The organism is Streptomyces sp. 351MFTsu5.1, assembly GCF_000383655.1.
GTDB classification, from domain to species: domain Bacteria; phylum Actinomycetota; class Actinomycetes; order Streptomycetales; family Streptomycetaceae; genus Streptomyces; species Streptomyces griseorubiginosus.
This window is the reverse complement of record NZ_KB911784.1, coordinates 1-53,840: the sequence shown is the minus strand read 5'-3', so window position 1 is coordinate 53,840 and position 53,840 is coordinate 1. Positions and strand designations below refer to the sequence as shown.

Sequence of the window (53,840 nt, the reverse complement as noted above, 5' to 3'; positions counted from 1 at the left end):
CGAGACCGACTCCGCCGAGCCCGACACCCCAGGGGCGCGGGGAACTGCGCGACCAGCCCCCACCGGCGACCAGACGGACGACGACGAGACGGCCCCCGGCACCGACACCGACGCCGCCCCAGAGGACGACGCGCCGCCCGTCGATCAGCCCACCGCCGTCTTCAAGGCCCCCCGGCCCCCCGTCGACCAGCCCACCACCATGCTCAAGCTCGGGAAGCCGGCCCCCGAGTCCAAGCCGGAGCCCGAGCCCAAGCCCAAGCCGGAGGCCGAGGCCGAGCGGACCAGCAAGTTCGTCGCGCTGAAGCCCCTCGACGAACCCCGGCCGAAGCCCGAGGTGACCGCCGCCGTCCCCCAGGTCGGCCCCGAGCGCACCACTCAGCAGCCGCTGCCGCCGAAGCCCCCGCTGGACCTCCTGGCCGAGCTGACCAACACTCCGCCGCCCCCGCCCAGCCCCCTCCGCACCGTCGCCCGCCGCGTCAAGATCTGGACGCCCCTCGTCCTGCTCCTGATCGTCGCGTTTGCGATCGCGCAGTCCATGCGCCCCCTCCCGAGCCCCACGCTCGCCCTCACCGCCGAGGACTCGTACACCTTCGACGGCGGCAAGGTGTCCCTCCCGTGGCCCACTCAGGGCCAGGGCTGGATGGACGTCAACGGCATCGGCACGATGGGCGACTTCGGCAAGCAGACCCCCGTCGCGATCGGTTCCGTGGCCAAGGCCATGACCGCCTACATCGTGCTGAAGGACCACCCCCTCAAGTCCGGCGAGGAGGGCGCGAAGATCACCGTCGACGCGCTCGCCGAGAAGGAGGGCGGCTACAACAAGCAGGGCGAGTCCACCCTCAACACCGTGAAGCAGGGCGACGTCCTCACCGAGCGGCAGGCCATCGCGGCGATCATGATCCCCTCGGCGAACAACATCGCCCGTCTGCTCGCCCGCTGGGACGCCGGTTCCGAGGCCGCGTTCATCAAGAAGATGAACGACACCGCCAAGGAACTCGGCATGAAGAACACCACGTACACCGACGCCTCGGGCCTGAAGGAGACCACCGTCTCCAGCGCCGAGGACCAGGTGAAGCTCGGGAACGAACTGGTGAAGATCCCGGCCCTGATGGAGATCACCTCCATGGGACAGTGGATCGATCCGTCCGGACAGAAGTGGTACAACTACAACTATCTGGTCCCCTACACCGGTATCGGCATCAAGACGGGCACCACCAGCGCCGCCGGCGGCAACCTCCTCTTCGCGGCACGCAAGAAGGTCGACGGCGAGACCGTCACCGTCGTCGGCGCGATCCTCGGCCAGCACAAGGCGCCGATCATCAAGACCGTCAACGACGTCAGCAAGGTGGCGCTGCTCGCCGCGGAGGACGAGCTGAAGTCCGCGAAGATCCTCAAGAAGGGCGACGTCGTCGGATACGTCGACGACGGGCTCGGCGGGCACACCCCCGTCGTGCTGACCAGGGACGTCACCGCCGTCGGCTGGTCCGGGTTCAAGGTGAAGCTGTCCTTCGCCGCCGACGACGTACCGCACACCGCGAAGGCCGGCACCAAGGTCGGCACCCTCACCGTCGGTGACGGCGAGGGCGGCGCGGTCAAGGTCCCGGTCACCCTTCAGAAGGATCTGACCGAACCCGGCTTCACCGACAAGCTGACCCGCGTCAGCTGACCCGGAAACGGGCCGGACGCACCCTCTCGGCCCGCCGGCCGGACCCCGCCCGGGTTCCGGTCGGCGGGCCGCGTGCTAGCGTCACGAAACGGGGCGGGTCGCCGCTGGGACGCGGCCGGAAAAAGAAGACGGGACACCACGGGGAGTGCCTTCAGGTGGCCACTGCGGAGCCGACACGCGCCGACGAGACCGACCCGGGCCCGGGTACCGGCCCGCGAATACGCGTACCCGCGGAGCCCGGCACCGGCCGGCCGCCCGGGGACGACGGGGCGGGCCGCGCCAAGGCCGCCTTCCTCGCGCTGCGCGAGCGGCTGCTGCGCCACCCGGTCCTCTCCGTCACCGCGCTCTCCGGCATCCTCCACATCGTCTGGTTCTTCACGTTCGCGAACAGTGGCGGCGATCTCGCGGCGCAGGACGCCTGGGCCGAGTTCGTCGGTCGGCACCCTGACTCCGCGTACAACCTGGCCTGGTACGGCGGCATGCACCCGGTGTCGTACAGCGTCGTCTCGCCGTACCTGATGTCGGTCCTCGGCGTCCGTACGACGATGATGCTGGCCGGGACCGTCTCGGCCGGGCTGCTCACCCTGATCCTGATCCGCAGCCGTTCGGTGCGGAACCCGCTGTGGGCCTCCCTCGCGGGCGTCTACGCCTTCCTGTGCAACGCGGCCTCGGGCCGGGTGACCTTCGGCCTCGGCACCGTCTTCGCGCTCGGCGCGGTCGCCGTCGTCTTCTGCTGGCCGCACCGCTGGCGCCACAAACGCGGGGCCAAGGCCGCCTGCGCGGCCACGCTCGCCGCCCTCGCGACCATGGCGTCCCCGGTCGCCGGGCTGTTCGTGGGCCTGGTGGCGGTCGCCCTGTTCCTCCAGAAACGGCGGCCCGGCGCCTGGGCGCTGGGCATCGCGCCCACCGTGGTGGTCGCCCTGTCGGCCTGGCTCTTCCCGTTCGCCGGGACCCAGCCGATGAAGATCGCCTCGGTGCTGCTGCCCCTCGCCTACGGCGTGCTCGTCTACCTCCTCGTGCCCCGCGAGTGGACGACGGTCCGGATCACGGCCGGGGTCTACAGCCTCTCGGTCGTCCTGGTCTGGCTGGTGAGCTCCCAGATCGGCTCCAACATCTCGCGCCTGTCGATGCTGTTCGCGGGGGTCGCCCTGGCGGCGGCGCTGCCGTTCACGGTGCCGCGCAGCCGCAAGTGGTACGCCGTCGTCGTCGCCTTCACCGGCTTCACCGTCTGGATCGGCTTCAAGTCGGTGGACGACGTCGTCCATACGACCCCCACCGCCTCCTGGGCCCGTGAGCTGGCCCCCCTGGTCAACGAGCTCCAGGAGGTCGGCGCCGAGAAGGGCCGCGTCGAGGTCGTACCGGCCGCCTCCCACCGCGAGGCGTCCGCGCTCGCGCCGTACGTCAACCTCGCCCGGGGCTGGAACCGGCAGGCCGACATGGAACGCAACCCGCTCTTCTACGACGACACCCTGAACTCCGCGAACTACCACGAGTGGCTCCAGCGGTGGGCCGTGCACTTCGTGGTCGTGCCGAAGGACGAGCCGGACGGCAGCGGGGGCGAGCGGGAGCGGGAGCTGGTCCAGCGCGGGATGCCGTATCTGAAGCAGATCTGGGGCGACGCGAACTGGCAGCTGTTCCGGGTCACCGACCCGGCGCCGCTGGCCTCCCCGAACACGGTGGTCGACCGGGCGGCGCAGGGTGAGATGACCATGCGGGTGCGCAAGGCGGGTCGCATCGTCATCCGGATCCCGTACTCGCCCTGGCTGTCGATCGTCGACGCGGACGGCAAGAAGGTGGAGCCGCCGCAGGAGACGGAGTCGTCCAAGGAGTCGGACGCCTCGCCGAAGGTCTTCGAGAACGTCAACGGGTGTCTGATGGAGACGCCGGAGGACGCGGACGGGGACAAGTGGACAATGTTGCTGGCGCCTCGGGCGGGGACGTATCGGTTGGCGGCGCCGTACACGGTGCCGCGCGGGACGCCTTGTCCGGATGAGTTGAAGTAGTCGTGCGGCTGCGGGTGCGTGGGGGCTGGTCGCGCAGTTCCCCGCGCCCCTAAACGCGGTTAGCGCAGCTGGTCTACGTATTGGTCTGTGCCCGGCACTGTCGGGATGAAAGGCGCCAGCAGCTCGCGACGGGCCGCCGTCGGCTCTTCCAAGTCCGTGAAATACGGGTCCCAGCACTCCCTCGGGTCCGCCTCCAGGAACCACAGGAGGGTGATGCGGGTGTCGACTCCCTCCACCTGCTTCACGTACGTCATGCGGTCGCCCGGCAGCGGGGTCGGGCGGAACACCGTCACCATGGCCGCCGGTGAGCCCGCGAGGCGCTTGGGGAGGTGGCGGGAGATCAGCCACTCCAGCAACTCCGGCCGCTGCTCCGGGGATTCGGCGTCGATGACCTCCAGCACCAGGCCCGCGTACGGGTGGTCGAGGGCGTGGAAGTCCCTCGGGCCCGCCGCGCCGTCGCGGTAGACCGTCGCCTCGTGGTCCTGGAACGCCGTGAAGACGTGGGTGCGGTCGCGGTAGACCCGGGCGTCCCGGTTGAGGCGCTTGTTGATGGCGACCGTCCAGCGCATGTGGTCGTCGTAGCGGCCGTCGGTGACCCAGTACGTGGAGAGGTAGCAGCCGGCCGTCACCGGCTGGGCCACCGCCGACTTCTCCGGCACGCGCAGGAGTTGGAGATCCCGGGTGGCCGCCCAGCGGCGCCCCGCGAACATCCAGGGCATGGCCATCGCGCCCGCGTAGAAGTGGTCGTCCTCGTACCAGCGGTTGTACGCGTACTCGTGGCCGGGATGCGGTTCGACCATGGTGATCAGGGCGTGGCCGGGGTGGACTCCGTAGGGGCCTACGGCGGCCAGTTCGGCGTACGTCTCGCTGTGGGTCTCTTCTGACATGGGACCTTCCCTCCTCCAGCGCTCGCCCATACTCTGACGCCCCGTCAGATAATGCGCCAGAGCCGGGAGCAGGCGGGAACCAGGCAGGGACCGGACAGGAATCAGGGAGGCCGTCGGTATGTCACTTCTCTCCGGGAAGACCGTCGTGGTGTCGGGAGTCGGGGCCGGGCTCGGGCACCAGGTCGCCGCGGCCGTCGTACGGGACGGCGGGAACGCGGTGCTGGGCGCCCGTACCGAGGCGAACCTCGCGAAGAGCGCCGCCGAGATCGATCCGGACGGGGCGCACACCGCGTACCGCTCGACGGACATCACCGACGAGGACCGGTGCGTGGCGCTGGCCGAGCTGGCGGTGGAGCGGTTCGGGCGGCTGGACGCGGTGGTTCATGTGGCCGCGTGGGACAGCTACTTCGGAGGGCTTCAGGACGCGGACTTCGCGACCTGGCAGTCGGTCATCGACGTGAACCTGCTGGGGTCGCTGCGGATGACCAGGGCGTGCCTTCCGGGGCTGCGGGCGGCGGGCGGGGGGTCGGTGGTGTTCGTCGGGACGCAGTCGGCCGTGGCCGCCCCCTCGCAGGTGCGGCAGGCGGCGTACGCGGCGTCCAAGGGGGCGCTGACCAGCGCGATGTACTCGCTGGCGCGGGAGCTCGGACCGGACCGGATCCGGGTCAACACCGTGCTGCCGGGCTGGATGTGGGGGCCGCCGGTGCAGGCCTATGTGCAGTTCACGGCCCATACGGAGAAGGTGCCGGAGGCGGAGGTGCTGGCGCGGCTGACCGAGCGGATGGCGCTGCCCGATCTCGCGACCGACGGGGACGTGGCGGACGCGACGGTGTTCCTGGCCTCGGACCGGGCGCGGGCGATCACCGGACAGTCGTTGCTGGTCAACGCCGGGGAGCTGATGCGGTGAGTTCATGTAGATGAACGCAGGCCATCATCACGAATGTTTTTACCTCTCCTTGACTCGACGCCAGCTTGTCGTGTCCACGCGGCCGCGCCCACGATGAGCGCCGGGCTGATCCCTGGGAGGGCGCATATGAACGGTCTCGACTGGGCCGTGCTCATCGGCTATTTCGGTGTGATGGTGGCGATCGGCGTCTGGTCCCACAAACGCGTGGACGACGTCAGCGACTTCTTCACCGCCGGGGGCAAGATGCCCTGGTGGCTGTCCGGCATCTCGCACCACATGTCGGGCTACAGCGCGGTGATGTTCACCGGGTACGCGGGCATCGCCTACACCTACGGCGTCACCTCGTTCGTCACCTGGTCCTTCCCCATCGCACTCGGCATCGCCATCGGCTCGAAGCTGTTCGCGCCGCGGATCAACCGGCTGCGCTCCCGGCTCCATGTGGCCTCCCCGCTCGAATACCTCAAGAACCGCTACGACCTGAAGACCCAGCAGGCACTCGCCTGGTCGGGCATGCTGCTGAAGATCGTGGACGTGGGCGCCAAGTGGGCCGCCATCGCGACCCTGTTGTCCGTCTTCACCGGCATCTCCCTCAACCAGGGCATCCTCATCACCGGCGCCATCACGGCCGTCTACTGCACGATCGGCGGCCTGTGGGCGGACGCGCTCACCGAGTTGGGCCAGTTCGTCATCCAACTCCTCGCCGGTGTCGCGATGTTCGTGGCCGTCGTCCTCAAACTCAACGACAAGGGGATCGGCTTCTTCGGCGCCTGGGACGAGCCGGAGCTCCAGGGCCACGGGGAGCCGCTGGTCGGGCCGTACGGCACGGTCTTCCTGCTCGCCTTCCTCTTCATCAAGCTCTTCGAGTACAACGGCGGCATGCTCAACCAGGCCCAGCGCTACATGGCCACGGCCAACGCGCACCAGGCCGAGCGCTCGGCGCGGCTGTCCGCGATCCTGTGGCTGGTGTGGCCGGTCGTCCTGTTCTTCCCGATGTGGATGTCCCCGCTGCTGGTCCAGTCGCAGAAGCCCGACGGCTCCGACTCCTACGGCCTGATGACCGAACAGCTGCTCCCGCACGGCCTGTTGGGCCTGGTCATCGTCGGTTTCTTCTCGCACACGATGGCCATGTGCTCCTCCGACGCCAACGCCATCGCGGCCGTCTTCACCCGGGACTGCGCGCCGGTGGTGTGGCGCCGGGCGCGCAGCTGGAGCGAGGGGCAGGGGCTGCGGGTCGCCCGGATCACCACCGTGGTCTTCCTCGGCCTGTCGATGGCGGCGGCCACCCAGGTCAACTCCCCGGCCTTCAAGGACATCATCACGGTGGTCATCAAGTGGGTCGCCGGTCTGATGGGCCCGATGGCCATCCCGATGATGCTCGGCCTGCTGCGCCCCTTCCGCCGCTCGGGACCGACGGCCGCGCTCACCAGCTGGTCGATGGGTCTGCTCGCCTTCTGGCTGGTCAACTACCCGATCAACTGGAACGTCGACGGCGGCGTCCCGCTCCAGTACCAGGTCTCCATCCCGCTCGCGGTCTCCCTGGTCCTCTACGTCCTGGTCGGCTTCATCAAGCCCGAGGACACCCCGGAGCGACTGGCGATCATCGAGAAGATCAACACGGACGGGGACGGCGACGGGGCGGCGGCCGCGGCGATCCCGGCCCCTGCGGGCGGGGTGGACGACGTGATCGGCACCGGTGTGAAGGACTGACGCCCCCGGTGCACTGACGCCTCCGGTGCACTGACGCCTCCGGTGCGCTGTCGCCTCCGGTGCCGGTTCAGCCCCTCGGATAGCGGGCCAGCCACCCCGGGGACGCCCCGGACGGGCCGTGCAGGGCCGGGCCCTGGGTCATCTCCATCGCGAAGTCGTCGGCCAGCTCCAGCATCGTGGGACGGCCCTCCAGTTCGGCCAGCCAGGCCGGCGGGAGGGCGGTCTCGCCGTGCAGGGCACCGAGCAGGCCACCGGTGAGAGCACCGGCCGCGGCGGAGGGGCCGTCGTGGTTGACGGCGAGGCACAGACCGTGCCGTACGTCCTCCCCGACCAGCGCGCAGTACACGGCCGCCGACAGCAGCCCGTCCGCCGACCCGTCGGCGGCCAGCTCCTCCACCCGGGCCGGGGTGGGCATCCCCTGCCGTACGGCACCCAGCGCGTGCTGGAGCGCGTCCGACACGGGCTCGTGCCCGGGCCGCGCGGCCAGCAGCGCGAGCGCCCGCTGCACCGCCCCGTCCAGGCTCTCGCCGAGGGCGAGCGCGTGCACGATCACGGCGTACGCGCCCGCCGACAGATAGGCGACGGGGTGCCCGTGGGTCTGTGCCGCGCACTCCACGGCCAGCTGGACGACGAGCTGCGGCTCCCATCCGACGAGGAGCCCGAAGGGCGCGGACCGGGCGGTGGCCTCGGGCCCGAGTTCGCCCGGGTTCTTCGGCGACTCCAGCGTCCCCATGGTGTCGTCGCCGAACCCGATGAGCAGGGACCGGGTCGGGTCTCGGCGGGCGTACAGCCACTCCTCCCGGGCCAGCCAGCCGTCGTCCTTGCGGCGCTCGTCTGGCCCCCAGTCCCTTTGGGTGGCCGCCCAGCGCAGGTACGCCCGGTGCAGATCCGTGGGCGGATGCCAGGCCCCGGTGTCCCGGCGCACCTGGGCGCGTATCAGCCCGTCCACGGTGAAGAGGCTGAGCTGGGTCAGATGAGTGACGGCACCGCGCCGGCCGTACCCGACCCCGAGGTCCACGAGACCCTCGGCGCCGTACGTCTCCCGGATCTCGTCGAGCCCGAGCGCGTCGACGGGAGCGCCCAGCGCGTCACCGACGGCCACTCCGAGAACCGTCCCGCGCACCCGGCTGCGGAAGTCCTGCTGCTCGGCACGCCCCCAGACGACGGCCCCGGCTGTCGCACCCACCAAGACCTCCCCGTGGCAACCGTCCGTATGTACGACGCCCTGCACTGTAATCGACGGGGGGTGCGGGGTTGAGGGGGCGAGTGCGTATGCGAGGTATGCGCAGGGCGGGATTCAGCCCGCGTCCCTGCGCACCCGGTCCCGTACCGCCCGTGCGTGCTCGTCGTCCGGGCTGAGCTCGCAGGCGCGGTCGGCGTCGGTGAGGGCCAGGTCCACGGAACTGAGGGCCAGGTGGGACTCGGCCCGGCGGCACAGGGCCCAGGTGTAGGCGGGGTGGAGACGCAGGGCGGTGTCGAGGGCGGTGACGGCCTCCTCGTGGCGGCCGAGGGCGGCCAGGGCGGCGCCCCGGCTCGCGTGGGCGGAGGCGTAGTCCGGGTCGAGGGCGAGGACGTGGTCGTAGTCGCGGAGGGCCTCCTCGACCCGGCCGGCGTTGCGGAGCGCGTCGCCGCGTTCGCAACGGCCCCAGGGCCAGTCGGGCTGGAGGGCCACGGCACGGTCCAGGTCGGCCAGTCGGCGGGCGGGGTCGCCGAGGCCACGCCATACGCGGGCGCGGCGGACCAGGGCCCAGACGTAGTCGGGGTTCAGCTCCAGCGAACGGTCCAGGTCGGCGCGCGCGGCCCGGAGGTCGCCCCGGGTCAGGTGGAGGGCGCCCCGGGAGGCCCAGGCGAAGTGGTGGGCGGGGTCCAGTGCGATGCCCCGGTCCAGGTCCCGGAGCGCCGCGTCGCCGTGGTGCAGCGCACGGTGGTACTCGCCGCGCACCGAGTGGGCGGAGGGGCTGTCCGGTTCCAGGGCGAGGGCCCGGTCGAGGTCGTCGATCGCCGCCTCGTAGTCGTGGAGCTCACCCCGGACGTAGGCGCGGCCGCGGTGGGCGCGGGCGAGGTCGGAGTGGGGGGCGGCGGGGTTTTCAGGGGTGCACAGTGCCTCTCCCAGGCCGACGGCCAGGTCGTACTCGCGCAGGGCCTCCTCCAGTGCTCCGAGGCGGCGGAGGGCAGTGCCTCGTACCACTCGGGCGTGCGCCTGGGCGGGTGCGTCGAGGTCCGCGCGGGACAGCAGTCGGGCGAGCGCCGCGGGCACGCCGCCCTCGGTGAGCGTGCGGGACAGCTCACTCCCCCACCGGGCCACCGGTTCCGTGTCGCCGTCCCGGCCCGCGTCCAGCAGGACCCGTGCCCATCGGGCGGCGGTGGCGTCGTCGGTGTCGCAGGCGTCCGTGAAGTCCCGCAGCACGCCGGGCAGGGCGGCACGGTCCTGGGCGCAGAGCAGGTGGTAGGACTCGGCGAGCCGCAGCTCCCGCCACTTCTCGTCCGTCCACCGCTCGGACGCATCGCGGCCGGATTCGTACTCCGCCCGCCACGCGCCGAACTTCCCTGCCAGGTTCCGGTGTTGCTCTGCCCAGCCGCGCGGTGAGCGGCTTCGCTGCATCCGCAGCATCGCCTCCCGGACCAGGTCGTGGTAGCGGAGCCGGTCGCCGCGGTCGACCACGAACGGCAGGGCCCGCAGCCAGGCGAAGAGCGCGTCGGCCTCCCGGTCGTCGCAGTCGACGGCCGCCCGGAACACGTCCAGGTCCAGTTGGCGGGGCAGCGCGCACACGAGAGCCGCGGACCGCCGTACGGGATCCTGCTCCCACCTCAGGAAGCGTTCCACGGCCGTGGCGCTGGGGTCGCCGATGTCGTCGGGGTCGGTGGGGCGCTGCTCGGCGAGGGTGGAGACCAGGACGGGCAGGCCGCCCGTGAGACGCAGGACCTCCTCGACGACCGGCTCGGCGACGACTCCCTTGGCCGCCAGCAGTCCCCGTGCCTCCGCTTCCGTGAACGGTCCGAGGGGGACGTCCGTCATGAAGTCGGCGAAGGCGCCCCAGCGGGCGGTGTCGAAGGGGCGTTGCCCGGCCGTCACCACGACGACCGTCGCGGGGAGGGTGCCGTGGCGGTCGCCGGTCATCGTCTCGTGCAGCCAGCCGTCGAGGAACGGGCCGGTCCGCTCGTAGGTGTCGAAGAAGAGGACGATCCAGGGGGCGGTGGCCGCCGCGTCGGTGAGTTCCCTCAGCAGGACCGGGGTGAGCACGCGCTCGGGGTGCAGGACCAGCTGGACGTCCTCCTGGGTGCGCAGGCGAGCGCTGAGTCCGGCCCGCAACCGGTCGGCGCCCTGGGCCAGTTGGCCCGCGTCCAGAACACCGGCGAAGGCTCCCACGCCCGGCACCATCCCGAGTCCGACCAGGCCTGCCCGCGCGACGGCCATGCTGCCGGCGGACGGACCCTCGGCCTCCGTGTCGAGCGTGGCGAGAGCGGCCGCCTCCGCCTCGTGCCGACGCTCCCGATGCGCGGCGAGAAGCCGTTCGAGTTCCTTGAAACGGGCTCCCTGGGCACCGAGTTGGCGACTGATCGCGGCCATCGCCTCCGGCAGACTGTCGACACTCTCGTCGAGGTACGCCGTCAACGCCCGCTTCTCCCGGGCAAGTTGCTCCAGCTCCCGAACGAGGAAGGTCTTCCCGACACCGGCGTTGCCGTGCACGTGAAAGAGAAAGCGGTGCCGCTCGTCCTCGGGCGGGAGGTCGAAGTTGGTGCGGAAAGCGGCCCGTTCGGCCCCACGCCCGACGAACCCGGCCCGCCTGCGCTGGGCGATCAGCTCCTGCATCGACACCCGTGCCCTGGTCATGTCGGCCATTCTGGCCCACGTTCTGGATCACACCGACGGCCTACGGGGAAGATGGCACCCATGGCATCGACACCCCCACGCACCTCACGCACCCCCCGCACCGCACTCCACCTCTCCGCGGCCCTCCTCACCGCGAGCGTCGCGCTGTACATTGCGCTCGTCTCGTTCGGGAACATCACGGACTTCGGGACGAACCAGGCGTTCGTGCAGCATGTTCTCGCGATGGACACGACGTTCAAGGACGACGATCTGATGTGGAGAGCCGTCACCAGCAAGGGACTTCAGAACACCGCGTATGTCGCGATCATCGTCTGGGAGACGCTCGCCGCGCTCGTGCTGATCTACGGCACGTATCTGTGGGTGCGCCGGGACGACCAGGCCGCCCGGCGGTTCTCCACCTACGGGCTGCTCATGCTCATGGTGCTGTTCGGCGCCGGGTTCATCGCGATCGGCGGCGAGTGGTTCTCCATGTGGCAGTCGGACACCTGGAACGGCCTGGACGCGGCCCTGCGGGTCTTCGTGTTCAGCGGGATCGCGCTGCTGGTGGTCAACCTGCCCGATCGCAGCGCTAGTTGACGACGACGACCTTCGTGCCCGTCTCGCCGAACGTCCACAGGGCCGAGCCGTCCGCCGTCTTCATGCGGATGCCGCCGGTCTGGGCGCCGCCGGCCGGCGGGGGCGAGGAGCCGTCCACCGCGTTGGAGAAGGCGACGTTGACGCCGTTCACCATGGTGAAGTAGACGATGTGCTCGATCCGCACGCCGTCGGAGCCGGTCCTCGGCTCGCCCCGGCGCAGCGAGACGGAGTAGGTGCCGGGGGCCGGGTCGACGGTCCCCGGCCACACCGCGAACGAGCGCCGGGCCGCGTCGCTCGCGTCGACCAGCCACACCCGCTTCTCGCCCAGCGAGTAGACGATCCGGCGGCCGGTGCCGGAGGCGTCCGGGACCGCGGTCGGGGCCGGCTCGGGCCGCGCGGACGGGCTCGGGGACGCCGACACGCTCGGCCTGCTGGTGAGGGCCACGCTCGGCTTGGTTCCCTTGTCGGCCTGTACGGCCAGGACGACGACAGCGGCGACCGCCCCCACGGTCAGACCCGTCACCCAGACCTTCGGGGCTGGCACGGCACGCATCTCCTCGGCTAAGAATCCCCGTCGAACGGGGGTCGGATCATCGTACCGGCCCTCGACCGGCTGCCTTTCTCAGTCCAGTACCGGCAGGAGTTCGGGCAGGTGGCCGTCGGAGGCCTGGGCTGCCTTCTGGCGTTCGTCCGGGACCTGGCCGTAGAGGGTGGTGCGGGGGCGGGCGGGGCGTCCGGCTGCGTCCGCGACCGCGATCAGGTCCTTGACCGACTTGTAGGAGCCGTAGGAGGAGCCCGCCATGCGGGAGATGGTCTCTTCCATGAGGGTGCCGCCGAGGTCGTTGGCGCCGGAGCGGAGCATTTCGGCGGCGCCTTCGGTGCCGAGTTTGACCCAGCTGGTCTGGATGTTGGGGATGTGGGGGTGCAGGAGCAGGCGGGCCATCGCGGTCACGGCCCGGTTGTCGCGCATCGTGGGGCCGGGGCGGGCGATGCCGGCCAGGTAGACGGGGGCGTTGGTGTGGATGAAGGGCAGGGTGACGAACTCGGTGAAGCCGCCGGTGCGTTGCTGGATGCCGGCCAGGGTGCGCAGGTGGCCCAGCCAGTGGCGGGGCTGGTCGACATGGCCGTACATCATCGTCGAGGAGGAACGGAGGCCGACCTGGTGGGCGGTCTCGATCACCTCGATCCACGTCGCCGTGGGCAGCTTGCCCTTGGTGAGGATCCAGCGGACCTCGTCGTCGAGGATCTCGGCGGCGGTGCCGGGTAGGGAGTCCAGGCCCGCCTCCTTCGCCGCGGTCAGCCACTCGCGGATGGACAGTCCGGTGCGGGTGGCGCCGTTGACGACCTCCATCGGGGAGAAGGCGTGCACATGCATGCCGGGCACGCGCTCCTTGACCGCCTTGGCGATGTCGAAGTAGGCGGTGCCGGGCAGGTCCGGGTGGATGCCGCCCTGCATGCACACCTCCACCGCGCCTACTTCCCACGCCTGCTGGGCCCGGTCGGCGACCTGCTCCAGGGAGAGCGTGTAGGCGTCGGCGTCGGTGCGCCGCTGGGCGAAAGCGCAGAAACGGCAGCCGGTGTAGCAGACGTTGGTGAAGTTGATGTTCCGGGTGACGATGTAGGTGACGTCGTCCCCGACCACCGACTTGCGCACGTCGTCGGCGATCCGGGTCAGGGCATCGAGGGCGGGGCCGTCGGCGTGCAGCAGGGCCAGGGCCTCGGCGTCGGTGAGCTTGGTGGGGTCGTCGGCGGCGGTCCGCAGCGCGTCCCGGACGTCGGTGTCGATGCGCTCGGGGGCCATGCCGGGGGCGGCGGCCTCGCGCAGGGCGCCCCAGTCGCCGTAGACCTCGTCGAAGTCGTCACGGCGGTCCGAGGTGCGGCCCTGGGTGTCGATCGTGGCGTGCAGATCCGTGCGGCCGGAGGGGACGAAGACCTCCTCCGGCTCCTGCCACGGCAGGCCCTGCGGCACCGCGTCGGGGCGGGCGAGACCGGTGGCGGGGTCGGCGAGGGCCGCCACGTGCGGACGCAGCCGCGGGTCCAGCCACGGCTCGCCGCGCTGCACGAACTCCGGGTAGACACAAAGCCGTTCACGCAGCCCGAAGCCGGCCGCGCGGGAACGCTCGGTGAGTTCCTCGATCTGCGGCCAGGGGCGTTCGGGGTTGACGTGGTCGATGGTGAGCGGGCTGACGCCGCCCCAGTCGTCGACGCCCGCTCCGAGGAGGCGCTCGTACTCGCCCTCGACCAGGTTCGGCGGGGCCTGGATGTTGGCGGCCGGACCCATGATCAGGCGGGCGACGGCGACCGCGGCGACGAGTTCGTCCAGCTCCGCGTCCGGCATGCCGCGCATCGCGGTGTCCGGCTTGGCACGGAAGTTCTGGATGATCAGCTCCTGGACGGAGTGGTACGAACGCGCCGTGCGCCGGAGCGCGAAGAGGGACTCGGCGCGCTCCTCGTAGTTCTCCCCGATCCCGATGAGGATGCCGGAGGTGAAGGGGACCGAGGAACGGCCCGCGTCCTCCAACACCCGCAGCCGCACAGCGGGTTCCTTGTCCGGGGAGCCGTGGTGCGGGCCGCCCGGCTCGGACCACAGGCGCGTCGCGGTCGTCTCCAGCATCATGCCCATCGACGGGGCGACCGGCTTGAGGCGCTGGAAGTCGGTCCAGGACAGCACGCCGGGGTTGAGATGCGGGAGGAGTCCGGTCTCCTCCAGGATGCGGATGGAGATGGCCCGCACATAGGCGATGGTGTCGTCGTAGCCGTGCGCGTCCAGCCACTCGCGCGCTTCCGGCCAGCGGTCCTCGGGCTTGTCGCCCAGGGTGATCAGGGCCTCCTTGCAGCCCAGCGCGGCGCCCTTGCGGGCCACCTCGAGGACCTCGTCGGGAGACATGAACATCCCGTGGCCGGCCCGGCGGAGCTTGCCGGGCACGGTCACGAAGGTGCAGTAGTGGCACTTGTCCCGGCACAGCCGGGTCAGCGGGATGAAGACGCTCTTCGAGTAGGTGATGACACCGGGGCGACCGGCCTGTTCCAGGCCGGCGTCCCGTACCCGGGCCGCGGACGCCGTCAGGTCGGTCAGGGCCTCACCGCGTGCCTGCAGCAGGACCGCTGCCTCGCTCACGTCGAGGGCGACGCCGTCCCGGGCACGTTTGAGGGCGCGACGCATGGAGTTCTCGGTGGGGCCGGTTCCGCTGGGGCGGTCGGTGGGGCCGGTTCCGGAGGTCGCGGAGGTCGTCATCCTTCGAGCATACGAGCGGTGTGATCAGGGCAGAGGGGCTGCCTTGAGGTGGGTGACGTCACACCTGCCCCCCGCCACCGCCGACATACCGGGCATATTCGTCCAGCGCCTTCAGGACCTCCCCCTCGCCCGCCGGGGGCAGCTGCACCACGACCTCCTCGATGCCGAGGTCGGCGTAGTGGGCGAGCTTGCCCGGGTTCGGGAAGACGGCGTACGGGACGACCTGGAGGGCGTTCGGGTCGCGGCCCGCGTCGGACCAGGCGGCGCGCAGCACGGGCAGGGACTCGGAGAGGCCGCGTCCGCCGATGGGCAGCCAGCCGTCGGCGTACTCGACGATGTGGGAGAACAGCTTGGGTCCGGCGGCGCCGCCCACGAGGGTCCTTCGCCGGACCGGCTTGGGGAAGGCGTGGCTGGCCCGGACGCTCCCGAACCGACCTTCGTAGGCGGTGGGTTCGTCCGCCCACAGCGCCTGCATGAGCGCCATGCGGTCCCGGACGAGTTCGCGCCGGGTGCTCCACTCGACGCCGTGGTCGTCGGCTTCCTCGACGTTCCAGCCGAAGCCGAGGCCGAGCGTGAAGCGGCCGCCGCTGAGGTGGTCCAGGGTCGCGATCTGCTTGGCGAGGTCGATCGGGTCGTGCTGGGCGACGAGTGTGATGCCGGTGCCGAGGCCGAGCGACTCGGTGACGGCGGCGGCCTGGCCGAGCGCGACGAAGGGGTCGAGGGTACGGCCGTACTCGCGCGGCAGTTCACCGCCCGCGGGGTACGGGGTGACCCGCTCGACGGGGATGTGGGTGTGCTCGGGCAGGTAGAGCCCGGCGAAGCCCCGCGCCTCCAGCTCACGGGCGAGCCGGGTCGGGGTGATGGTCTCGTCGGTGAGGAAGATGGTCACGGAGATTCGCATGGGTGCATCTCTACCGGGCCGGGGCGGGGATGTCCATACCGACTGGTCGGCATCAATGCGGTGTGGGTGGGCTGTAGGTCGTCTGTCGGGGGTGTGGGTGCGGTGTCGGCGGTTTGTCGACGGGGCCCCGGAACCTAGCTGGAGACGGCCGACCGGAGTCACCGGGCGGCCCTTCCCGAAGGAGCCACCATGACGACCAGCAACGCCCTGAACAGCCCTGTCACGATCATCGGCGCCGGACTCGGCGGCCTCATGCTCGCCCGCGTCCTGCACGTCCACGGCATCGCGTCCACCGTCCACGAGGCGGAGACCTCGCCGACGGCGCGGTCTCAGGGCGGGATGCTCGACATACACGACTACAACGGCCGGCTCGCCCTGGAGGCGGCCGGGCTGCTGGACGGGTTCCGCGGGCTCGTGCTGGAGGGCCGTGAGGCGGTACGGCTGGTCGCCCCGGACGGGACGGTCCTGTTCGACCAGCCCGACGACGGCACCGGTGGCCGGCCCGAGGTGCAGCGCGGTGAGCTGCGGCAGCTGCTGCTGGACTCGTTGCCGGCGGGCACGGTCCGCTGGGGCCACAAGGTCAGCGGTGTGCGGGCGCTCGGCGAGGGCCGTCACGAGGTGAGCTTCGCCGACGGTTCCACGGTCGTCACCGACCTCCTGGTCGGAGCGGACGGTGCCTGGTCCCGGGTCCGGCCGCTGCTCTCGGCCGCGGTACCCGCGTACACCGGCATGTCCTGCGTGGAGGTCTATCTGCACGACTCCGACACCCGGCACCCGGCCAGCGCGAAGGTGGTCGGCGGAGGGGCGCTGTACGCGCTCGCGCCGGGCAAGGGTTTTGTGACGCACCGGGAGCGGGGCGGCAACCTGCACACCTACGTGATGCTCGCCCGGCCGCGGGAGTGGTTCGCGGACATCGACTTCACGGACTCCGCGGCGGCCGTCACGAGGATCGCCGCGGAGTTCGACGGCTGGGCACCGGAACTCACGGCGCTGATCACCGACGCCGACACCGGCCCGGTACTGCGTCCCCTGGCCGCGCTGCCCGCCGAGCACCGGTGGGAGCGGGTGCCGGGAGTGACCCTGATCGGCGACGCCGCCCATGTCGCCGCCCCGAACGGCGAGGGCGCCAACCTCGCGATGCTCGACGCCGCCGAACTCGCCCAGTCCCTGGCCGCCCACCCCGACGACCTCGAGGCCGCCCTCACCGCGTACGAAGAGCCCATGTTCCCCCGCAGCGCGGAGACGGCCGCCGAGGGCACGGAGCTCTTCACGCTCATGTTCGGCGAGGACGCCCCTCAGGGCCTGATCGACATGTTCACGGGCCAGGACCAGGTGCGGTGACGGCTGCGCCCCTTCCTCGTGGGGCCCGGCTCACCACGGACCGTGGTCGAGCAAGCCCAGGACCAGGATGGCCGTCGCCGTCGTCAGGAACACGATGCCGCCCGCGATGTTGCGGGAGCCGACCCGCAGGTGGGCGGTGATCGCGCCGATGAAGTACAGGATCAGGCCGGTCGCGGCGAGGGTGCCCAGGAGGGGGACGGCGAGGCCGGCCAGCAGGCCCACCGTGCCCGCCGCAAGGAGCGTGCCCAGGACCGGGACGTACTTGCGGGGTATTCCCTTCATGTCCGCCTGGGTCTTGGGGTATTCGTGGCCGATCAGGTAGGTGACGGCCGCGGCGCCGTTGAAGACCGCGCCGAGGATCGTGACCGTGAGGTAGGCGGCGAACAACGAAGGTCCCCGTTCTGTGGACGTGAGGCGTGATACCGACGCCAGCACGACGAACGGGGACCCGCAGATGTGACATCGCCCCGCAGGCGCTCAGTCCCGCGTCGGCTTCAGGTCCGCCACCACCGCCGCGTGGTCCGACGGCCACACCCCGTCCACCGGCCCGTCCCCCGCGCGCCGGACGCCCAGGACGTGGCCCAGGTCCGAAGACTCCGACAGGCCCAGGTGGATGTAGTCGATGCGGGCCGGCGGGGATGCACCGACGTAGGGGTTCGCCGGGTCCCACGTCGCCGACGCGGCGCCCGGGTCCGCGTACTCCCAGGCATCCAGGAACAGTTGGCCCGGCGCGGCCGGGGCCGTCTTGTAGCCGCCGAAGAGGCGGATCTCGTCGGAGTCGGGCCACGCGTTGAAGTCGCCGGTGACGACCGGCGGGAAGTCGGTGCCGGAGCGGTGCGCGGCGACGAACTCCGCCAGTGCCGTGACCTGTTGGCAGCGGACCGCGGAGGCGGTGGGCGCCGAGGTGAGGTGGGTGGTGAAGAAGGGGATGTCGTACGACGGTCCCGCAAGCCGGGCGTGGAAGGCCAGGCGGCCGTCGTCGAGCTCCTCGGGCACCGGGAGGCGCAGGACCGCCTGGTCACGGACCGGCCAGCGGCTCAGTACGGCGTTGCCGACCTCCACGCCCGGATCGCCGATCCGCCGCTGCCAGCGCTCGGAGCCCGGTGAGGGCGCCCACGCCCAGTGCAGGCCCAGTTCCCCGGCCAGCCACTCCGCGAAGTTCTCGGTGCCCGTCGACCACACCTCCTGGAGGCCCACCACGTCCGGCCGCAGCTCCCGCAGCACCGCCAGGATCGCCTTCTGCCGCTGCTCCCACGGCCCGAAGCGCCACCACAGGTTCCAGGTCACCACGCGCATCGCCGACTCCCCTTCGTCGCCCGGCCCGCACCCTGAGATCATCGAGGCCGCCGGTCAGGATACGGAAGACGAGCGACGGGAACCTCAACGACCATGCCCCGCGACCCCGAACGCAAGTACCGCGCCGCCGTGGCCCTCCAGCGCCGGCTCAACCCGGTCATGCGACGGCTCCCCCTCCAGACCGTCCTGGAGACCACCGGCCGCAGCTCGGGACTCCCCCGCCGGACCCCGGTGGGCGGCAGGCGGATCGGCGGCTCCTTCTGGCTGGTCTCCGAGTTCGGGGAGCGCTCGCAGTACGTCCGCAACATCAGGGCCGACCCGAGGGTCAGGGTGCGGATCCGGGGACGCTGGCACCGGGGGACCGCGCATCTGATGCCGGACGACGACACCGCCGTACGCCTGCGCTCGCTGCCTCTGATGAACAGCGCGGCCGTACGGGCCATAGGGGCGGGGCAGTTGACCGTGCGGGTGGACCTGGAGGACTGAAAGGACGGGAGGTGGTGGCCCCGCTCCGGGCGAGGCCACCCCTGTCTTCACGAACCCGCGCGCCTCACTTCGCCGGCTTGTAGAAGGCGTACGTCGCCGAGTACGCCACGCTCACCTGGTCCGTGCCGGTGCAGGCGCCGGCCGGGGCCACGCCGCCCGACGTGTTCAGGCGCTGTATGTAGGAGACGCCCCCGAAGACGCCGGCGCCCCGGGTCGCGGTGGCCTGGAGGAGGAGTTCGGGGATGGTGCCGGTCTTCGGGGAGTTGGCGATCGCGGTGGCGTTCACCGCGCTGCCGTCCACGGTGGACACCCAGACGGGGCCGCGGGAGTGCAGGGCGACCGCGCGGCCCCTCCGGTCGAACAGGGTGGCGGCAGGTTCCAGGAGCTTCCAGGCACCCTCGGTGCAGGTGTACGTCTGCACGCCCCGGGCGCCGAACACGGCGGTCAGCTTGTTGCCGTCGGGCACCTTGAGGGCCGCCGGGGCCTTCACGGGCCTCGGTGCCGGGTCCGAGGGGGTGGCGTAACCGGTGGTCGCGCCCAGCAGGGCGGCCGCGGCGGCGACACCCGCAGTGGTCAGGACGAAACGCTTGGTGAGCTTCAAGTCAGTTCTCCGGAACGGGTCTTGACTGATCGTCAGAGCGTGGACATCGATGTCCACGCCCTCCGCTCCGGGACTCTACGGGTCCACCCCGTGGTTACCGGCCAGTTGGCCGAACTCCCGCCACTGGAAGACGTGGGAAACCGCGGAAGCCCCTCACCCCGGCCACACGATCGACTGCACCTCGCTGTAGGCGTGCAGCGCGTACGACCCGCAGTCCCGGCCGACCCCGCTGCGCCGGAAGCCCCCGAACGGCGCCTCCATGTTGCGGCCGACCGTGTTGACCCCGACTCCCCCGGCCCGCAGGCGCCGGGCCACGCGGAAGGCGCGGGCCACGTCGGAGGACCAGACGTAGTCGATGAGGCCGTAGTCGCTGTCGTTGGCGAGGGCGACTCCCTCGTCCTCGTCGTCGAAGGGCGTGACGGTCACGACCGGACCGAAGATCTCCTCCCTGACCACCCGCAGGTCGGGGCGGCAGTCGGCGAGCAGGGTCGGGGGGACGTAGAAACCCCGGTCCGTCGCGGGCCTTTCGCCGCCCACGACCACCGACGCACCCTCCTTGCGGCCGAGTTCGACGTACGACTCGACCCGCTCCCGGTGCGCCGCCGAGATCACCGGCCCGACCACCGTGCCCGCCTCCCTGGGGTCGCCGACCTTCAAACGGCCCGCGTAGGCCGCCAGTTGCTCGACGAGACGGTCGTAGACGCCCCGCTGCGCCAGGACCCGGGTCGGTGCCGTGCAGATCTGGCCGCTGTAGAAGGAGAAGGTGGTCCCGATGCCCGCCACCGCCGACCCGAGATCCGCGTCCTCGAAGACGAGCGCCGCACCTTTCCCGCCCAGCTCCATCAACTGCCGTTTCATGGACCGCCCGCACACCTCGGCGATGCGCTGTCCGACGGCCGTGGAGCCGGTGAAGCTGACCATGTCGACGTCGGGCGAGTCGACGGCGGCCTCGCCGACCTCCACCGCGCGCCCGCCGACCACGTTCACGACCCCGCGCGGCACGCCTGCGGCCTCCAGCGCCTCGGCCATGCGGTAGACGGACAGGGGGTCCTGCGGGGCGGGCTTCACCACCACCGTGTTGCCCATGGCGAGCGCGGGGGCGATCTTTCCGGCGGGGTTGGCCCACGGGTTGTTGTACGAGGTGATGCAGGTGACGACCCCGACCGGCTGGCGCACGGCCAGCGCGCCCATCACCGCGGCCCTCCCCATCGGCCCGGCGTCGTTGACCTGCGGCGGGATCGCCCACTCGGCGGGCTCGACCTGCGCGTACCGCCGGAACCGGGCGGCGGCGACCCCGACCTGCATGCCCCGGGCCGTCCCCGTGGTCGCCCCGGTCTCCGCCTGGGCGAGTTCGGCGTACGGCAGGAGGCGGGCGCGGATGAGGTCGGAGGCCCGGGCCAACAGAGCGGCCCGTTCCTGAGGCGCGGTGCGCGACCACGGTCCGAAGGCCTCGCGGGCCGCGGCGCAGGCCGCGTGCACCTGATCCCGCGAGGCCTCCGGGGCCCACCCGACGGTCTCCTCGGTGGCGGGGTCGACCACCGCGTAGTGCCCGCCGTCGGGTGCCACCCACTCGCCGCCGACGAACAGCCCCTGTTCCTCCGGCCGCACGCTCACTTCGTGCTCACCGTCCGCGTGTCCCGCCCGGACCGCAGCACCCGCCCCGGCACGGCCCCGCTCACCACGTCGTCCCGGATCGCCTCGACCCCGTTGACCCACACGGCCCGGATCCCGATCGCCTTGGCGTCGAGCCGTGGGCTGTCACCCGGCAGGTCGTGCACCAGGGTGGCCGTGCCCGCGGCGATCCGCTCCGGGTCGAAGAGCACCAGGTCGGCATGGAAGCCCTCCTCGATGCGCCCGCGCTCGCGCAGCCCGAAGAGCCGGGCGGGGTCGTCGGTGAGCATCTTCACGGCCTGTTCCAGCGAGGTCAGTTTCCGGCCGCGCAGACAGTCCCCGAGGAAGCGGGTGGTGTACGGCGCCCCGCACATCCGGTCCAGGTGGGCGCCGGCGTCGGACCCGCCGAGCAGCACGTCCTCGTGCTGCCAGGCCTCGGCGCGCATGGCCCAGGACGCCGGGTCGTTGTCGGTGGGCATGGGCCACAGGACCGTACGGAGGTCGTCGGCCGCGCAGATCTCGACGAGCGCGGCGAACGGCTCGAGGCCGCGCTCGGCCGCGATGTCCTCCACGACCCGCCCGCTGAGCCCGCGGTTCTGCTCGCTGTAGGTGTCGCCGATGACGTACCGCCCGAAGTTGGTCAGCCGCCGGAAGACGCCGGCCTCCTTGGCCTGGGAGTGCCGGAGCAGCTCCTTCTGCACGTCGGGGTCGCGGAGCCTGTCGATGCGTTCGGGGACGGGCAGTGCGAGCACCGGGCCCCAGCCGGGGATGAGGTTCAGGGCGCAGAAGGTGCCGAGGGACATGTTCATCGGGGTGAGGATCGGCATGGTCAGCGCGACGACCCGGCCGCCCGCCTTGCGTGCCCGCTCACTGGCGAACAGCTGCCTCGGCACCCGTTCCGGGACTGCCGAGTCGATGGTCAGCACGTTCCAGTTGAGCGGCCGTCCGGCCGCCGCGCTCATCTCCACGAACAGCTCGATCTCGGCGTCGCTGAACTGGTCGAGGCACCCGGCGACGATCGCCTCGATCTGCGTCCCCTCGTGCTCCCCGACGGCCCGGGAGAGGGCGAGGAGTTCGGCGGGCAGGGCATGCCGGGAGGCGACCGGTTTCCCGTCCCCGTCGGAGTGGGTGGAGGACTGGGTGGTGGAGAACCCCCAGGCGCCGGCGTCCATGGCTTCGTGCAACAGTCCGACGATCTCGGCCAGTTGCTCCTCGGTGGGCTGTCCGCCGACGGCGTCCGGCCCCATGACGTACCGCCGCAGCGCGCAATGGCCCACCATGAAACCGGCGTTGACCGCGATCCGCCCTTCGAGCGCGTCCAGGTACTCACCGAACGAGCTCCAGCTCCAGGGCGCCCCCTCCTCCAGCGCGACCAGCGACATCCCCTCCACCTTGGACATCATGCGGCGGGTGTAGTCGGCGTCCTCGGGGCGGGCCGGGTTCAGCGGCGCGAGCGTGAACCCGCAGTTCCCGGCGGCGACGGTGGTCACGCCGTGGTTGAGGGAGGGGGTGGCGTACGGGTCCCAGAACAGCTGGGCGTCGTAGTGCGTGTGCGGATCGACGAACCCGGGGGCGAGGACGAGCCCGGTGGCGTCCTCGGTGGAACGGGCTTCTTCGGTGACCTGCGGTCCGACGACGGCGATACGACCGTCCCGGATGCCGACGTCGGCGGTGAAGGCGGGGGTGCCGGTGCCGTCGACGACGGTCGCGCCCACGATGAGGTGGTCGAGCATGGAAACCGGACCCCCTTACGCGGATTCGCGGAACCGCGTGGTCCGATGCACGGGATCCGTGTCGATCTTCGGAATCACGTGCTCCCCGATCAGCCGGATCGTCTGGAGCGTCTCCTCCTTCGGAACCCCCACCGGCAACCCGAAGCTCAGCTGGTCCGCCCCCGCCTGCTCCCACCGCTTGCACTGCCGGACCACCTCGTCCGGGTCCCCGCAGATCAGCAGCTCCTCCTCGATGAGGACCTCGACGAACTCCGCGGTGTACTCGGGCAGCGTCTCCGGCCACACCGGGAACCCCTCGGGCCGCGGGAAGGTGTCGTGGTAGCGGAAGACCAGCGAGGGCAGGTAGTGCAGGCCGCCGTTGACGGCGATCCGGATCGCCTCGTCGTGCGTCGGCGCGCAGATCGCCGTCGTCGTCACCATCACGTTGTCGTTGACGAAGTCCCCGATCGGCTCGGCGTCCACCACGGCCGTCTTGTACTGCTCGAGGACCCACTCCATGTCGGAGACCTTCTGCACGCTGAAGCCCAGCACCCCGAGCCCCTTGCGGGCGGCCATCGCGTACGACGGCGGTGAGCCGGCGGCGTACCACATCGCGGGGTGCGACTTCCCGTACGGCTTGGGCAGGATCTTGCGCGGCGGCAGCTGCCAGTGCTTGCCCTGGAAGCCGGCGTACTCGTCCTGGAGCCACATCTTGGGGAACTCGGCGATGGTCTCTTCCCAGATCTCCTTGGTGTGGTTCATGTCGGTCACCCCGGGGATGAAGCCGAGGATCTCGTGCGAGCCGGCCCCGCGGCCGCTGCCGAACTCGAAGCGGTTCTCGGAGAGATGGTCGAGCATGGCCACCTTCTCGGCGACCTTCACGGGGTGGTTGACCTGCGCCAGCGGGTTGAAGATGCCGGAGCCGAGGTGGATGCGTTCCGTGGCGTGCGCCAGATAGCCCAGGAACACGTCGTTGGCGGAGAGGTGCGAGTACTCCTCCAGGAAGTGGTGCTCGGAGGCCCAGGCGTACTTGAAGCCGGACTTGTCCGCCTGGATGACGTACTCGGTCTCCTCCATCAGCGCCTTGTGCTCGGCCAGCGGGTCCGTCTCGGCGCGCTTGCCCACGTATCCCTGTACAAAGAGCCCGAATTCCAAGGAGGTTCACCGTCCCCAGTTGTTTCTGACACTCCGTCAGATGCTCGATCTGCCGCCGACTGTGGCACCGGGCGCGTGGATGGTCAAGACATGACGGCCCGTCAGCCGAGAGAGACTCCGGCCAGCCACCCGCCGTCGATCACGAACGGCTGGCCGGTGATGTAGGAGGAGTCCTCGCAGCTGAGGAAGAGCGCGAGCCGCGCCACCTCCTCCGGCCGCCCGATCCGCCCGAGCGGCACGAGCTTGCGGTAGAAGCGGTCCAGTCCGCGGGCGGCCTCCTCACCGTCCAGGCCGGGGTCGAGCGCGGCCGGATTGGACATCGCGGTGTCGATGGCGCCGGGGCACATGGCGTTGACGCGGATGCCCCGGGGGGCGAGTTCCAGGGCGGCGACGCGGGTGAGCCCGAGGATCGCGTGCTTGCTGGCCGCGTAGGCGCCCACCGCCGCCATACCGGTCACCCCGGTGTAGGAGGCGGTGTTGACGATGGTGCCGCCGTCGGACATGCGGGGCGCGAGCGTCCGGATGCCCAGGAAGCAGCCGACCTGGTTGACCTCGACGATCCGCATGAACTCGTCGAGGGGCGTGTCCAGCAGGGCGTTGAAGCGCAGGATGCCGGCGTTGTTGACCAGTCCGTCGATCCGGCCGTAGGCCTCGGTGACCTCCTCGGCCGCGGACCGCCACTCCTCCTCCCGGCTGACGTCGAGGTGGACGTAGCGGGCGCCTATCTCCTCGGCGAGGGCCCGGCCCTGGTCGTCGAGCACATCCGCCACGACGACCTCGGCACCCTCCTCGCGGAACAGCCGGGCCTCCTGCTCCCCCTGTCCGCGTGCCGCTCCGGTGACCAGGACGACGCGTCCGTCGAGCTTGCCCATGGCGAACCCCTTCGCATCGGTGGAGTTCGCATCGTAGCGCCGGATCTGACGCAACGTCAGATAGCAAGTAACTCACGGGTAGGGACATTTGCCTCTGTGCACGGCCTGTTCGTCTCGCCAACAATCCTTCCGCAACAGGTAAAGCAACCCTCAAGAACGGAGAACCGCGTGTCCCGCAGGAGACTCAGGAACAGGAAGGTCCGCTATGTGGCGATGGGTGCGGCTCTCGTCACCGGCGGCACCCTGGCCGCCGTTCTGCTGCCGTCGGCGAACGCGGCCGAGGAGAAATCGGCGGCCGAGATCATGGACCTGTGCAAGAGGGCCAAGGTCCTTCAGGGAAAACAGCAGTCCATCGAGGACTTCGGGGGCCACCCCATCGCAGGGCCGGGATTCGGTTCGGACAACTGTGATTTCGTCGAGACGAAGTTCGAGACCTTCGACGGCCCCACCGAGAAGGCGTCGATCGACTTCCCCAACTGCGAGCCGAACGCGACCGATCCGGCCAGGGTCTCCATCGCGTGGGAGTCCGAGGTGGCCCAGGGCAAGGGCAAGCAGATCGCCACCGTGCAGGGTGCCTCGCTCGGTATCTTCGGTGCGCTGAGCGGCAGCTGGTCGGTGCACCGGAGTTCCCTCGACATGACCACCAACTCGGCGAGGGCCGGCAGCAGGGACTCCGTCGAGGTGCCGGTCGGGAAGGTCGCCCACATCCAGTTCACGCCGAAGATGCAGCGCATGACCGGCGAGTGGCGGGTGCGCGTCGACGCCTTCCCCGGTGACTTCGCCAACAACCCGCGGCCCGAGCAGAACTTCGTCCTGCCGGACGTGGTCGAGGGCCCCAGCATGCTGCCCGGCGCCGCCGGCGCTCCCGGAGTGGTGGACGGCACCGCCAAGACCGTCCTCGAGGACTGCTGACCTCTCCCCGCACTCCGCCCCGCCTCACCCCACCCCGCTCACCAGGAGAAACCCCTCATGTCCCGGAACAGCAGCTCCAGAAGCCATGGTCGCCGCAGCCGCCGGAAGCGCGTCGCGCTCATGGTCGGCGCCCCCGTGGTCGCCGTGGCCGCGGGCGTCACACTGATCAACTCCGCCGGCGCCGCCACCCCGTCGGAGGTCTCGGCGGACTGCCGCGCCGACTCCGACAGACTGGAGAACTGCGAGTTCGTCGACGTCCAGTTCAAGCAGAACAGCTTCGGCCCGAACGAGCGGGTCTCCCCCGTCTCGGACAACTGCGGAAACGCCTCGACCACCACCAAGACCTTCAGCGTGAGCGCCTCGGTGACGCGGACCGTCCAGCTGGAGGAGGGGTTCTCCGTCGACAGCGGCATCAGGCTGGGAAATTCGGTCTTCGAGGTCGGCGCCAAGTTCCAGACCCAGGAGATCAACATCACCCGGGACGACAAGAGGACCACCCTGGCCTTCGACCGGTCCGACATCGTGCAGCCGGACAGCATGGGCTTCTTCATGTGGTCGCACAAGCGCACCGACGTGAGCGGATTCCTCAAGGCCACCTACAAGGAGCCGCAGGACGGCCGGACGGTGTTCTTCTCACCGAGCGAGGGCGCCACCGGTATTCACGTCTTCTATCCGCAGATCCTCAACAACGGGACTCCGGACGGGCGGCTCTGGCTGCGCAATGTGAAATGCGGAACCACCGAAGCGGCCACACTCTCCAAAGCCACCGGTGATTCCGCGCAGAGCACGACACGGGCGGTCCGGTCGGAACCCGGATTCGGCCAGGGCGGCGCGAATGTCACCGACGTGGAAATCCCGCTCTCGGAGGTGACCGCTCCTTAGCGGTTCTCAGGTGCGAACCACGGGCGCGGCTCCCAGCCATCGCAGGACCGCGTCCGTGCTGCCGCGGGCGTGCAGCTTGGCGTAGATGTTGCTGAGGTTGTTGCGGATGGTCTTCTCGCTCAGGCTCAGCCGCAGCCCGATCTCCTGGGCGCCCAGACCGGTCGACAGCAGCTCCATGACCTCGCGTTCACGCGGCGAGAGCAGCTCCCGCAGGCCCTCGGCGGAATCGCCCTGCTCGGGGGCGCCCCGGACGCCGTCGCGCAGGGCGGCACAGGCGGAGGGCGAGAGATAGGTGTGTCCCACGGTCGCGCCGACGACGGCCGAGGAGAGCATGCAGGTGCAGTGGTCGCCCTCGACGAGGTAGCCCGCGCCGCGCCGGAAGACCTCCACGACGGTCTCCGTGTCCCGGTGCGGGCTGACCACGATCACCGGGGCGCCCGCACCGCCCAGCTCCGCGAGCGCGTCGAGCGGTTCGGCGCAGCGCAGGACGACGACGTCGGCCCCCGCCGGGACCAGGAAGGGCCGCTTCAGCTGGATGGCCCGGCCCACGTACGGGTCGTCCGCGGCGGGCCAGCCCGCGTGCGGCCAGTCGCCGTCGGCGCATGCCAGGGCGACGGTCAGCCGGGGGAAGCCGTGGACGGGGGAGGCAGGGCCGGAAGGGTGGGGCGAGGTGTGGGGGGAGTTGCCGGAGGTGCGCACTTACGGTCCTTCCGCCGGAGCCGTCACATCCGTACATCCCTGGATACGCGGCCCGGCGGGCAGGTGTTCAAGCTTTCAACGACGAACCGACCTCGGCGCCGAACTCCTCTATCTGGGCGAGGAGTTCGGAGCAGCTCCGGCTGCGGAAGCGGACCTGGATCTGGTCCACCCCCATCGCGCGGTAGGCCCGCAGCGACTCGGCGAGTGCGTCGGGGGCGCCGCTGAGCGTGCGGCGGCCGACGTCCCACGCGGGGGTGCCGAGGTAGAGCGGTTCGGCGATGGCCCCGACGGTGAACGGCCCGTCCAGGCCCGCCTCTTGCCGCAGCCGCCGGATCCGCTCGATCTGTGCGGGCAGCCGGTCCCGGGGATCGCCCTGGGGCAGCCAGCCGTCGCCCTTGAGGGCGGCCCGGCGTACGGCGGCCGGGGAGGAGCCTCCGACCCACAGCGGGACGTGGGCCTGGGCGGGCCGGGGGCGCTGGCCGAGCCCCTCGAAGTCGTAGAGCTTGCCGTGGTGTTCGGGGAACTCCTCGGGTCCGAGGGCGCTGCGCAGGGCGTCGATCGACTCGTCGAGGACGGCCCCGCGGTGGGTGAAGTCGACGCCGAGCGCCTCGAACTCCTCCTGGACGTGCCCGGCACCGACCCCGAGGACGAGCCGTCCGCCGCTGAGGTGGTCGAGGGTGGCGTACTGCTTGGCGGTGAGCAGGGGATGCCGGAGGCCCACCACCGCCACGTGGCTGAGCAGCCGGGCCCGTTCGGTCACGGCCGCCAGGAAGGCGAGGGTGGCGACCGGGTCGTACCAGATCGTGCTCATCGCGGGGGCGAGGCGGCGGGGGATCGCCACGTGGTCGCAGGCGGCGATGTAGTCGAACCCGGCGCGGTCCGCGGCGCGGGCGATCCCGGCGAGGTCGGCGGGGGTCGCCTCAGCCTCCCAGGGTTCGGCGTAGATCGTGCTCTGGGACTGGACGGGGAGCTGGATGCCGTATCTCATGCACCGCTCCACAGCCCCTCGGGGGTGAGCCCGAGCAGTTCGATGGCGTTGCCGCGGACGATCCGTTCCACCACGTCGGGGGCCAGGTGCCCCATCTGGGCCTCGCCGACCTCGCGGGACTTGGGCCAGGTGGAGTCGGAGTGGGGGTAGTCGGTCTCGTAGAGGACGTTGCCGACGCCGATCGCGTCGAGGTTCCTCAGGCCGAACGCGTCGTCGAAGAAGCAGCCGTAGACGTGGTCGGTGAAGAGCTCGGACGGCGGGCGGTGGACCTTGTCGGCGACCCCGCCCCAGCCGCGGTTCTCCTCCCAGACCACGTCGGCGCGCTCCAGGATGTAGGGGATCCAGCCGATCTGGCCCTCGGCGTACATGACCTTGAGGTTCGGGAAGCGTTCGAACTTGCCGCTCATCAGCCAGTCGACCATCGAGAAGCAGCAGTTGGCGAAGGTGATGGTGGAGCCGACCGCCGGCGGGGCGTCGGCTGAGGTGGAGGGCATACGGCTGCTGGAGCCGATGTGCATCGCGACGACCGTGCCGGTCTCGTCGCAGGCGGCGAGGAAGGGGTCCCAGGCGTCGGTGTGGACGGAGGGCAGGCCCAGGTGCGGGGGTATCTCGGAGAAGGCGACGGCCCGCACGCCCCGGGCGGCGTTGCGGCGGACCTCGGCGGCGGCCAGCTCGGCGTCCCACAGCGGGATCAGGGTCAGGGGGATCAGGCGGCCCTCGGCCTGCGGGCCGCACCACTCCTCCACCATCCAGTCGTTGTACGCCTGCACGCACAGCAGGCCCAGTTCGTGGTCCTTGGCCTCGGTGAAGGTCTGGCCGCAGAAGCGGGGGAAGGTGGGGAAGCAGAGGGCGGACTGGACGTGGTTGACGTCCATGTCGGCGAGGCGGGCGGGGACGTCGTAGGAGCCGGGGCGCATCTGCTCGTAGGTGATGACCTCCAGCCTGATCTCGTCCCTGCTGTAGCCGACCGCGGTGTCGAGGCGGGTGAGCGGTCGGCGCAGGTCCTCGTAGATCCACCAGTCGCCCAGGGGGCCGTCGTCCCCGGGGGCGCCCATGACGGGCTTGAAGCGGCCGCCGAGGAAGGACATCTCCTTCAGCGGGGCGCGGACCGTGCGGGGGCCGGTGTCCAGGTACTTCTTCGGGAGCCGGCTCTGCCAGACGTCGGAGGGCTCCACGGTGTGGTCGTCGACGGAGATGATCTTCGGAAGTGCCGTCGTGGTCTCCATGGCGCCCACGGTAGCGCCGATCTGACGACCCGTCAGCTCCGTGGGCGACGGCCGATCGCCCCGCTTCCCCCGCGAACGGACGCGGAGAGATGGTAAGAGGGTTGTGATATCACCGCGCGGCCCCCTGTGATCACGCTCTCCACAGCTGACGCGACCACGGTTCACAAGGCAGACTGACGGGGTTGTAGACAGGCCCTAGGGGGACGGCGATGGACGGTGAACCGAGGGTGCCCGAGCAGTGGCGTCCCGGCGCCTCGACGGAGGGCGGGAAGAACGCGGGGTCCTCGGCGGGGGTCGTGGTGGACGCGGACAGCGCGAGACCGGCCGTCCAGGCCGAGGCCGCCGACGTTCCGCCGCTGCGTTTCTCCGTGCTCGGGCCCGTGCGGGCCCGGCGTGGCGAGGAGTTGCTGAGCACCGGGTCGCCCCAGCAGCGCGCGCTGCTGGCCGCCCTGCTGCTGCGCGAGGGCCGTACCGCCACCGCCGCCGAACTGATCGACGCGCTGTGGGGCGAGGAGCCGCCGTCGCAGGCGCTGGCCGCCGTACGGACCTACGCCTCGCGGCTCCGCAAGATCCTCGACCCCGGCATCCTGGTCAGCGAGTCCGGCGGCTACGCGATCCGCGGGCTCGGCGAGGACGCGCTGGACCTGGCCGCCGCCCAGGAACTCGCCACCGAGGCCGAGAAGGCCAGGAGTGCCGGCGACCTGTGCCACGCACGGGAGGTCCTGAGCCGGGCGCTGGCCGTGTGGGACGGCGAGGTGCTGGCCGGCGTGCCGGGCCCGTACGCCGAGGCACAGCGGGTCCGGCTGGAGGAGTGGCGGCTGCAACTCCTCGAATCCCGCCTCGACATGGACCTGGAGCAGGGCTGCCACGCCGAGGCCGTCTCGGAGTTGACCGCCCTCACCGCCGAACACCCGCTGCGCGAGCGGTTCAGGGAACTCCTCATGCTCGCCCTGTACCGCAGCGGCCGCCAGGCGGAGGCCCTCGCGGTCTACGCCGACACCCGCCGCCTGCTCGCCGACGAACTCGGCGTCGACCCGCGCCCCGGCCTGCGCGAGCTCCAGCAGCGCATCCTCCGGGCCGACCCCGGCCTCGCGGAGCCCTCCTCGCCGCAGCCCGAACCGGTCGCCGCCCCCGTCCGCCCCGCCCAACTCCCGGCGACCGTGCCGGACTTCACCGGCCGCGCCGCCTTCGTCACCGAACTCAGCGAGATCCTCGCCTCCGGTTCCGAGGGCCGCGTGATGGCGGTGTCCGCCCTGGCCGGCATCGGCGGCGTCGGCAAGACCACGCTGGCCGTGCACGTGGCCCACCAGGCCCGTGCGGCCTTCCCCGACGGACAGCTCTACGTCGACCTCCAGGGCGCAGGCTCCCGCGCCGCCGACCCCGAGACGGTCCTCGGCGCCTTCCTCAGGGCCCTCGGCACCGCCGACTCCGCGATACCCGACTCCCTGGAGGAACGGGCCGCCCTGTACCGCTCGGTCCTCGACGGCCGCCGGGTCCTGGTCCTGCTCGACAACGCGCGCGACGCGGCCCAGATACGGCCCCTGCTGCCGGGCACCGAGGGCTGCGCCGCCCTCGTCACCTCCCGCGTGCGGATGGTCGACCTGGCCGGGGCGCACCTGGTCGACCTGGACGTGATGTCCCCCGACGAGGCCCTCCAGCTGTTCACCAGGATCGTCGGCGAGGAGCGGGTCGCCGCCGAGCGCGAGGCCGCCCTCGACGTGGTCGCCGCCTGCGGCTTCCTCCCGCTCGCCATCCGCATCGCCGCCTCCCGCCTCGCGTCCCGCCGCACCTGGACGGTGTCCGTCCTCGCGGCGAAGCTCGCCGACGAGCGCCGCCGTCTCGACGAGCTCCAGGCCGGCGACCTCGCCGTCAAGGCCACCTTCGAGCTCGGCTACGGCCAGCTGGAGCCCGCCCAGGCGCGCGCCTTCCGCCTGCTCGGCCTCGCCGACGGCCCGGACATCGCGCTGGCCGCGGCGGCCGCCGTACTCGATCTGCCCGCCGAGGACACCGAGGACCTGCTGGAGGCCCTGGTCGACACCTCGCTCCTGGAGTCGGCGGCACCGGGCCGCTACCGGTTCCACGATCTCGTACGGCTCTACGCGCGTGCGTGCGCCGAACGCGACGAGTGGCCGCCCAGCGAGCGGGAGGCCGCCCTGTCCCGGCTCCTCGACTTCTACCTGGCCACCGTGGCGGGCGTGTACCTCATCGAACGGCCCGGGGACCGGCTGGTCGACCACCTCGCCACCCCGCAGTACCCGGGGCTGGTCTTCGCCGACCGGCACCGGGCGCAGGACTGGCTGTACGCGGAGGCGGTGTGCCTGCTGGCCTGCGTCCGCCAGTCGGCCGGCTCGGGGTTCCTCAGGCGCGCGGTCGACCTGCTGTGGGCCGCCGTGGACCTCGCGGAGTCCGGCACCAACTCCAAGGCGTACGAAGGGGTCGCCTCGGCCCTGCGCGAGGCCGCGCGGGAGGCCGGGGACGCGCGGGCGGAGGCCCGCGCGCTGATCACGCTCGGGTACGCGCACAGCCTCACCGGCCGCTTCGACCTGGCCGACGAGGAGGCCGCCCGCGCCCACGAGCTGATCGACGCGGCACCCGATCCGCTGGCGGACTGCTGGGCGTCCAACATCCTCGGCGTGCTCGCGGTCTACCAGAGCCGCAACGACGACGGCGAGGCCCACCTCACCCGGGCCATCGAGGGCTTCCGCGCCTGCGAGGACCCGGCCGGCGAGGCCAGCGCCCTGTGCAACCTCTCCCGTATCCACCTGGCCGGCGGCCGCACCGAGAGCGCGGTCCTGCTGGCCCGGCAGGGCATGGAGACGTACGACGCGATGGGGCACGCCCTCAAGGGCGCCAACGCCCGTTACGCGCTGGGCCTCGCGCTCACCCAGCACGGCAGGCTGCCCGAGGCGACCGCCCGCCTCCAGGAGGCCCTGACGGTGTTCCAGGACAGCCGTCAGCGTCTGTGGGAGGGCATGTCCCTGTTCCGCCTCGCGGAGGCCGACCTCGCCGCGCGGCGGCCGGCGCAGGCCGCGTCGAACGCCGAGACGGCCCTGACCGTGCTGCGCGGCATCGGCGGCGACTGGCGCCGGGCGGGTGTCCTGGTGGTCCTCGGTCACGGGCTCAGCGGGATCGGGCAGCCGGGCCGGGCTCAGGTCTGCTGGCGGGAGGCGCTGGAGCTGTTCGAGGCCCTCGACGCACCGGAGGCGGAGTCGGTCAGGGCCCTGCTCTCCCCGCTGGCACTGGCGTAGGGGGGTCGGCGTCCCTTGCTAGGGTGCGCCGATGTCACCGACCAGGAAGATCCAGATCACCTTCGACTGTGCCGAGCCCGAGCGCGTGGCCCGCTTCTGGTGCGAGGTGCTCGGGTACGTCGTACCGCCGCCGCCGGAGGGCTTCGCCGACTGGGCCGACTACGAACGCACCCAGCCGCCGGAGCGGCAGGGCGCCGGGTTCGTCTGCCAGGACCCCTCGGGCGTGGGCCCGCGGCTGTACTTCCAGCGCGTCCCCGAGGGCAAGGTCGTCAAGAACCGGGTGCATCTCGACGTACGGGTCGGCACCGGACTCGTGGGTGAGGAGCGGCTCGCCGCGCTGGAGGCCGAGTGCGCGCGGCTGGTGGCGCTCGGGGCGGCCCGGGAGCGGGTGCTGCTCGCCGACGAGTACAACGAGTCGTGCATCGTGATGCGGGACGTCGAGGGCAACGAGTTCTGTCTCGACTGACGGCGGGGGCGGCGGGTGCGGGCGCGGCGGGTGCGGGGGCGGACGTTCATCGTTCGTTTATCGCGGTCCGGCACTCTCGTCCTGTCGTCGCGTCGCGTCGGGGGGCAGACGGGACGACCTGGACCGTTGCACTACGGTGAGCGGTCTCGCGGTCGGCCCGGCGACCCTCGGGGGAGTCTCCGGGCCGACCCGCACCACAGGCATCCGAACTGTCAGGGGAGGCAGTCCATGAGCGACGACAACACCACCGACAACATCCACGCCACCGACGTCGAGGACGAGACGGCCGTGGGCACGGACAACATCCACGCCACGAGCGAGCCGCTCAAGGCGGCGGCCAAGCTCAAGACGGACGACAGCACGGCCGAGGCCGGCACGGACAACATCCACGCCACGGACGAGCCCGTCTGACAGGACTCCTTTCCCGCACGGGGATCGGCCGCGGCGGCGCGGAGGGGGAGCCGCCGCGGCCGAGGCGTGTCCGGGGCGATGGCTCACAGCCCCCGCAGCTCCCCCTTCACCACCTTCCCGCTGGCGTTCCGCGGGAGTTGCGTCACGAACTCCACCGTTCTCGGGACCTTGTAGTTCGCCATCTCCCGGCGGGCCCAGGCGATCAGGTCGTCGGCGGTCAGGGTCGAGGCCGGGCGGCGCACGACGTACGCCTTGCCCACCTCGCCGAGGCGGGGGTCGGGGACGCCGATGACCGCCACGTCGGCCACCGCCGGGTGCAGGCCGAGGAGTTGCTCGATCTCCGCCGGGTACGCGTTGAAGCCGCCGACGATGAACATGTCCTTCAGGCGGTCGGTGATGCGGAGGTTCCCCGAGGGGTCCAGGACGCCGACGTCTCCCGTGCGCAGCCAGCCGTCCTCCGTGACCGCCTCCTCGGTGGCCGCCTCGTCCTCGAAGTAGCCGCGCATCACGTTGAAGCCCCGGACCAGGATCTCGCCGGGCTGCCCGGGCGGTGCCTCGACGCGGACCTCGGTGCCGGGGATGGCCCGGCCGGACGTCGACGCGATCACCGGCAGCGGGTCGCCGCGGCGGCACATCGTGACGATGCCGCTGGCCTCCGAGAGTCCGTAGGCGGTCAGGACCGTCTCCACGCCCAGTTCGCCGTGGAGTTGCTCGACCAGCCGGAGCGGGACCACGGCCGCGCCCGTCACCACCAGGCGCAGGGCGGAGAGGTCGTGCGAGGTGCGGGCCGGGTGGTCCAGGAGGGACTGGTGGAGGGTGGGCGGGCCGGGCAGGACCGAGACGCGTTCCGCCGCGATGTTCGCCAGCACGGTGTCCACGTTGAAGACCGGCTGCGGGATCATCGTCGCCCCGCGCATCAGGCAGGCGATCACCCCGGCCTTGTAACCGAAGGTGTGGAAGAAGGGGTTGACGATCAGGTAGCGGTCGCCCTGCCGCAGCCCGGCGAGTTCGCACCAGACGTCGTACGCCCGCAACGTCTGCTCGTGGGTGATCACCGCACCCTTGGAGCGGCCGGTCGTCCCGGACGTGAAGACGATGTCCGAGGGCCACACCCCCTCGACGGCGGCGGCGCGCGCCCGCACCTGCGCCTCCCCCACCCCGTCGCCGCTCGCCAGGAACTCCTTCCAGGTGCGGAAGTCGGCGGGGGCGTCGTCCGAGAGCACCACGACCTGGTCAAGGGACGGCAGCCCCGGGCCCTCCGCGATCGCCCGGCGCAGGGAGGCCACGTAGGAGGTGCCGAGGAAGGTGCCGGTCACGAACAGCAGACGGGCCCCGCTCCTGCGCAGGACGTCCGCGGCCTCGGTGCCCTTGAAGCGGGTGTTGAGGGGCACCAGGACCGCGCCCGCCGACACCGCGCCCAGCGCCGAGACCATCCAGTCCAGGGAGTTGGGGGCCCAGACGGCCACCCGGTCGCCGGGCCGCACGTCGTTCGCGAGGCACGCGGCCGCCGCGCGCTCCACGCGGGCGCCCAACTCGCCGTAGGTGATGCGGTGTCGGCCCTCCACGACCGCTTCCGCGGAGCCGTACCGCCGCGCCGCCCACTGGACCAGTTCCGGGATGCTGCGCCACTCCACATCGGCCTCCCCGAAAGCGGAAACGCGTTAGCTGACTACCCGTCAGATTAGCTGTAGCCTGACGGGCTGTCAGCAGGCCTCACAGGTGCGGAGGTGCGTGCAGCGTGACCCTCAAGGACGCCACGGCGATCGTGGGCATCGGACGGACCCGGTTCGCGAAGAATCTCGCCGAGGACGAGCGGACCCTGGCCTGCCGGGCCGTTCTCGCCGCCCTCGACGACGCCGGGATCGCCCCGGGCGAGGTCGACGCCCTCGCCTCCTACACCATGGAGGAGACCGACGAGGTCGAGCTCGCCAAGGCCGTCGGCTTCGGCGACCTCACCTTCTTCAGCAAGGTCGGCTACGGCGGCGGCGGTTCGTGCGCGACGGTCGCCCACCTCGCGGCAGCGATCGCGAGCGGCCAGGCCACGGTCGGGGTGGCCTGGCGCTCCCGCAAACGCGGCTCCGGGCCCCGCCCCTGGACCAACACGACCGTCCAACTCCCCACCCCGGCCCAGTGGACGAGACCCTTCGGGCTGCTCCGGCCCGCCGACGAGATAGCCATGCTCACCCGCCGCTACATGCACGAGTACGGCGCGACCCGCGACCACCTCTTCAACGTCGCCCTCGCCTGCCGCAACCGCGCCAACCAGAACCCCGCCGCGATCATGTACGACCGTCCCCTGACCCGCGAGATGTACATGACCTCCCGCTGGATCAGCGAGCCGCTCTGCCTCTTCGACAACTGCCTGGAGACGGACGGGGCGTTGGCGTGCGTGGTCGTCAGCAGGGAGCGCGCCCGGGACTGCCCGCGGACCCCGGTCTACGTCCACTCCGCCGCCCAGGGCCTGCCCGCCCAGCACCACGGCATGGTCAACTACTGGAACGACGACCCGCTCACCGGACCCGCCTGGACCGCCGCCCGACACCTGTGGAAGCACGCCGACTTCACGCCCCAGGACGTCGACGTGGCCCAGATCTACGACGCGTTCACCTCCCTCGTCCCGCTGTCCCTGGAGGGGTACGGCTTCTGCGGCCGCGGCGAGGGCGGCGCGTTCACCGAGCAGGGGGCCCTGGAGATCGGCGGACGGCTGCCGATCAACACCGGCGGGGGCGGGCTGTCCGAGGCGTACGTGCACGGCTTCAACCTCATCGACGAAGGCGTACGGCAGCTGCGCGGGACCAGCACCGCCCAGGTGCCGGACGCCGCGACCTGCCTCGTCACCGCCGGCGAGGGCGTCCCCACCTCCGCCCTGCTGCTGACCAACAGGAGCTGACATGCTCGAACCGGTGAAGGACCCCACGGGCGCCCCCTTCTGGGAGTACGCCGAGCGGGGTGAACTCCGCGTCCAGGCCTGCGCCGACTGCGGCGAACTCCGCTTCCCGCCCCGCCCCTGCTGCCCGCACTGCCAGTCCTTCGCGCAGGAGTGGCGCCCCGTCTCCGGCCGCGGCCGCGTCTGGTCCTACGTCGTCCCGCACCCGCCCCTGCTGCCCGACTACGCGGCGCAGGCGCCGTACAACGTCGTCGTGGTCGAACTGGAGGAGGCACCGCGGATCCGCCTGGTGGGCAACCTGGTGCGCACTGCGGGGGCGCCGCTCAACTCCCTTGATCCCGGCCACATCCGTATCGGCGCCCGGGTGCACGTGGTCTTCTCGGACGGGCTCCCTCAGTGGGTGCTCGCGTGAGCGGCCTGCGGGTCACCGCCGACAAGGACACCGGCGTCACGGTCGTCACCCTCGACCGGCCCGAGCGGCTGAACGCGATCGACCTCGCCCTGCGGGACGAACTCGTCTCCACCTGGGGGGAGTTGCGGTTCGACGACGCCGTGCGGGCCGTGGTGCTGACCGGGGCCGGGGAGCGGGCCTTCTGCACGGGGCTCGACCGGGACGCCGAGGTGCCGCAGCCGAACTCGCCCTACATGAGCGACGATCCACTGCTGAACGTCGGTCCGAAGTCCAACGACCTGTGGAAGCCGGTCGTCGCCGCCGTCAACGGGATGGCCTGCGGCGGCGCCTTCTACCTGCTCGGCGAGTGCGACTTCCTCGTCGCCGAGCCGGCCGCGACCTTCTTCGACCCGCACACCACCTACGGCATGGTCTCCGCCTACGAGTCGGTGCTGATGGCGCAGCTCATGCCGCACGGGGAGGCCGCGCGGTCGGCGCTCATGGGGACGGCGGAACGGCTCTCCGCGGCGCGCGCCCACGCCATCGGGCTGGTCACGGAACTCACCGAGTCGGGCGGGGCGTTGGCAGCCGCGACCGCCGCGGCGGAGGTCATCGCCGGGCATCCGCCGGAGGGGGTGCAGGGCACGGTCCGCGCCCTCTGGGCCGCCAAGGAGGCCGCCGTGCAGCGGGGTTTCGCGCAGGCCCCGCACCTCATCGCGCTCGGGAACCTGCCGCCGGACCGGCAGGCCGCGCTGTTCCGTTCCCGACAACCCGGATTCCGATTGCGTTAGCAATTTCAATGCACTGTACAGGCGTATGCTCACTCCATGGTTGAACATCGCATGGCCGACGTGAACGGCATACGGCTGCACATCGCCGAGGAGGGCGAGGGGCCGCTCGTCGTGCTGCTGCACGGCTTCCCGGAGTCCTGGCACTCCTGGCGCCACCAGTTCGCCCCGTTGGCCGCGGCCGGCTTCCGGGTGGTCGCGCCCGACCAGCGCGGATACGGCACCAGCGACCACCCCGAGGACGTGTCGGCGTACAGCATCCTGCACCTGGTCGGCGATGTCGTCGGGCTGATCCACGCACTCGGCGAGGAGCGGGCCTTCGTGGTCGGGCACGACTGGGGCGCGCCGGTGGCCTGGCACACCGCCCTGCTGCGGCCGGACGTGGTGCGCGGGGTCGCCGGGCTGAGCGTGCCGCCGCCGTTCCGCGGGGAGCGGCCGCCGCTGGAGGTCATGCGGGAGCGGTTCGACGGGCACTTCTACTGGAACTGGTTCGCCGAGCCGGGCCCGGCCGACGCCGAGTTCGGCAAGGACCCGCGCGCGGCCCTGCGCAGGCTGCTGTACGGCGCCTCGGGCGACGCCCCCGACGCGGGCCGCTACGAGCAGGCCCTGGTGACCGACCTGGACCGCGGCTGGCTCGCCGACATGCCCGACCCCGGGACGCTCCCCGACTGGCTCACCGAGCAGGACCTCGACGAACTCGCCGCGAGCTACACCCAGGGCTTCACCGGCGCCCTGAACTGGTACCGCAACCTGGACCGCAACTGGGAACTGACGGCCCCTTGGCACGGCGCCCGGGTCACCCCGCCGGCCCTGTACGTGTACGGCGACCGGGACCTGGTGCCGGCGTTCCCGGGCACGCCGGAACTGATCGAGCAGCTTCCGCGGCTGATGCCGAACCTGGTCCGGGACCCCGTCCGGCTGAAGGGCTGCGGCCACTGGACCCAGCAGGAGCGGCCGGACGAGGTCAACGAGCTGCTGGTGGAGTTCCTGACAGGGCTCCGGGACTGACGGTCAGGAGACCCTGTCGGCCTCGGGTTCGACCTGGCAGTGGTCGAGGTGGGTGAGGAGGGCGGCGCTCGCCTTCACCCGGACGGTCTCCGTGCCCTTCGCGGGCACCGTGACCTCCGGGTACGCGACCGACAGCAGGTGGCCGTCCTTGTCCTCGAAGGAGAAGGAGACCTTGAAGGTGCTCGCGCGGCTGTTGGGGTTGGTGACCTCGGCCGTCGAGTACGGGTCGGTCCTCGTCGCACAGCTCACCAGGCGCACGGAACCGTCCCTCAGCACCCTGGTCCGGCTGGACGAACTGCCGCCGCTGCTTCCCCCGCCGGTGCTGTAGCTGTCGTGGTCCTGGCGGGAGCTGCTGCACCCTCCGCCGCTGTCACTGTCGCTGTGGCTGCTCCTGTGCCGCCCGCTGCTCTTGTGACCGCTGGAGAAGCCCGTCAGCGCGAGCACCACCATCGCCATGACCGCCGTGAACTTGAGAACACGCCCCCGTGAATGCATGCGATCACTCTAATGGGGGCCACTGACAGCGCGCGGCCACCGACAGCCCGCTCAGGTCGCCCGGGCCGTCCCCGTCCCCTTCTCCGCGTCCAGCGCGTACACGCAGCGGTCCTTGCTGCACGCGTACACCACGCCGTCCTTGACGACCGGTGAGCCGGTGATCTCGCCGCCGGTCGCCAGCTTCCAGCGCAGTCGGCCGTCGTCGGCCTTCAGGGTGTAGAGCAGGTGGTCGGTCGAGCCGAAGTGGATCCGGCCCTCGGCCACCGCGGGCGCCCCCACGATGTCGCCGCCCGCCTGGAACCGCCACTTGGGCGTACCGGTGACCGCGTCGAGGGTGTACAGGCCCTTGCCGCTGCCCACGTGCACATGGCCGCCCGCGACCAGCACCGGCTCGACCGAGGCGCGGGCCTCGGTCGCGATGCGCCAGCGGTCCCGGCCGTCGACCGCGTCGAGGGCGTAGACCGTGCCGAGGTAGTCGGCGAGGTAGACCCCGCCGCCGGTGACCGCGGCGCCCGGCACGAAGGTGGGCGGGCACAGGAAGGCCGCCGGGGCCTCGAAGTGCCAGCGGACCCGGCCGGTGGCCACCTCCAGGGCCATGACCCGGGTCCCGGCCGAGACGTACACGTATCCGTCGTGGGCCTGCGTCACCCGGACGGGCACCCCGCCGCAGGAGGCCGCGTCCCCGATGGGGAACGCCCAGCGCTCCTTGCCGTCGCGGGCGTCCAGGGCGCGCAGGCGGCCCTCCTGCCAGACGTAGACCGTGCCCTCGTGGAGGGCGGGGCCCGCCTCCGGGGACTCGAAGTCGGTCTGGCAGCCGCCGATCTCCCAGAGCTTGCGCCCGTTGGAGGCGTCCCAGCCCTGGACGCCGCCGCCGCGGGTGCCGGTGACGACGGTGCCGCGCTCGGCCTTGAGCGAGTACACCCAGGCGTCGGTGCCGATCCGCCACTGGTCGGCGCCCTCACGGGCGTCGAGGGCGAACAGGGTGGGGCCGTCGGAGGCGTGGATACGGCCGTCCGCGACCGCCATGGACCAGGCCACGTCCCGGGTCTTGAAGCGGCGGCGGCCGGTGGCGACGTCGAGGGCGTGCACCTCGAAGGAGGTGACGTAGACGAGGTCGCCGGCCACGGCCGGGGTGCCCCACACGTCGTTCGACATGCGGAAACGCCAGGGGCGCCAGCCGGCCGCGGACTCCGGCGGCGCGGGCGGCGGGGACGGTACGGCGGGGCCCACGGCCGCGTCCGTGCCGTTGACGCCGGGGCGCGGCCGGGACCAGGAGGCGACCAGGCCGAACTCCGGCGGGGGCGCCTTCACGGCGGCGGCACGGGCGTCCGCGACCCGCGGGCCCGGCCCGATGGGCACCTGTGCGCCGGCCAGCCGCACGGGCCCGGTGTCAGGGGCGCCGACGGGCACGGGCGCGGGCGGCACCGGGTCGTAGGAGGGCGGCGGCGGTACGACCGCGGGGCGGCCGCCTCCGCTGCGGGCACCGCCGGTCTGGGTGGGCGCCGGGCGGCCGCCGCGCCGGGACTCGATGAGGGCCACGGCCTTCTCGGGCAGCCACGCCGACGCCGTACCGCTGTCGTCGGAGCCGGAGCCGAAGAGGTGGGGTGCCAGCTGGGCCTGGAGATCGGCCGGGTTGGGGCGGGCGGTGGCCTCCATCTGCATGCAGGACTCGATGAGCGGGCGCAGCTCGTCCGGGAGGCCTTCGAGGTCGGGGCCCTCGCGGAGCAGCATGAAGACCGTCTCGACCGGGTTGGCGCCGTGGAAGGGCGGGTGGCCGGTGGCGGCGAAGACCAGCATGGAGCCGAGCGAGAAGACGTCGCTGGCGCCGGTGACGCTGCGGGAGTCCTTGGCCTGCTCGGGGGACATGTAGGCGGGGGTACCGACGGCGACGTTCGTCATCGTCAAACGGGTGTTCGAGACGCCGGACGCGATGCCGAAGTCGATGACCCGGGGGCCGTCCTCCACGACGAGGACGTTGGAGGGCTTGAGGTCGCGGTGGACCAGTCCGGCGCCGTGGATGGACTGGAGGGCCTCGGCGACGCCCGCCGCGAACCAGCGCACCGCCTGGGCCGGGAGCGGCCCGCACTCGTTCACTATCTCCTCGAGGGAGGGCGCGGGGACGTACGCGGTGGCCAGCCACGGCACGGCCGCGCGCGGGTCGGCGTCGACCACGGCCGCCGTGTAGAAGCCCGAGACCGCCCGGGCCGCCTCCACCTCGCGGGTGAAGCGGACCCGGAAGAGCTGGTCCTCGGCGAGCTCCGTACGGACGGTCTTGATCGCCACCCGCCGGCCCGAAGCCGAGCGCGCGAGATAGACCAGCCCCATGCCGCCGGCACCCAGCCGCCCCAGCACCTCGAACGGCCCGATCCTGCGCGGATCGTGCTGCGTCAGCTGATCCACCACTCTGCCTGCCACCTCCCCGTACAAGCCGCGCCACCCACATATGTACGCGACCCCGTGCAGCGTCTCACCACCGCACCGCCATGGCGGCACGCAACCCTGATTCTTCCTGGCCGGAGGCCTGGTGGCGAACCCGGGGTCAAATGGGGTGTCTCACATCAAACCGGTATCTTCTACCGCTCCGTCCGCTCCAGAACCGCGAACGACGCCCCTTGATTGTCGGTGACGACCGCCACTTTCCCGTACGACGTCTCGAATGGCGGCGCCTGGACCCGCCCCCCGAGCCGGCCGACCGTCCCGAGCACCGCCTCGCAGTCCGCCACCTGGAAGTGGACGAGGAAATGGGGCGGCATCTCGGCGGGGAACACGTCGGCGACGGGGGCCCGGCCGAAGTCGGGGTGGGCGCCCGGGCCGAAGAGGGCGTCGTGGAAGAGGCCGCCGTAGAAGGTGTTGGCGGCCTCGGTGTCCCGGGCGTACAGCTCCGCCCAGGCGAAGGTGCCGGGCTTGTGCCGGACCCCGAAACCCTGGTGACTGCCGGGCTCCCACAGCGCGAACACGGCCCCCTCCGGATCGGTGACCAGCGCGGACATGCCCAGCTCCGCGACCGGCACGGGAGCGGTGACGACCTGTCCGCCGGCCGCCCAGATCCGGTCGGCGAGGCCCTCGATGTCCGGGGTGGCGAAGTAGACCGTCCACACGGTGGGCATCCGCCCGTCGGTCTTGCGGACGAGCCCGGCGACCGGTTCGCCGTCGTGCAGGGCCCACACCGAGCCGCCGGGCGCCTCCTCGAAGGTCCACCCGAAGAGCTCACCGTAGAACCGCTGCCCGGCGGCCACGTCGGGCAGCTGCACCTCCACCCAGCAGGGGACGCCCTCGCCGTAACCCGTTCCGTCTGCGGATGCCCTGTTTTCGGCCATACCGTCAAAGTAACGGCGACGCACGCACCCCGCAGGACCAGGCACACCCGCCTCCCGGACCCCCCGCACCCCATTTGCAGTCGGCCGAATCGCGCTCCGATCACCCCTCGGTAAGCTGACGGCATGACAGGACAAGTGCGTACCGTCGACGGCCGTGTGGCCGGCCGGCGTGGGCAGGCGACCCGGCAGAAGCTGCTCGACTGCCTCAGCGAGATGCTCAGCTCCTCCCCTTACCGGGACGTCAAAGTCATCGATGTCGCCCGGAAGGCGGGCACTTCGCCCGCGACCTTCTACCAGTACTTCCCGGACGTCGAAGGCGCCGTCCTGGAGATCGCCGAGCAAATGGCGACCGAGGGCGGCCAGTTGACCGAGCTGCTCGAAGGCCGGTCATGGGTCGGCAAGGCGGGATGGCAGACCGCGCAGGAACTCGTGGAGGGCTTCCTCGAGTTCTGGCGCAGGAACGACGCGATCCTGCGCGTGGTCGACCTCGGTGCCGCCGAGGGCGACAAGCGGTTCTACAAGATCCGCATGAAGATCCTGAACTCGGTGAACAACTCCCTCTCGGACGCGGTCGCCGAGCTCCAGTCCAAGGGCAAGGTCGACAAGGACGTCAACCCGGCCGCGGTGGCGGGTTCCCTGGTCGCGATGCTCGCGGCGGTGGCCTCGCACCAGAAGGGCTTCCAGACGTGGGGCGTCAAGCAGGCTGAACTCAAGCCGAACCTGGCGCTGTTGGTGCACCTGGGCGTCACCGGGAAGAAGCCGACGAAGTAGCGCGTACCCCCTCTTTCCCGGCTTCCCGGTTTCAAGTCCTGTCAGACAGGCGGCTGTTCACTCGGGTGGACGGCCGCCTGTCGTGCGTACGATCCGGAAGAGCCGTATCTCCCGCTCGACCCGCGCCTGGTAGGTGGCGTACGGCGGCCAGAACGCCAGCGCGGTCTTCCACACGGCCGCCCGCTCCTCCCCCGTCAGCAGCGTCGCCCGCACCGGGATGTCCGCGCCCTTCCAGCTGACCTCGGCGTCGGGGTGGGCGAGGAGGTTGGCGGTCCAGGCGGGGTGCCCGTCGCGGCCGAAGTTGGAGCCGACGAGGATCCAGGAGCGGCCCTCCTCCTCGGGCATGCAGGCGAGCGGGGTCCGGCGGGCCAGCCCGCTTCTCGCGCCCGTCGAGGTGAGGATCACCCCCGGCAGCATCTGGGCGCTGAGCAGGACCTTTCCCCGGGTGAGCCGGTGCACGGCCCGGTCCAGCGCGGGAATCACATGGGGCGCCACCTTGGCGAAGCCGCGCGTGGACGACACCTTCTGGACGATCCGTTCCCCGATCACACCGAGACCTCCGTCCGCTCGAAGAGCCGTGCCGCGTCGGCGGCGTGCGCCCGCAGCCGGTGCGCGGGCCCGAAGAGCAGATCGTCTCCGGTCGCCCGCTTGAAGTACAGATGGGCTTCGTGCTCCCAGGTGAACCCGATGCCGCCGTGCAACTGGATGCCCTCGGCGGCCGCGGTGCGCAGCGCCTCCAGGGCCTGGGCGAGGGCGAGTCCGCCGACCCGCTGCTCGCCCTGTCCTACGGCCCAGGCGGCGTAGTAGGCGGCCGAGCGGGCCGCCTGGAGCTGCACGTACACATCGGCGAGCCGGTGCTTCACGGCCTGGAAGGACCCGATCACCCGCCCGAACTGCTCCCGCTGCCCCACGTACTCGACGGTCCGCTCCAGCGCCCGGTCGGCGGCCCCGACGGCTTCGCAGGCGAGCACGGCGGCGACGGTGTCACCGAGGCGGGCCAGCGCGCCGAGCACGTCGGCCTCGTCGTCCCCGCCCAGCAACTCGGCTTCCACGTCGCGTAGTTGGATGCAGGCCCGGGGCCGGGTGGCATCGAGGGCGGTCTGCCGGGTGCGGACGAGCCCGGGGGCGTCCCCGGGAACCAGGAAGAGCAGCGTGCGGGACCGGGCGAACCCCCCGGCATGCGCGGCGACGACCAGGAGACCGGCGGTGTGCCCGTCGAGCACTTGATCGACCTGCCCGTAGAGCCGCCAGCCGGACCGCGGGGCGGCGGCTCGGGGGGCAGCGGAGGTTGGGACCGCAGGGGCGGATCGTGAGCCGGCGGGGGCGGGGTCCCGGGCAGGGGGGGCGGCGCCCGAGCCACCGGGGGCGGCTCCCGCGCCGCCGGGAACGGCCCGCGGCCCAAGGGAAGCGGTTCCCGCGGCATCTGGCACGGCCCCTGGTCGGCCGTGAACGGCTCCCGAGCCACCGGAAACGGCCCCCACGCCGTCCGGACCACCGGAAGCGGCGGCACCCGGCCCACGTCCCGGCCGGTACGGCACGGCGGCGGCTTTCTGCGGGCGCTGTGCGGCACCCGTGTCGGAACCCTCACCCCGTACGAGCCGTGCCTGTACTCCGCCCGCGCGGCCGCCGCCTGCCCACTCCCCCTCGTTGCCGCAGGTGAGGGCGAGGGCTGTGGCCGGTGGGGCGGCGAGGGTGGCGGTCAGGGTGCCGGAGGCGATGCGGGGGAGGAGGTCCGCCCGCTGGTCCTGCGTGCCGAGCGCCAGCAGCAGCGGGGCGGCGAGGACAGCCGTCGCCAGCAGGGGCGAGGGCGCCAGCACCCGGCCCGTCTCCTCGCAGGCCAGCGCCAGTTCGGTCGCCGAGCACCCCACACCGCCGTACTCCTCGGGCAGGGCCAGTGCCGGCAGCCCCAGCTGTCCGGCGAGGGCCGTCCAAAGGCCGGGGTCGTGGCCGGCCGGGGTGTCGACCGCCGCGCGCAGCTCCCGCGGGCCGCAGCGCCTGCGCAGCAGGTCCCGCAACGCGCCCCGGATCTCGTCCTGTTCGGCGGTGAAGCGAGCGTCCATGGCTCTTCCTCTTCCCTCCGGATCTGACGGTCCGTCATATTAGGAGCGCCCGCACCAGTTGCCCAGAGGCAGGAGGCCCCTCATGCCCCCCGGGAGCCGGAAAGTCGCGATCACCGGCGTGGCCCTCGCGGACTGCGGCCGCGTGGACGACACGACCCCCTACGCGCTGCACGCCCAGGCCGCCCGCCGCGCACTGGCCGACGCGGGCCTGGACCGGTCCCTCGTCGACGGCCTGGCCTCCGCCGGCACCGGCACCCTCGCTCCCGTCGAGATAGCCGAGTACCTGGGCCTGCGCCCCACCTGGGTCGACTCGACCTCTGTCGGCGGCGCCACCTGGGAGGTCATGGCGGCCCACGCGGCCGACGCGATCGCCGCCGGCCACGCGAACGCGGTCCTCCTCGTCTACGGCTCGACGGCCCGCGCCGACATCAAGGCGGGCCGCCGCACCGGCACGCTCTCCTTCGGCGCCCGCGGCCCGCTCCAGTTCGAGGTGCCCTACGGCCACACCCTGATCGCCAAGTACGCGATGGCGACCCGCCGTCACATGATCGAACACGGCACGACGATCGAGCAGTTGGCCTCCGTCGCCGTACAGGCACGGGCCAACGCGGCCCTGAACCCGGAGGCGATGTTCCGGGACCCGATCACCGTGGACGACGTCCTGTCCGGCCCGATGATCGCGGACCCCTTCACCAAGCTGCACTGCTGCATCCGCTCCGACGGCGGCGCCGCGGTGCTGCTGGTGGCCGAGGAGTACGTACGGGACTGCCGTACCGCCCCCGTCTGGGTGCTCGGCACCGGGGAGTACGTCTCGCACGTCAGCATGTCCGAGTGGCCCGACTTCACGGTGTCCCCGGCCGCGGTGAGCGGACGGCTGGCCTTCGAGCGGGCCGGGGTGCGGCCGGAGGAGGTCGAACTCGCCGAGATCTACGACGCGTTCACCTACATGACGCTGGTCACCCTGGAAGACCTCGGCTTCTGCACGAAGGGCGAGGGCGGCTCCTTCGTGGAGAAGGGGCGGCTGCTGGTCGAGGGCGGCGACCTGCCGGTGAACACCGACGGCGGCGGCCTGTCCGCCCAGCACCCGGGCATGCGCGGGCTGTTCCTGCTCGTGGAGGCGGTACGGCAGCTGCGCGGGGAGGCGGGCGCCCGGCAGGTCAGACGCCGGGACGGGTCCGCGCCGGGGCTGGCGGTGGCGTCGGGGACGGGCGGGTGGTTCTGCTCGTCGGGGACGGTGGTGCTGGGGCGCTAGGCCCCCAGGGCGGGCTGCGGGGGCTCCGGCCTCGGTACCGTCGGGGCATGGCAACCGATCTTCACGAGCTGCTCAGGTCGCTGCGGGTGTGGGACCCGGAGGTCACCACGCTGCCCGCCTTCGACCCGGCCGGCGCGCCCGCGGCCCCGCTGGAGCTGTTCACCGCCTGGTTCGCTGAGGCGGTGGCGGCCGGGCAGACCGAGCCGCACACCATGTCCCTGGCCACGGCGGACCCGGAAGGCCGTCCGGACGTGCGCACGGTGATGCTGCACGGCGCCGACGCGGACGGCTTCGCCTTCGCGAGCCACGCCCACAGCCGCAAGGGCGGTCACCTGGCGGCTCGGCCGTACGCCGCGCTCGGCTTCTACTGGCCGGTGCTGGGCCGGCAGGTGCGGGTGCGGGGGCCGGTCACCGCGGCCCCCTCCGGGGAAGGCCAGGCGGATCTGCACGCCCGCTCGACCGGGGCGCTGGCGGCGGCCCTCACCGGTCGGCAGAGCGAAGTGCTCGGCTCCCTGGAGGAGTTGGCGCGGGCTTCCGAGGAGTCCTGGGAACGGGCGCGACGGGAGCCCGCGGCCCCCGTCCCGTCGTGGACGCTGTACCGGCTCGCCCCCGAGGAGGTGGAGTTCTTCCAGGGCGACGAGCGCAGACGCCATGTGCGGCTCGCCTACCGGCGCACCGACGGGGGCTGGGAGCGGGAGCTGCTGTGGCCGTGACCCGGGGCTACGAGAAGTCGTACGCCGTGAAGTCCGCCAGCGGGCGGTAGCCGAGGCGCCGGTAGAGGGCGTTGGTGGTCGGGTTGGCGAGGTCGGTGAAGAGGAGGACCTGGTCGGCGCCGCGGTCGAGGGCCGTGCGGGTGACCGCGGCGGTGACGGCACCGGCGTAGCCGCGGCGGCGCAGGGAGGCCGGGGTGTAGACGGGTGCGACGCGGATCATGCCGGCGAGCAGGGGGCTGATCCCGGCCAAGGCGACGGGGATGCCGTCGGGGGTCTCCCAGAGGGTGAGGCCGCCGTGGGCGAGCCGGGCATCGGTCCAGGCGGTGGCGTCCTGCCGGCCGGACTCCCCGATGGCCTCCTGGAACTCACCGAACCAGAGCGCGAGCAGCTCCCGGTCCGCCTGCCCAGCGATCCGGGCCCGCCCCGGCGGTGCCGGATCCGGCGGGGTCAGTGCGCGAGCAGGCGAGCGGCGAGGGCGTCGGCCTGTGCGGTGGTGAGCGGGGTGGTCACCAGCCGGTGCGGCGGCGTCCGGAAGCAGGCCGCCCGCACCTGCCCGGCCTCCTCCAGCACCCCGAACCAGGGTGCGTGGTCGCCGTACGTCCGCGCTCCGCCGTTGCGGAGCGTCTCGACCACGGTGAGCACCTGGGTGTGCAGGTCGGGGCGGGAGCGCAGGAAGCGGCCGGCGCGGGAGCGGAAGGCGTCCAGGTCCTCGGTGACGTGCCAGGAGCCGGCCGGGGTGGGGGGCGGCGGGGTCTCGGAGAGCATGCCTCATCGTCCTCCGCGGCGCCGGAGCGTGCCCGTGAATTTCCCCCCGGGGGCCGCTCAGCCGGCCGGTTCGCGGCGGGTCACCTCGTCCTTGCGCATCCGGACCGCCACGAAGAACGGCGTCCGGTGGGTTTTCAGATAGCGGGCCTCGTCCACGCGGCGGGCCGCCTCCGTGGCGCGGGGCTCCACGAGCCGCTCCAGGGCGAACCCGGCGTCGAGGAGTTCACCGAGGAAGGTCTGCATCGTCATACGGCGGTAGGAGTTGGTGGCTCCGCTGTCCCCGAAGCGGGTCTCGACACGGTCCTCGTCGAAGTAGGAGCCGCCGTGCCAGAGCCAGTCGGCGGTCGGGTGGACGGTGGAGAGCAGCAGCGTTCCGCCGGGGCGCAGCACGCGGTGCAGTTCCGCCAGCAACTCCCGGCGGGCCTCCAGGTGATGGTGGACCAGGGCCACCACGCCGAGGTCGAAGGAGTCGTCCGGCAAAAAGCCGAGGGGTTGCTCCAGGTCGTGGTGGTGCAGCGTGACCGCGGGGTCGTCGCCGACGCGGTCCCGGGCGTGGTCCAGCAGTCGCGCGCTGCCCTCGACCCCGACCACCTCGGCCGCGCCGCGCGCCCGCAGTTCCGTGATGTAGTGCCCGGCCCCGCAGCCGGCGTCCAGCACCCGCAGGCCGGTGACGTCCCCGGCCAGTTCGAGCATGGCGGGGCGGTCGGTGTGGGCGTTGTAGGGACCGTCGGTCGCGTTGCCGGCGAAGTAGTCGCCGAGGGCGCCCTCGTAGGCGGTGGAGATACGCATCCCGGCATGCTGGCAAGCGCCGTCCGGCGGGACAACGGGCTTCGGCAAAGGGCGAGTTAAGAGTCGCCCGCGCGGTCTCGGCCCGCCCGCCCCTCACCCCTGTTCCGGATCCGTCGCCCGCCCCTCACCCCTGTTCCGGATCCGTCGCCAGTCGGGCGTGCAGGTGGGCGTCGCGGAAGGCGTCGTGGCGGCCCGCCTCGAACATCGATCCCCGCAGCGTGCCCTCGTAGCGGAAGCCGCAGCGTTCGGCGACGCGGCAGGAGGCGTGGTGGCCGACTCCGTGATCCAGCTCCAGTCGGTGGAGGGCCAGTTCGGTGTGGGCCCAGTGGGCGGCCAGACGGAGGGCCCGGGTGGCCACGCCGCGGCCGCGGGCCTCGGGGAGGACCCAATATCCGACGCGGGCCGAACTGAAGACGTGGTTGATGTCGTTGACCCCGACGTGGCCCAGTGTCGTACCGCTCGACTCGTCGGTGATCCGGTACGAGGCGCTGGTGCCGTCCGCCGCCATGCCGGCCTTGCGACGCAGCGCCTCACGGGCGCCGGCGAGGTCGTCGATCAGGATGAGCGGGGTGTTCCAGCGGACGAAGTCCGGGTCGGTGACGCCTCGCAGCCAGTTCTCGGCGTCGGCGTCGCTGTCCGGGTCCCACGGCCGCAGCCGCAGGCCGTGGCCGTGCAGGTCGGGGAAGGGGCGGCTGATGGGGTGCTGGTCGTCGAGAGGGGGCACCGGGCCATTCAAGACCCTGCCGACCCTCCCCTCGGCCTGAATTTCGGGACGCCCTCAGGGAAGACCGCCTCCAGTTCCAGCCCCGGCCGCAGCTCCTCATGGGCGCAGTCCACGATCTCCGTCATCATCCGCGGGCCCTCGTCGAGGTCGACGACGGCGGCGGCGTACGGGGTGCGGTCCTTGAACGGCGGCAGGTCGTTGCGGTGGACGACCGACCAGGTGTGCAGGGTGGCCCGGCCGCTCGCCGGAAACCAGGAGACGTCCTCGCTCCAGCAGTGCGGGCAGAACTCGCGCGGGTAGTGGTGGACCCGCTCGCACGCCCCGCAGCGCCTGAGCAGCAGCACCCCCTGCCGCGCCGCGTCCCAGTAGGTGCGCGTGAAGGCGTCCGCCTCCGGCAGGTCGAACCTCGGTGTCACCGGGGTCCCGGTCACCGGAACCAGCCCAGCGCGGCGTCGAGCGACCATGTCTGCCAGGACATCCCGAACAGGGCCACCAGCGAGATGAGGGCCATCATCGAGTTCTGCCCCTGCTCGGCCCAGTCGTGGATCATCAGGGTGAAGTAGAGGACGTTCAGGAGCAGCCCGCCGACCAGGGCGACCGGCGTCAGCAGGCCGAGGACCAGGCCGAGACCGAGGGCGAGTTCGGCGTACGCGACGACGTAGGCCATGGTCCTGGGCCGGGGCGCCACGACCACGTCGAAGCCGCTGCGGACCGGGGTCCAGCGGTGTTTGGCGGCGATGTCCGCGGCCCAGGTGATGCCGCCGCCCTTGAACCACGTCTTCTTGTCCTTGTGCCGCCAGCTCTCCAGCCACCACAGGCCGAGACCCATGCGCAGGACGGCAAGCCACTCGGCCCCGGTGAGCCAGATCGTGTCCATGAAATCTGACGGTACGTCAGATGAGGGGTTCCGGGAACCCCGTCGGCCGGTCCTGTGGACGTCCGCCCGGCACCCGCGCGCATTCCGTGTGGGATACGTCACGCGACCCACGCACTTCTCCTACAGGCGTGATCGATCCGCAACCAATTCCCGTCTTGACCGAGACCTATCAACGAGCCGTCTGATTACGCTCGCGCTCATGGGCGACTCCTCTCTCTCCACCAGCACCGCCGACCACCCCGTGTACGTGGTCGGCGGCGGCCCGGCCGGACTCTCCGTCGCGTACGCGCTGCGCGCCCGGGGGATCCGCGCGGTCGTCCTGGAGAGGTCCGAGCACGTCGGCGCGTCCTGGCGGCGCCACTACGACCGCCTCCACCTGCACACCACCCGCCGCCTGTCGGCCCTGCCCGGTCTGCCGATGCCCCGCCGCTTCGGCCGCTGGGTCTCGCGCGACGACGTGGTGCGCTATCTGGAGAAGTACGCGGAGCACCACGAGCTGGAGACGGTCACCGGAGTCGAGGTCTCCCGCATCGAGCGCACCCCCGACGGCACCGGCTGGCTGCTGCACGCCACCGGCGGCCGCGAACTGACCGGTGCCGCGGTGGTCGTGGCCACCGGCTGGAACCACACCCCGCTGCTGCCGGACTGGCCGGGCCGCGAGGAGTACAAGGGCGAGCTGCGGCACGCGGGCGAGTACCGCAACCCCGGGCCCTACGCGGGCCGTGACGTCCTGGTCGTCGGCGTCGGCAACACCGGTGCCGAGATCGCCGTGGACCTGGTCGAGGGCGGCGCCGCGCGGGTCCGGCTGTCGGTGCGCACCGCCCCGCACATCGTCCGCCGTTCCACGGCCGGCTGGGCGGCCCAGTACACGGGCGTTCTCGTACGACGGCTGCCGGTCGGCCTCGTCGACCGGCTGGCCCGGCCCCTGGCCAAGCTCAGCGTCCCCGACCTCTCCGCGCACGGCCTGCCCCGCCCGGACACCGGCCTCTACAGCCGGGCCAAGGAGGGCGCCATCCCGGTCCAGGACGTCGGCCTCGTCGACGCGATCCGCAAGGGCCGCATCGAGGTGGTGGCCGCCGTCGAGGGCTTCGAGGGCGACGAGGTCCTCCTCGCCGACGGCATCCGGATCACCCCGGACGCGGTGATCGCGGCCACGGGGTACGCCCGTTCACTGGAGGGTCTGGTCGGGCACCTGGACGTCCTCGACGGGCGCGGCGGTCCGGTCGTCAACGGGGCCCGTGTCCCGCAGAACGCCCCCGGCCTCTACTTCTCCGGGTTCGTCACGCCCATCAGCGGCACCTTCCGGGAAGTCGCCCTCGACGCCGAGAAGATCGCGAAGGCCGTCGAGAAGGCGGCGAAGGCCGCGGAGAAGGGCGGCGGGGGCCGCCTCTCGCGGCTGCCCGTCTGACGCGCGGGACCCCAACTCGCTTGACCGGCGCTCCTGTTACATCTGCGAGAGATGTGACAGGAGCGTTGTCGTGTGCCGTCGCGCGGGGCCAGAATGTGAACAACTCTCATGTTCTAGCTCCACACTCTCTCCACCACGGAGGACGCACGTGGCACGCGAAAGACAGCTCTCCCCGCTCTCCCCCCTCTCCTCGCTCTCCCGGCGCTCCCTGCTCGGCGGTGCCGCCGCCGCGGCCGGCGCCGCAGCGCTCACCGGCACCGCCGCCGCTCCCGCCTCCGCCGCGACGACCCGTGACGTGGACGTCGCGATCGTCGGCGGCGGGCTCGCCGGACTCACCGCCGCCCGTGACCTGGTCGCGGGCGGGAAGACGGTCGCCGTCCTGGAGGCCCGGGACCGCGTCGGCGGCCGGGTCCTCAACCTGAAGCTGGCCAACGGCGGGGTCACCGAGGGCGGCGGCGAGTTCATCGGCCCCACCCAGGACCGCATCAAGGCCCTCGCCGACTCGCTGGGGGTGGGCACCTTCGCCACCTACAACACCGGCAACAACCTGCTCTACAAGGACGGCAAGAGGACGCCGTACGCCACCGACGGCCTCCTCGGCTCGGTCCCGCCGATCGACGCGGCAGGCCTCGCCAACGCGGCCATCGTCCAGGCCTCCCTCGACGACATGGCCAAGACGATCCCCCTCGACGCGCCCTGGACCGCCGCCAAGGCCGACGAGTGGGACCGGCAGACCTTCGAGACCTGGCTGCGCGCCAACGCCGTGATCCCGTCGGCCAAGTTCCTCCTGGACGTGGCCTGCACCTCGATCTTCTCCGCCGAACCCCGCGAACTCTCCCTGCTGTTCGTGCTGTTCTACATAGCCGCGGCCGGCAACGAGACCACCCCCGGCACCCTGGAGCGCCTCACCGAGACCGCGGGCGGCGCCCAGGAGTCGCGCTTCGTCGGCGGCTCCCAGCAGGTGCCGATCAAGCTCGCCGCCACCCTCGGCGACCGGGTGGTCCTGAACGCCCCGGTGCGCACGATCGCCAAGTCCGGCTCGAAGTACGTCGTCACGGCCGACGGCGTCACCGTCACCGCCAAGCGGGTCGTGGTCGCCGTACCGCCGCCGCTCGCGGCCCGCATCACCTACGACCCGCTGCTGCCCGCCGCCCGCGACCAGCTCACCCAGCGCCTCCCGATGGCCTCGGTCGGCAAGGCGATCGCGATCTACGACACCCCGTTCTGGCGGGCCGACGGCCTCAACGGCCAGGTCGTCAGCGACTCCGGCGTGATCAGCTCGACCTTCGACAACTCCCCGCCTGACGCCTCCTACGGCGCCCTGATGGGCTTCATCGAGGCCGACGAGGCCCGCAAGTTCGACGGCGCGAGCGAGGCGGACGTCAAGGCGGCCGTCCTCAAGGACTACGTGACCTACTTCGGCCCGAAAGCGGCCTCCCCCACCTCCTTCGTCCTGCAACGCTGGAACAACGAGGCCTACACCCGCGGCGGCCCGGTCTCCATCGCCGCGCCCGGTGTCCTGACCCAGTACGGCGCCGCCCTGCGCACTCCGGTGGGCGGCATCCACTGGGCGGGCACGGAGACCTCCCTGCACTGGAACGGCTTCATGGACGGAGCCGTCCGCTCCGGTGAGCGGGTGGCCAAGGAGGTCCTCGCGGTGCTCTGACCGGCTCAGTAGCGGTAGTGGTCCGGCTTGTACGGGCCGTCGACCTCGACGCCGATGTAGGCCGCCTGCTCCGGGCGCAGCTCGGTCAGCTTCACACCGAGCGCGTCCAGGTGGAGGCGGGCCACCTTCTCGTCGAGGTGCTTGGGCAGCACATAGACGTCGGTCGGGTACTCGGACGGCTTGGTGAACAACTCGATCTGGGCCAGGGTCTGGTCCGCGAACGAGTTGGACATCACGAACGACGGGTGCCCGGTCGCGTTGCCCAGGTTCAGCAGACGCCCCTCGGACAGCACGATGATCACCTTGCCG

Annotated in this window: 48 protein-coding genes and 1 pseudogene; 21 read left to right on the top strand and 28 right to left on the bottom strand. The window is 71.9% G+C overall.

The window, feature by feature from the left end; genetic code table 11:
* A partial coding sequence (locus tag H295_RS46795) for a hypothetical protein (RefSeq protein ID WP_020137724.1) occupies positions 1–1,666 on the top strand: 1,666 nt, incomplete at its 5' end.
* Between the two features lie 155 nt (positions 1,667–1,821).
* Positions 1,822–3,669 (top strand): membrane protein, encoded by a 1,848-nt coding sequence (locus H295_RS0123070; RefSeq protein ID WP_020137723.1) that lies wholly within the window; start codon positions 1,822–1,824, stop codon positions 3,667–3,669.
* A gap of 59 nt (positions 3,670–3,728) precedes the next feature.
* Here H295_RS0123070 and H295_RS0123065 read toward each other — a convergent pair whose 3' ends face one another.
* On the bottom strand, positions 3,729–4,556 hold the full coding sequence (locus tag H295_RS0123065) for a hypothetical protein (protein ID WP_020137722.1): 828 nt from the start codon (positions 4,554–4,556) through the stop codon (positions 3,729–3,731).
* 118 nt (positions 4,557–4,674) lie between these two features.
* Here H295_RS0123065 and H295_RS0123060 point away from each other — a divergent pair, with 118 nt between their 5' ends.
* The gene (locus H295_RS0123060) at positions 4,675–5,463 is read left to right on the top strand and encodes an SDR family oxidoreductase (protein WP_020137721.1); all 789 of its coding nucleotides are present in this window, start codon (positions 4,675–4,677) and stop codon (positions 5,461–5,463) included.
* Between the two features lie 126 nt (positions 5,464–5,589).
* The gene (locus H295_RS0123055) at positions 5,590–7,170 is read left to right on the top strand and encodes a sodium:solute symporter family protein (protein WP_020137720.1); all 1,581 of its coding nucleotides are present in this window, start codon (positions 5,590–5,592) and stop codon (positions 7,168–7,170) included.
* 67 nt (positions 7,171–7,237) lie between these two features.
* On the opposite strand, the gene H295_RS0123050 is transcribed toward H295_RS0123055, so the two are convergent.
* Together H295_RS0123050 and H295_RS0123045 are read right to left on the bottom strand one after the other, a co-directional pair.
* Complete coding sequence (locus tag H295_RS0123050; RefSeq protein WP_020137719.1) at positions 7,238–8,356, bottom strand: ADP-ribosylglycohydrolase family protein; 1,119 nt, start codon at positions 8,354–8,356, stop codon at positions 7,238–7,240.
* Positions 8,357–8,467: 111 nt separating this feature from the next.
* Positions 8,468–11,002, bottom strand: coding sequence for a tetratricopeptide repeat protein (locus tag H295_RS0123045; RefSeq protein ID WP_106960927.1), 2,535 nt, complete (start codon positions 11,000–11,002; stop codon positions 8,468–8,470).
* Positions 11,003–11,062: 60 nt separating this feature from the next.
* Here H295_RS0123045 and H295_RS0123040 point away from each other — a divergent pair, with 60 nt between their 5' ends.
* Entirely contained in the window at positions 11,063–11,578 is a 516-nt protein-coding gene (locus tag H295_RS0123040) for a DUF2165 domain-containing protein (protein WP_020137717.1), read from the top strand.
* Here the strand turns inward: H295_RS0123040 and H295_RS0123035 are convergent.
* From H295_RS0123035 to H295_RS0123025, 3 genes are all read right to left on the bottom strand, one after another.
* Positions 11,571–12,131, bottom strand: a complete 561-nt coding sequence (locus tag H295_RS0123035) for a L,D-transpeptidase (RefSeq protein WP_020137716.1) — start codon at positions 12,129–12,131, stop codon at positions 11,571–11,573. The genes H295_RS0123040 and H295_RS0123035 overlap by 8 nt on opposite strands.
* 69 nt (positions 12,132–12,200) lie before the next feature.
* Complete coding sequence (locus H295_RS0123030; protein ID WP_020137715.1) at positions 12,201–14,813, bottom strand: bifunctional FO biosynthesis protein CofGH; 2,613 nt, start codon at positions 14,811–14,813, stop codon at positions 12,201–12,203.
* Between the two features lie 58 nt (positions 14,814–14,871).
* Positions 14,872–15,714: an LLM class F420-dependent oxidoreductase gene (locus H295_RS0123025; RefSeq protein ID WP_020137714.1), complete on the bottom strand. Its 843-nt coding sequence runs from the start codon at positions 15,712–15,714 to the stop codon at positions 14,872–14,874.
* Positions 15,715–15,903: 189 nt separating this feature from the next.
* Between H295_RS0123025 and H295_RS0123020 the strand changes: the two genes are divergently transcribed.
* Positions 15,904–17,055: an FAD-dependent oxidoreductase gene (locus H295_RS0123020; RefSeq protein ID WP_020137713.1), complete on the top strand. Its 1,152-nt coding sequence runs from the start codon at positions 15,904–15,906 to the stop codon at positions 17,053–17,055.
* Between the two features lie 30 nt (positions 17,056–17,085).
* On the opposite strand, the gene H295_RS0123015 is transcribed toward H295_RS0123020, so the two are convergent.
* Together H295_RS0123015 and H295_RS0123010 are read right to left on the bottom strand one after the other, a co-directional pair.
* A complete protein-coding gene (locus H295_RS0123015) occupies positions 17,086–17,442 on the bottom strand; it encodes a DoxX family protein (protein WP_020137712.1) in 357 nt (118 codons plus the stop codon).
* 90 nt (positions 17,443–17,532) lie between these two features.
* Positions 17,533–18,351 (bottom strand): endonuclease/exonuclease/phosphatase family protein, encoded by an 819-nt coding sequence (locus H295_RS0123010; protein ID WP_020137711.1) that lies wholly within the window; start codon positions 18,349–18,351, stop codon positions 17,533–17,535.
* 93 nt (positions 18,352–18,444) lie between these two features.
* Here H295_RS0123010 and H295_RS0123005 point away from each other — a divergent pair, with 93 nt between their 5' ends.
* Complete coding sequence (locus tag H295_RS0123005) at positions 18,445–18,837, top strand: nitroreductase/quinone reductase family protein (protein WP_020137710.1); 393 nt, start codon at positions 18,445–18,447, stop codon at positions 18,835–18,837.
* A gap of 64 nt (positions 18,838–18,901) precedes the next feature.
* On the opposite strand, the gene H295_RS0123000 is transcribed toward H295_RS0123005, so the two are convergent.
* The 5 genes from H295_RS0123000 to H295_RS0122980 all read right to left on the bottom strand — a co-directional run bounded on the left by H295_RS0123000 (position 18,902) and on the right by H295_RS0122980 (position 24,788).
* Positions 18,902–19,438 (bottom strand): DUF3455 domain-containing protein, encoded by a 537-nt coding sequence (locus H295_RS0123000; protein WP_020137709.1) that lies wholly within the window; start codon positions 19,436–19,438, stop codon positions 18,902–18,904.
* Positions 19,439–19,591: 153 nt separating this feature from the next.
* Positions 19,592–21,052: an aldehyde dehydrogenase family protein gene (locus tag H295_RS0122995; protein ID WP_020137708.1), complete on the bottom strand. Its 1,461-nt coding sequence runs from the start codon at positions 21,050–21,052 to the stop codon at positions 19,592–19,594.
* Entirely contained in the window at positions 21,049–22,782 is a 1,734-nt protein-coding gene (locus H295_RS0122990) for an N-acyl-D-amino-acid deacylase family protein (RefSeq protein WP_020137707.1), read from the bottom strand. Before H295_RS0122990 ends, H295_RS0122995 begins: the two co-directional genes overlap by 4 nt.
* A gap of 15 nt (positions 22,783–22,797) precedes the next feature.
* Positions 22,798–23,916 carry an LLM class flavin-dependent oxidoreductase gene (locus H295_RS0122985; protein WP_078616729.1) on the bottom strand — a complete coding sequence of 373 codons (1,119 nt, stop codon included), beginning with the start codon at positions 23,914–23,916 and terminating at the stop codon, positions 22,798–22,800.
* A gap of 101 nt (positions 23,917–24,017) precedes the next feature.
* Complete coding sequence (locus H295_RS0122980; RefSeq protein WP_020137705.1) at positions 24,018–24,788, bottom strand: SDR family NAD(P)-dependent oxidoreductase; 771 nt, start codon at positions 24,786–24,788, stop codon at positions 24,018–24,020.
* Between the two features lie 213 nt (positions 24,789–25,001).
* Between H295_RS0122980 and H295_RS0122975 the strand changes: the two genes are divergently transcribed.
* Positions 25,002–25,700, top strand: coding sequence for a hypothetical protein (locus tag H295_RS0122975; protein ID WP_020137704.1), 699 nt, complete (start codon positions 25,002–25,004; stop codon positions 25,698–25,700).
* 57 nt (positions 25,701–25,757) lie between these two features.
* On the top strand, positions 25,758–26,582 hold the full coding sequence (locus tag H295_RS0122970) for a hypothetical protein (protein WP_028809652.1): 825 nt from the start codon (positions 25,758–25,760) through the stop codon (positions 26,580–26,582).
* Between the two features lie 6 nt (positions 26,583–26,588).
* On the opposite strand, the gene H295_RS0122965 is transcribed toward H295_RS0122970, so the two are convergent.
* From H295_RS0122965 to H295_RS0122955, 3 genes are all read right to left on the bottom strand, one after another.
* Entirely contained in the window at positions 26,589–27,281 is a 693-nt protein-coding gene (locus H295_RS0122965; protein WP_020137702.1) for a LuxR C-terminal-related transcriptional regulator, read from the bottom strand.
* 67 nt (positions 27,282–27,348) lie between these two features.
* Positions 27,349–28,269 carry an LLM class F420-dependent oxidoreductase gene (locus H295_RS0122960; protein WP_020137701.1) on the bottom strand — a complete coding sequence of 307 codons (921 nt, stop codon included), beginning with the start codon at positions 28,267–28,269 and terminating at the stop codon, positions 27,349–27,351.
* Positions 28,266–29,495: an amidohydrolase family protein gene (locus H295_RS0122955; protein ID WP_199788612.1), complete on the bottom strand. Its 1,230-nt coding sequence runs from the start codon at positions 29,493–29,495 to the stop codon at positions 28,266–28,268. Before H295_RS0122955 ends, H295_RS0122960 begins: the two co-directional genes overlap by 4 nt.
* A gap of 209 nt (positions 29,496–29,704) precedes the next feature.
* Here H295_RS0122955 and H295_RS0122950 point away from each other — a divergent pair, with 209 nt between their 5' ends.
* From H295_RS0122950 to H295_RS0122940, 3 genes are all read left to right on the top strand, one after another.
* Entirely contained in the window at positions 29,705–32,743 is a 3,039-nt protein-coding gene (locus tag H295_RS0122950) for an AfsR/SARP family transcriptional regulator (RefSeq protein ID WP_020137699.1), read from the top strand.
* 31 nt (positions 32,744–32,774) lie between these two features.
* Positions 32,775–33,209: a VOC family protein gene (locus H295_RS0122945; RefSeq protein ID WP_020137698.1), complete on the top strand. Its 435-nt coding sequence runs from the start codon at positions 32,775–32,777 to the stop codon at positions 33,207–33,209.
* A 228-nt stretch (positions 33,210–33,437) separates the two neighbouring features.
* On the top strand, positions 33,438–33,620 hold the full coding sequence (locus tag H295_RS0122940) for a hypothetical protein (RefSeq protein ID WP_020137697.1): 183 nt from the start codon (positions 33,438–33,440) through the stop codon (positions 33,618–33,620).
* Positions 33,621–33,703: 83 nt separating this feature from the next.
* Here the strand turns inward: H295_RS0122940 and H295_RS0122935 are convergent, their stop codons facing one another.
* The gene (locus tag H295_RS0122935; protein WP_020137696.1) at positions 33,704–35,254 is read right to left on the bottom strand and encodes a FadD3 family acyl-CoA ligase; all 1,551 of its coding nucleotides are present in this window, start codon (positions 35,252–35,254) and stop codon (positions 33,704–33,706) included.
* A 104-nt stretch (positions 35,255–35,358) separates the two neighbouring features.
* On the opposite strand from H295_RS0122935, the gene H295_RS0122930 reads away from it, so the two are divergent.
* Genes H295_RS0122930 through H295_RS0122915 form a run of 4 tightly spaced genes read left to right on the top strand, consistent with a single transcriptional unit; the run spans position 35,359 to position 38,694 of the window.
* Positions 35,359–36,510 (top strand): lipid-transfer protein, encoded by a 1,152-nt coding sequence (locus H295_RS0122930; protein ID WP_020137695.1) that lies wholly within the window; start codon positions 35,359–35,361, stop codon positions 36,508–36,510.
* Between the two features lies 1 nt (position 36,511).
* On the top strand, positions 36,512–36,919 hold the full coding sequence (locus H295_RS0122925) for a Zn-ribbon domain-containing OB-fold protein (RefSeq protein ID WP_020137694.1): 408 nt from the start codon (positions 36,512–36,514) through the stop codon (positions 36,917–36,919).
* Positions 36,916–37,689: an enoyl-CoA hydratase-related protein gene (locus H295_RS0122920; protein WP_020137693.1), complete on the top strand. Its 774-nt coding sequence runs from the start codon at positions 36,916–36,918 to the stop codon at positions 37,687–37,689. The genes H295_RS0122925 and H295_RS0122920 overlap by 4 nt, the downstream gene beginning before the upstream one ends.
* Positions 37,690–37,725: 36 nt before the next feature.
* Positions 37,726–38,694, top strand: a complete 969-nt coding sequence (locus H295_RS0122915; protein ID WP_043217815.1) for an alpha/beta fold hydrolase — start codon at positions 37,726–37,728, stop codon at positions 38,692–38,694.
* Between the two features lie 3 nt (positions 38,695–38,697).
* Here the strand turns inward: H295_RS0122915 and H295_RS0122910 are convergent, their stop codons facing one another.
* The 3 genes from H295_RS0122910 to H295_RS0122900 all read right to left on the bottom strand — a co-directional run bounded on the left by H295_RS0122910 (position 38,698) and on the right by H295_RS0122900 (position 42,506).
* On the bottom strand, positions 38,698–39,189 hold the full coding sequence (locus H295_RS0122910) for a hypothetical protein (RefSeq protein WP_020137691.1): 492 nt from the start codon (positions 39,187–39,189) through the stop codon (positions 38,698–38,700).
* Positions 39,190–39,240: 51 nt separating this feature from the next.
* Positions 39,241–41,592 (bottom strand): PQQ-binding-like beta-propeller repeat protein, encoded by a 2,352-nt coding sequence (locus tag H295_RS0122905; RefSeq protein ID WP_020137690.1) that lies wholly within the window; start codon positions 41,590–41,592, stop codon positions 39,241–39,243.
* A 170-nt stretch (positions 41,593–41,762) separates the two neighbouring features.
* Positions 41,763–42,506 (bottom strand): VOC family protein, encoded by a 744-nt coding sequence (locus tag H295_RS0122900; protein WP_078616728.1) that lies wholly within the window; start codon positions 42,504–42,506, stop codon positions 41,763–41,765.
* A 135-nt stretch (positions 42,507–42,641) separates the two neighbouring features.
* Between H295_RS0122900 and H295_RS0122895 the strand changes: the two genes are divergently transcribed.
* Positions 42,642–43,277: a TetR family transcriptional regulator gene (locus H295_RS0122895; protein WP_020137688.1), complete on the top strand. Its 636-nt coding sequence runs from the start codon at positions 42,642–42,644 to the stop codon at positions 43,275–43,277.
* Between the two features lie 57 nt (positions 43,278–43,334).
* On the opposite strand, the gene H295_RS0122890 is transcribed toward H295_RS0122895, so the two are convergent.
* Both H295_RS0122890 and H295_RS0122885 read right to left on the bottom strand, forming a co-directional pair.
* The gene (locus tag H295_RS0122890; RefSeq protein ID WP_020137687.1) at positions 43,335–43,826 is read right to left on the bottom strand and encodes a nitroreductase/quinone reductase family protein; all 492 of its coding nucleotides are present in this window, start codon (positions 43,824–43,826) and stop codon (positions 43,335–43,337) included.
* On the bottom strand, positions 43,823–45,337 hold the full coding sequence (locus H295_RS0122885; RefSeq protein WP_020137686.1) for an acyl-CoA dehydrogenase family protein: 1,515 nt from the start codon (positions 45,335–45,337) through the stop codon (positions 43,823–43,825). The genes H295_RS0122890 and H295_RS0122885 overlap by 4 nt, the downstream gene beginning before the upstream one ends.
* 82 nt (positions 45,338–45,419) lie before the next feature.
* Between H295_RS0122885 and H295_RS0122880 the strand changes: the two genes are divergently transcribed.
* Complete coding sequence (locus H295_RS0122880; protein WP_020137685.1) at positions 45,420–46,589, top strand: thiolase C-terminal domain-containing protein; 1,170 nt, start codon at positions 45,420–45,422, stop codon at positions 46,587–46,589.
* Between the two features lie 47 nt (positions 46,590–46,636).
* On the top strand, positions 46,637–47,302 hold the full coding sequence (locus H295_RS0122875; RefSeq protein WP_020137684.1) for a pyridoxine/pyridoxamine 5'-phosphate oxidase: 666 nt from the start codon (positions 46,637–46,639) through the stop codon (positions 47,300–47,302).
* 7 nt (positions 47,303–47,309) lie between these two features.
* Here H295_RS0122875 and H295_RS43485 read toward each other — a convergent pair.
* The 5 genes and pseudogenes from H295_RS43485 to H295_RS0122845 all read right to left on the bottom strand — a co-directional run bounded on the left by H295_RS43485 (position 47,310) and on the right by H295_RS0122845 (position 50,457).
* Positions 47,310–48,067 (bottom strand): annotated as a pseudogene (locus tag H295_RS43485) (GNAT family N-acetyltransferase).
* A 57-nt stretch (positions 48,068–48,124) separates the two neighbouring features.
* The gene (locus H295_RS0122860; RefSeq protein ID WP_020137683.1) at positions 48,125–48,856 is read right to left on the bottom strand and encodes a class I SAM-dependent methyltransferase; all 732 of its coding nucleotides are present in this window, start codon (positions 48,854–48,856) and stop codon (positions 48,125–48,127) included.
* Positions 48,857–48,980: 124 nt separating this feature from the next.
* A complete protein-coding gene (locus H295_RS0122855) occupies positions 48,981–49,580 on the bottom strand; it encodes a GNAT family N-acetyltransferase (RefSeq protein WP_020137682.1) in 600 nt (199 codons plus the stop codon).
* A gap of 8 nt (positions 49,581–49,588) precedes the next feature.
* Complete coding sequence (locus H295_RS0122850; protein WP_051135597.1) at positions 49,589–50,044, bottom strand: Zn-ribbon domain-containing OB-fold protein; 456 nt, start codon at positions 50,042–50,044, stop codon at positions 49,589–49,591.
* Positions 50,008–50,457, bottom strand: a complete 450-nt coding sequence (locus tag H295_RS0122845) for a DoxX family membrane protein (protein WP_020137680.1) — start codon at positions 50,455–50,457, stop codon at positions 50,008–50,010. The genes H295_RS0122850 and H295_RS0122845 overlap by 37 nt, the downstream gene beginning before the upstream one ends.
* Before the next feature lie 199 nt (positions 50,458–50,656).
* Here H295_RS0122845 and H295_RS0122840 point away from each other — a divergent pair, with 199 nt between their 5' ends.
* Both H295_RS0122840 and H295_RS0122835 read left to right on the top strand, forming a co-directional pair.
* On the top strand, positions 50,657–51,865 hold the full coding sequence (locus tag H295_RS0122840) for a flavin-containing monooxygenase (RefSeq protein ID WP_020137679.1): 1,209 nt from the start codon (positions 50,657–50,659) through the stop codon (positions 51,863–51,865).
* A gap of 148 nt (positions 51,866–52,013) precedes the next feature.
* A complete protein-coding gene (locus H295_RS0122835) occupies positions 52,014–53,531 on the top strand; it encodes a flavin monoamine oxidase family protein (RefSeq protein ID WP_020137678.1) in 1,518 nt (505 codons plus the stop codon).
* Between the two features lie 5 nt (positions 53,532–53,536).
* Here H295_RS0122835 and H295_RS43480 read toward each other — a convergent pair.
* A partial coding sequence (locus H295_RS43480; protein ID WP_020137677.1) for an adenosylhomocysteinase occupies positions 53,537–53,840 on the bottom strand: 304 nt, incomplete at its 5' end.

Excerpts from the sequence above, each read along its gene's own strand:
- H295_RS0123065 (WP_020137722.1), bottom strand. The coding sequence starts at position 4,556 with ATGTCAGAAGAGACCCACAGCGAGACGTACGCCGAACTGGCCGCCGTA.
- H295_RS0123060 (WP_020137721.1), top strand. The coding sequence starts at position 4,675 with ATGTCACTTCTCTCCGGGAAGACCGTCGTGGTGTCGGGAGTCGGGGCC.
- H295_RS0123055 (WP_020137720.1), top strand. The coding sequence starts at position 5,590 with ATGAACGGTCTCGACTGGGCCGTGCTCATCGGCTATTTCGGTGTGATG.
- H295_RS0123045 (WP_106960927.1), bottom strand. The coding sequence starts at position 11,002 with ATGACCAGGGCACGGGTGTCGATGCAGGAGCTGATCGCCCAGCGCAGG.
- H295_RS0123040 (WP_020137717.1), top strand. The coding sequence starts at position 11,063 with ATGGCATCGACACCCCCACGCACCTCACGCACCCCCCGCACCGCACTC.
- H295_RS0123035 (WP_020137716.1), bottom strand. The coding sequence starts at position 12,131 with ATGCGTGCCGTGCCAGCCCCGAAGGTCTGGGTGACGGGTCTGACCGTG.
- H295_RS0123030 (WP_020137715.1), bottom strand. The coding sequence starts at position 14,813 with ATGACGACCTCCGCGACCTCCGGAACCGGCCCCACCGACCGCCCCAGC.
- H295_RS0123025 (WP_020137714.1), bottom strand. The coding sequence starts at position 15,714 with ATGCGAATCTCCGTGACCATCTTCCTCACCGACGAGACCATCACCCCG.
- H295_RS0123020 (WP_020137713.1), top strand. The coding sequence starts at position 15,904 with ATGACGACCAGCAACGCCCTGAACAGCCCTGTCACGATCATCGGCGCC.
- H295_RS0123010 (WP_020137711.1), bottom strand. The coding sequence starts at position 18,351 with ATGCGCGTGGTGACCTGGAACCTGTGGTGGCGCTTCGGGCCGTGGGAG.
- H295_RS0123005 (WP_020137710.1), top strand. The coding sequence starts at position 18,445 with ATGCCCCGCGACCCCGAACGCAAGTACCGCGCCGCCGTGGCCCTCCAG.
- H295_RS0122990 (WP_020137707.1), bottom strand. The coding sequence starts at position 22,782 with ATGCTCGACCACCTCATCGTGGGCGCGACCGTCGTCGACGGCACCGGC.
- H295_RS0122980 (WP_020137705.1), bottom strand. The coding sequence starts at position 24,788 with ATGGGCAAGCTCGACGGACGCGTCGTCCTGGTCACCGGAGCGGCACGC.
- H295_RS0122975 (WP_020137704.1), top strand. The coding sequence starts at position 25,002 with ATGGGTGCGGCTCTCGTCACCGGCGGCACCCTGGCCGCCGTTCTGCTG.
- H295_RS0122970 (WP_028809652.1), top strand. The coding sequence starts at position 25,758 with ATGTCCCGGAACAGCAGCTCCAGAAGCCATGGTCGCCGCAGCCGCCGG.
- H295_RS0122960 (WP_020137701.1), bottom strand. The coding sequence starts at position 28,269 with ATGAGATACGGCATCCAGCTCCCCGTCCAGTCCCAGAGCACGATCTAC.
- H295_RS0122955 (WP_199788612.1), bottom strand. The coding sequence starts at position 29,495 with ATGGAGACCACGACGGCACTTCCGAAGATCATCTCCGTCGACGACCAC.
- H295_RS0122950 (WP_020137699.1), top strand. The coding sequence starts at position 29,705 with ATGGACGGTGAACCGAGGGTGCCCGAGCAGTGGCGTCCCGGCGCCTCG.
- H295_RS0122945 (WP_020137698.1), top strand. The coding sequence starts at position 32,775 with ATGTCACCGACCAGGAAGATCCAGATCACCTTCGACTGTGCCGAGCCC.
- H295_RS0122940 (WP_020137697.1), top strand. The coding sequence starts at position 33,438 with ATGAGCGACGACAACACCACCGACAACATCCACGCCACCGACGTCGAG.
- H295_RS0122925 (WP_020137694.1), top strand. The coding sequence starts at position 36,512 with ATGCTCGAACCGGTGAAGGACCCCACGGGCGCCCCCTTCTGGGAGTAC.
- H295_RS0122915 (WP_043217815.1), top strand. The coding sequence starts at position 37,726 with ATGGTTGAACATCGCATGGCCGACGTGAACGGCATACGGCTGCACATC.
- H295_RS0122910 (WP_020137691.1), bottom strand. The coding sequence starts at position 39,189 with ATGCATTCACGGGGGCGTGTTCTCAAGTTCACGGCGGTCATGGCGATG.
- H295_RS0122900 (WP_078616728.1), bottom strand. The coding sequence starts at position 42,506 with ATGGCCGAAAACAGGGCATCCGCAGACGGAACGGGTTACGGCGAGGGC.
- H295_RS0122885 (WP_020137686.1), bottom strand. The coding sequence starts at position 45,337 with ATGGACGCTCGCTTCACCGCCGAACAGGACGAGATCCGGGGCGCGTTG.
- H295_RS0122880 (WP_020137685.1), top strand. The coding sequence starts at position 45,420 with ATGCCCCCCGGGAGCCGGAAAGTCGCGATCACCGGCGTGGCCCTCGCG.
- H295_RS0122875 (WP_020137684.1), top strand. The coding sequence starts at position 46,637 with ATGGCAACCGATCTTCACGAGCTGCTCAGGTCGCTGCGGGTGTGGGAC.
- H295_RS0122860 (WP_020137683.1), bottom strand. The coding sequence starts at position 48,856 with ATGCGTATCTCCACCGCCTACGAGGGCGCCCTCGGCGACTACTTCGCC.
- H295_RS0122850 (WP_051135597.1), bottom strand. The coding sequence starts at position 50,044 with ATGGTCGCTCGACGCCGCGCTGGGCTGGTTCCGGTGACCGGGACCCCG.
- H295_RS0122845 (WP_020137680.1), bottom strand. The coding sequence starts at position 50,457 with ATGGACACGATCTGGCTCACCGGGGCCGAGTGGCTTGCCGTCCTGCGC.
- H295_RS0122840 (WP_020137679.1), top strand. The coding sequence starts at position 50,657 with ATGGGCGACTCCTCTCTCTCCACCAGCACCGCCGACCACCCCGTGTAC.